Origin of the sequence: Streptomyces sp. NPDC058880 (assembly GCF_042742535.1) — a bacterium.
Classification (GTDB): domain Bacteria; phylum Actinomycetota; class Actinomycetes; order Streptomycetales; family Streptomycetaceae; genus Streptomyces.
On sequence record NZ_JBHYMC010000052.1, the window covers coordinates 1 to 51312 of the forward strand.

General features: G+C 72.1%; 51 protein-coding genes. 27 read left to right on the plus strand and 24 right to left on the minus strand.

Annotated elements, in window-relative coordinates; all coding sequences use genetic code 11:
• The first annotated feature begins 772 nt into the window (after positions 1–772).
• Positions 773–1771 (plus strand): tryptophan--tRNA ligase, encoded by a 999-nt coding sequence (gene trpS, locus ACFW2G_RS24815; RefSeq protein WP_037921274.1) that lies wholly within the window; start codon positions 773–775, stop codon positions 1769–1771.
• Between the two features lie 62 nt (positions 1772–1833).
• Here the strand turns inward: trpS and proC are convergent, their stop codons facing one another.
• From proC to ACFW2G_RS24840, 5 genes are all read right to left on the minus strand, one after another.
• The gene (proC, locus tag ACFW2G_RS24820) at positions 1834–2643 is read right to left on the minus strand and encodes a pyrroline-5-carboxylate reductase (protein ID WP_037921272.1); all 810 of its coding nucleotides are present in this window, start codon (positions 2641–2643) and stop codon (positions 1834–1836) included.
• Between the two features lie 112 nt (positions 2644–2755).
• Complete coding sequence (locus ACFW2G_RS24825; RefSeq protein ID WP_037921271.1) at positions 2756–3493, minus strand: ABC transporter permease; 738 nt, start codon at positions 3491–3493, stop codon at positions 2756–2758.
• Entirely contained in the window at positions 3490–4287 is a 798-nt protein-coding gene (locus tag ACFW2G_RS24830) for an ABC transporter ATP-binding protein (protein ID WP_037921270.1), read from the minus strand. Before ACFW2G_RS24830 ends, ACFW2G_RS24825 begins: the two co-directional genes overlap by 4 nt.
• Before the next feature lie 86 nt (positions 4288–4373).
• Positions 4374–4946 carry a membrane protein gene (locus ACFW2G_RS24835; protein WP_037921269.1) on the minus strand — a complete coding sequence of 191 codons (573 nt, stop codon included), beginning with the start codon at positions 4944–4946 and terminating at the stop codon, positions 4374–4376.
• Positions 4947–5005: 59 nt separating this feature from the next.
• Positions 5006–5308 (minus strand): SH3 domain-containing protein, encoded by a 303-nt coding sequence (locus ACFW2G_RS24840; protein WP_037921267.1) that lies wholly within the window; start codon positions 5306–5308, stop codon positions 5006–5008.
• Between the two features lie 106 nt (positions 5309–5414).
• Between ACFW2G_RS24840 and ACFW2G_RS24845 the strand changes: the two genes are divergently transcribed.
• Positions 5415–7556, plus strand: coding sequence for a serine/threonine-protein kinase (locus ACFW2G_RS24845; RefSeq protein ID WP_384585021.1), 2142 nt, complete (start codon positions 5415–5417; stop codon positions 7554–7556).
• A 103-nt stretch (positions 7557–7659) separates the two neighbouring features.
• Here ACFW2G_RS24845 and ilvD read toward each other — a convergent pair whose 3' ends face one another.
• The 4 genes from ilvD to ACFW2G_RS24865 form a co-directional block, all read right to left on the minus strand.
• Positions 7660–9510 carry a dihydroxy-acid dehydratase gene (ilvD, locus tag ACFW2G_RS24850; protein ID WP_037921263.1) on the minus strand — a complete coding sequence of 617 codons (1851 nt, stop codon included), beginning with the start codon at positions 9508–9510 and terminating at the stop codon, positions 7660–7662.
• A gap of 121 nt (positions 9511–9631) precedes the next feature.
• Positions 9632–10252, minus strand: coding sequence for a TetR family transcriptional regulator (locus ACFW2G_RS24855; protein WP_037921260.1), 621 nt, complete (start codon positions 10250–10252; stop codon positions 9632–9634).
• Positions 10249–11076, minus strand: a complete 828-nt coding sequence (locus tag ACFW2G_RS24860; protein WP_037921258.1) for a sugar phosphate isomerase/epimerase — start codon at positions 11074–11076, stop codon at positions 10249–10251. The genes ACFW2G_RS24855 and ACFW2G_RS24860 overlap by 4 nt, the downstream gene beginning before the upstream one ends.
• 68 nt (positions 11077–11144) lie before the next feature.
• Positions 11145–11795, minus strand: a complete 651-nt coding sequence (locus tag ACFW2G_RS24865) for a hypothetical protein (protein ID WP_384454781.1) — start codon at positions 11793–11795, stop codon at positions 11145–11147.
• Positions 11796–11943: 148 nt separating this feature from the next.
• Here ACFW2G_RS24865 and ACFW2G_RS24870 point away from each other — a divergent pair, with 148 nt between their 5' ends.
• From ACFW2G_RS24870 to ACFW2G_RS24880, 3 genes are all read left to right on the plus strand, one after another.
• On the plus strand, positions 11944–12585 hold the full coding sequence (locus tag ACFW2G_RS24870) for an HAD family hydrolase (RefSeq protein ID WP_384585024.1): 642 nt from the start codon (positions 11944–11946) through the stop codon (positions 12583–12585).
• Between the two features lie 54 nt (positions 12586–12639).
• Positions 12640–13806 (plus strand): helix-turn-helix domain-containing protein, encoded by a 1167-nt coding sequence (locus tag ACFW2G_RS24875; RefSeq protein ID WP_384585027.1) that lies wholly within the window; start codon positions 12640–12642, stop codon positions 13804–13806.
• 232 nt (positions 13807–14038) lie between these two features.
• Positions 14039–14269: a hypothetical protein gene (locus ACFW2G_RS24880; RefSeq protein ID WP_384585030.1), complete on the plus strand. Its 231-nt coding sequence runs from the start codon at positions 14039–14041 to the stop codon at positions 14267–14269.
• Here ACFW2G_RS24880 and ACFW2G_RS24885 read toward each other — a convergent pair.
• The gene (locus tag ACFW2G_RS24885) at positions 14257–15207 is read right to left on the minus strand and encodes a Ppx/GppA phosphatase family protein (RefSeq protein WP_037921249.1); all 951 of its coding nucleotides are present in this window, start codon (positions 15205–15207) and stop codon (positions 14257–14259) included. The two genes, ACFW2G_RS24880 and ACFW2G_RS24885, sit on opposite strands and share 13 nt — an antisense overlap.
• A 219-nt stretch (positions 15208–15426) precedes the next feature.
• On the opposite strand from ACFW2G_RS24885, the gene ACFW2G_RS24890 reads away from it, so the two are divergent.
• Positions 15427–16176, plus strand: coding sequence for a hypothetical protein (locus ACFW2G_RS24890; protein ID WP_384454809.1), 750 nt, complete (start codon positions 15427–15429; stop codon positions 16174–16176).
• Between the two features lie 108 nt (positions 16177–16284).
• On the opposite strand, the gene ACFW2G_RS24895 is transcribed toward ACFW2G_RS24890, so the two are convergent.
• A complete protein-coding gene (locus tag ACFW2G_RS24895) occupies positions 16285–18051 on the minus strand; it encodes a sigma-70 family RNA polymerase sigma factor (RefSeq protein WP_037921246.1) in 1767 nt (588 codons plus the stop codon).
• Between the two features lie 182 nt (positions 18052–18233).
• On the opposite strand from ACFW2G_RS24895, the gene radA reads away from it, so the two are divergent.
• Both radA and disA read left to right on the plus strand, forming a co-directional pair.
• Complete coding sequence (radA, locus tag ACFW2G_RS24900; protein ID WP_037921243.1) at positions 18234–19676, plus strand: DNA repair protein RadA; 1443 nt, start codon at positions 18234–18236, stop codon at positions 19674–19676.
• 306 nt (positions 19677–19982) lie between these two features.
• Positions 19983–21107, plus strand: coding sequence for a DNA integrity scanning diadenylate cyclase DisA (gene disA, locus ACFW2G_RS24905; protein ID WP_037921241.1), 1125 nt, complete (start codon positions 19983–19985; stop codon positions 21105–21107).
• 116 nt (positions 21108–21223) lie between these two features.
• Here the strand turns inward: disA and ACFW2G_RS24910 are convergent, their stop codons facing one another.
• On the minus strand, positions 21224–22027 hold the full coding sequence (locus ACFW2G_RS24910) for a hypothetical protein (protein ID WP_384454791.1): 804 nt from the start codon (positions 22025–22027) through the stop codon (positions 21224–21226).
• 160 nt (positions 22028–22187) lie between these two features.
• On the opposite strand from ACFW2G_RS24910, the gene ACFW2G_RS24915 reads away from it, so the two are divergent.
• The 7 genes from ACFW2G_RS24915 to ACFW2G_RS24945 all read left to right on the plus strand — a co-directional run bounded on the left by ACFW2G_RS24915 (position 22188) and on the right by ACFW2G_RS24945 (position 28669).
• Positions 22188–22841: a phosphatase PAP2 family protein gene (locus ACFW2G_RS24915; RefSeq protein ID WP_384454794.1), complete on the plus strand. Its 654-nt coding sequence runs from the start codon at positions 22188–22190 to the stop codon at positions 22839–22841.
• A complete protein-coding gene (locus ACFW2G_RS24920) occupies positions 22838–23803 on the plus strand; it encodes an A/G-specific adenine glycosylase (protein WP_037921238.1) in 966 nt (321 codons plus the stop codon). Before ACFW2G_RS24915 ends, ACFW2G_RS24920 begins: the two co-directional genes overlap by 4 nt.
• A 274-nt stretch (positions 23804–24077) precedes the next feature.
• On the plus strand, positions 24078–24644 hold the full coding sequence (locus ACFW2G_RS24925; RefSeq protein ID WP_384454799.1) for a SigE family RNA polymerase sigma factor: 567 nt from the start codon (positions 24078–24080) through the stop codon (positions 24642–24644).
• 65 nt (positions 24645–24709) lie between these two features.
• The gene (locus ACFW2G_RS24930; protein WP_037921601.1) at positions 24710–25342 is read left to right on the plus strand and encodes a hypothetical protein; all 633 of its coding nucleotides are present in this window, start codon (positions 24710–24712) and stop codon (positions 25340–25342) included.
• Positions 25343–25376: 34 nt separating this feature from the next.
• Positions 25377–26090, plus strand: coding sequence for a two-component system response regulator CseB (cseB, locus tag ACFW2G_RS24935; RefSeq protein ID WP_037921234.1), 714 nt, complete (start codon positions 25377–25379; stop codon positions 26088–26090).
• On the plus strand, positions 26087–27427 hold the full coding sequence (cseC, locus tag ACFW2G_RS24940) for a two-component system sensor histidine kinase CseC (protein WP_037921232.1): 1341 nt from the start codon (positions 26087–26089) through the stop codon (positions 27425–27427). Before cseB ends, cseC begins: the two co-directional genes overlap by 4 nt.
• A 54-nt stretch (positions 27428–27481) precedes the next feature.
• Positions 27482–28669, plus strand: coding sequence for a LamG-like jellyroll fold domain-containing protein (locus tag ACFW2G_RS24945; protein WP_384585034.1), 1188 nt, complete (start codon positions 27482–27484; stop codon positions 28667–28669).
• A gap of 91 nt (positions 28670–28760) precedes the next feature.
• On the opposite strand, the gene ACFW2G_RS24950 is transcribed toward ACFW2G_RS24945, so the two are convergent.
• Both ACFW2G_RS24950 and ACFW2G_RS24955 read right to left on the minus strand, forming a co-directional pair.
• On the minus strand, positions 28761–29345 hold the full coding sequence (locus tag ACFW2G_RS24950) for a M23 family metallopeptidase (RefSeq protein ID WP_037921230.1): 585 nt from the start codon (positions 29343–29345) through the stop codon (positions 28761–28763).
• Positions 29346–29795: 450 nt separating this feature from the next.
• Positions 29796–30482 carry a hypothetical protein gene (locus tag ACFW2G_RS24955; RefSeq protein ID WP_157840232.1) on the minus strand — a complete coding sequence of 229 codons (687 nt, stop codon included), beginning with the start codon at positions 30480–30482 and terminating at the stop codon, positions 29796–29798.
• Between the two features lie 136 nt (positions 30483–30618).
• Between ACFW2G_RS24955 and ACFW2G_RS24960 the strand changes: the two genes are divergently transcribed.
• Positions 30619–31611, plus strand: coding sequence for a GlxA family transcriptional regulator (locus tag ACFW2G_RS24960; protein ID WP_384456641.1), 993 nt, complete (start codon positions 30619–30621; stop codon positions 31609–31611).
• A gap of 152 nt (positions 31612–31763) precedes the next feature.
• Here the strand turns inward: ACFW2G_RS24960 and ACFW2G_RS24965 are convergent, their stop codons facing one another.
• Positions 31764–34289 carry an ATP-dependent Clp protease ATP-binding subunit gene (locus ACFW2G_RS24965; protein WP_037921221.1) on the minus strand — a complete coding sequence of 842 codons (2526 nt, stop codon included), beginning with the start codon at positions 34287–34289 and terminating at the stop codon, positions 31764–31766.
• Between the two features lie 474 nt (positions 34290–34763).
• On the opposite strand from ACFW2G_RS24965, the gene ACFW2G_RS24970 reads away from it, so the two are divergent.
• Positions 34764–35336, plus strand: a complete 573-nt coding sequence (locus ACFW2G_RS24970; RefSeq protein ID WP_052030521.1) for an SCO3374 family protein — start codon at positions 34764–34766, stop codon at positions 35334–35336.
• Here ACFW2G_RS24970 and ACFW2G_RS24975 read toward each other — a convergent pair.
• The 7 genes from ACFW2G_RS24975 to ACFW2G_RS25005 all read right to left on the minus strand — a co-directional run bounded on the left by ACFW2G_RS24975 (position 35315) and on the right by ACFW2G_RS25005 (position 39724).
• Positions 35315–35653, minus strand: coding sequence for an Lsr2 family protein (locus ACFW2G_RS24975; protein WP_037921217.1), 339 nt, complete (start codon positions 35651–35653; stop codon positions 35315–35317). The genes ACFW2G_RS24970 and ACFW2G_RS24975 overlap by 22 nt on opposite strands.
• A gap of 165 nt (positions 35654–35818) precedes the next feature.
• A complete protein-coding gene (locus ACFW2G_RS24980; protein ID WP_037921215.1) occupies positions 35819–36349 on the minus strand; it encodes an amino-acid N-acetyltransferase in 531 nt (176 codons plus the stop codon).
• Between the two features lie 11 nt (positions 36350–36360).
• Positions 36361–36891, minus strand: coding sequence for a BlaI/MecI/CopY family transcriptional regulator (locus tag ACFW2G_RS24985; protein ID WP_384585211.1), 531 nt, complete (start codon positions 36889–36891; stop codon positions 36361–36363).
• Between the two features lie 326 nt (positions 36892–37217).
• A complete protein-coding gene (locus tag ACFW2G_RS24990) occupies positions 37218–37385 on the minus strand; it encodes a hypothetical protein (protein ID WP_030027391.1) in 168 nt (55 codons plus the stop codon).
• A gap of 103 nt (positions 37386–37488) precedes the next feature.
• A complete protein-coding gene (locus ACFW2G_RS24995) occupies positions 37489–38076 on the minus strand; it encodes a hypothetical protein (RefSeq protein WP_037921210.1) in 588 nt (195 codons plus the stop codon).
• An 84-nt stretch (positions 38077–38160) separates the two neighbouring features.
• Positions 38161–38346, minus strand: coding sequence for a DUF397 domain-containing protein (locus ACFW2G_RS25000; protein WP_037921209.1), 186 nt, complete (start codon positions 38344–38346; stop codon positions 38161–38163).
• A gap of 241 nt (positions 38347–38587) precedes the next feature.
• The gene (locus tag ACFW2G_RS25005) at positions 38588–39724 is read right to left on the minus strand and encodes a threonine aldolase family protein (RefSeq protein ID WP_384585214.1); all 1137 of its coding nucleotides are present in this window, start codon (positions 39722–39724) and stop codon (positions 38588–38590) included.
• Positions 39725–39832: 108 nt separating this feature from the next.
• On the opposite strand from ACFW2G_RS25005, the gene ACFW2G_RS25010 reads away from it, so the two are divergent.
• From ACFW2G_RS25010 to ACFW2G_RS25030, 5 genes are read left to right on the plus strand one after another with little or no spacing between them, the layout of a single operon-like run.
• The gene (locus ACFW2G_RS25010) at positions 39833–40744 is read left to right on the plus strand and encodes a Rossmann-like and DUF2520 domain-containing protein (RefSeq protein WP_384455477.1); all 912 of its coding nucleotides are present in this window, start codon (positions 39833–39835) and stop codon (positions 40742–40744) included.
• Positions 40741–41733 (plus strand): pantoate--beta-alanine ligase, encoded by a 993-nt coding sequence (panC, locus tag ACFW2G_RS25015; protein WP_384455474.1) that lies wholly within the window; start codon positions 40741–40743, stop codon positions 41731–41733. The genes ACFW2G_RS25010 and panC overlap by 4 nt, the downstream gene beginning before the upstream one ends.
• Positions 41730–43466: an L-aspartate oxidase gene (locus ACFW2G_RS25020; RefSeq protein ID WP_384455471.1), complete on the plus strand. Its 1737-nt coding sequence runs from the start codon at positions 41730–41732 to the stop codon at positions 43464–43466. The genes panC and ACFW2G_RS25020 overlap by 4 nt, the downstream gene beginning before the upstream one ends.
• A 2-nt stretch (positions 43467–43468) precedes the next feature.
• A complete protein-coding gene (gene nadC / locus ACFW2G_RS25025; protein WP_037921199.1) occupies positions 43469–44437 on the plus strand; it encodes a carboxylating nicotinate-nucleotide diphosphorylase in 969 nt (322 codons plus the stop codon).
• Between the two features lie 3 nt (positions 44438–44440).
• On the plus strand, positions 44441–45250 hold the full coding sequence (locus ACFW2G_RS25030) for a type III pantothenate kinase (protein ID WP_037921197.1): 810 nt from the start codon (positions 44441–44443) through the stop codon (positions 45248–45250).
• 47 nt (positions 45251–45297) lie between these two features.
• Here the strand turns inward: ACFW2G_RS25030 and ACFW2G_RS25035 are convergent, their stop codons facing one another.
• Positions 45298–45735 (minus strand): ATP-binding protein, encoded by a 438-nt coding sequence (locus tag ACFW2G_RS25035; RefSeq protein ID WP_037921195.1) that lies wholly within the window; start codon positions 45733–45735, stop codon positions 45298–45300.
• Between the two features lie 186 nt (positions 45736–45921).
• On the opposite strand from ACFW2G_RS25035, the gene ACFW2G_RS25040 reads away from it, so the two are divergent.
• The 3 genes from ACFW2G_RS25040 (at position 45922) to lepB (ending at position 47799) form a co-directional block, all read left to right on the plus strand.
• A complete protein-coding gene (locus ACFW2G_RS25040) occupies positions 45922–46773 on the plus strand; it encodes a helix-turn-helix transcriptional regulator (RefSeq protein ID WP_037921193.1) in 852 nt (283 codons plus the stop codon).
• A 13-nt stretch (positions 46774–46786) separates the two neighbouring features.
• Positions 46787–46996, plus strand: coding sequence for a DUF397 domain-containing protein (locus ACFW2G_RS25045; RefSeq protein ID WP_037921191.1), 210 nt, complete (start codon positions 46787–46789; stop codon positions 46994–46996).
• Between the two features lie 158 nt (positions 46997–47154).
• Positions 47155–47799 carry a signal peptidase I gene (lepB, locus tag ACFW2G_RS25050; RefSeq protein ID WP_384585218.1) on the plus strand — a complete coding sequence of 215 codons (645 nt, stop codon included), beginning with the start codon at positions 47155–47157 and terminating at the stop codon, positions 47797–47799.
• Positions 47800–47906: 107 nt separating this feature from the next.
• Here lepB and ACFW2G_RS25055 read toward each other — a convergent pair whose 3' ends face one another.
• Entirely contained in the window at positions 47907–48116 is a 210-nt protein-coding gene (locus ACFW2G_RS25055; protein ID WP_384585221.1) for a hypothetical protein, read from the minus strand.
• A 220-nt stretch (positions 48117–48336) separates the two neighbouring features.
• Between ACFW2G_RS25055 and ACFW2G_RS25060 the strand changes: the two genes are divergently transcribed.
• Together ACFW2G_RS25060 and ACFW2G_RS25065 are read left to right on the plus strand one after the other, a co-directional pair.
• Positions 48337–49461, plus strand: a complete 1125-nt coding sequence (locus tag ACFW2G_RS25060; RefSeq protein WP_037921186.1) for a DUF5937 family protein — start codon at positions 48337–48339, stop codon at positions 49459–49461.
• Between the two features lie 255 nt (positions 49462–49716).
• The gene (locus ACFW2G_RS25065; protein WP_384455459.1) at positions 49717–51270 is read left to right on the plus strand and encodes a M28 family metallopeptidase; all 1554 of its coding nucleotides are present in this window, start codon (positions 49717–49719) and stop codon (positions 51268–51270) included.
• Positions 51271–51312 lie beyond the last annotated feature (42 nt).

A 51312-nucleotide genomic window follows, 5' to 3' on the forward strand; every position in this document is an offset into this window, starting at 1 on the left:
GACGGGGTATCAACTTCTGGCGTTGATTTTTGGCACGCTGTTGAGTTCTCAAGGAACGGACGCTTCCTTTGTACTCACCCCAGCGACACTCGCTGCGGCTTTCCTCCGGGCTTTCGTTCTGCTGTCTTGCGTTTCCGACTCTATCAGACTCTTTCGTGTCTGATTTCCTCGGCGCTTTCCAGGTTTTCGCTTTCGCGTTTCCCTTTCCGGCGGTTCCGACTCTATCAGATCCTTTCGGGCCTGATTCCCAGTCAGCGGGTTTCACCACGTGGGCGGTTGGGCCCTTGCGGCGAGTGAGACAGTAGCGGATTCCCCACCTCCGAAGCCAATCGGGGGCGGCGTCCTCGGACGCGGATTCCTCATTCGCAAATACGCATGAAAACGAGACGACGAGGTGCGTCGTTCGTTCGAATGTGTAGTGCGGAATGGCTGTCCGGGGACCGACCGGAGTCAGCGCTCACGTCGGACAACTCGAAGAACCTTACGGACCGGGCACATCCGTGTCAACCCCCGCCGACCGTCGCCACGCAGGTGGGCAAAACTCGCGGCGTCCTCGTTTCCGCCGGTCTACGCTGGCCGGCATGACTACGCATGCACCCACACCCAGCCTTCGCTGGTGGGCCGCCTGACGGCGGCCGACCTTCCACGCGAGCACGCATGCGCTCACGGCCGCCGCCTCGGCGGCCGTTTCTGTTTGCTCCCTCCCGGGAGTGACTCGGTCGCCCGGCGCGGTGGCCCGTCACCACTCACGCAGTCAGAGGGAGAGCAGGACATGACGAGGATCTTCAGCGGGATCAAGCCGACCGGCCACATGACCCTGGGGAACTACCTGGGTGCCGTGCGCCAGTGGGTCGCGGCTGACCGGGAGCCGGACGATGCGCTGTTCTGTGTCGTCGACCTGCACGCGCTGACCGTCGAGCACGAGCCGGCGCGCGTGCGCAGGCTCAGTCGGCAGGCCGCGACGCTGCTGATCGCGGCAGGGCTGGAGCCCCGGCGGTGCACCCTGTTCGTGCAGAGCCATGTCGACGAGCACACCCGGCTGGCCTATCTGCTGGAGTGCACGGCGACCGACGGGGAGCTGCGGCGGATGATCCAGTACCGAGAGAAGGCGGCGAGGGCGCAGGCCTCCGGCGACGGCGTACGGCTGTCCCTGCTCACCTATCCGGTGCTGATGGCCGCGGACATCCTGGCCTACGGGGCCGGAGAGGTCCCCGTCGGGGAGGACCAGCGCCAGCACGTCGAGCTGACCCGGGATCTGGCGGCGCGTTTCAACCAGCGCTACGGGCACACCTTCATCGTGCCGAAGGCCACCCATCCGGCGGTGGCCGCACGGGTCATGGACCTGCAGGATCCGGCGTCGAAGATGGGCAAGTCCCACGCGAACGGATCGGGGATCGTCTATCTGCTCGACGAGCCCGGGGTGGTGCGCAAGAAGGTGATGCGGGCTGTGACCGACAGCGGGGACGGTGCGGTGGTGTACGACCGGCAGGCGCGGCCGGGCGTGGCGAACCTGCTGGACATCCTGGCGGCGTGCACCGGCGGCGATCCGGCCGCGCTCGCCGACGGGTACGGCGGGTACGGGGCACTGAAGCGGGACGTGGCCGACGCCGTGATCGAGCTGCTGCGGCCGTTGCGGGAGCGGCACGCGGAGCTGGCGGCCGATCCGGCGCAGGTGGACGAAGTGCTGCGGGAGGGCGCGGGGCGGGCCAGGGAGCTGGCGCGGCCCGTGGTGGACCGGGCGTACGAGGCGATCGGGCTGCTGCGGCCGTAGGCCGGGCAGCGGGTGTGGGGTGCGGGGCCCCCGCGACGCGGAGGCCCCGCAGTGCCCGAGGTTCAGCTGTTGCCGGAGGCGAGCTCGCGGCTGCGGTCGCGGGCGGCTTCGAGTGCGGCGATCAGGGCGGCGCGTACGCCGTGCCGCTCCAGCTCGACGATCGCGTTGATGGTCGTGCCGGCCGGGGAGGTGACGGCCTCGCGGAGCTTGACGGGGTGTTCGCCGCTGTCGCGGAGCATCACGGCGGCGCCGATGGCGGCCTGGACGATGAGGTCGTGGGCCTGGGCGCGCGGGAGGCCGAGGAGGATGCCGGCGTCGGTCATGGCCTCGACGAGGAAGTAGAAGTACGCGGGTCCGGAGCCGGAGAGGGCGGTGGCCGCGTCCTGCTGGGACTCCGGGACGCGCAGGGTCTTGCCGACGCCGCCGAAGATCTCCTCGGTGTGGGCGAGGTGCTCGGCGGTGGCGTGACTGCCGGCGGAGATGACGGACATGGCCTCGTCGACGAGGGCGGGGGTGTTCGTCATGACGCGCACGACGGGGGTGCCGGGGCTGAGGCGCTCCTCGAAGAAGGAGGTCGGGATGCCGGCGGCGCCGCTGATGACCAGCCGGCCCGCGGGGACGTGCGGGGCGAGCTCGTCGAGGAGCTTGGCCATGTCCTGGGGCTTGACGGTCAGGATGAGGGTGTCGGCGCGCTTGGCGGCCTCGGCGTTGGAGACGGACTCGACGCCGTAGCGGGTGCGGAGTTCCTCGGCCCGGTCGCTGCGGCGTGCGGTGACGAGGAGCTTGGAGGCGGGCCAGCCGCCGCGGATCATTCCGCTGAGCAGAGCCTCGCCGATCTTGCCGGTACCGAGGACTGCGACTGTCTGGGTCATGCCCGATTCACCTCGCCGAACTGTTCTTCCGCCTGGGCTGCGCAGGCGTACGCGTACGTGTCCTCATCCTTGCACCCGGGGGGTGGGTGGGGCCGCGCTGTCCGCAGTGCGGTCAGGGGGTGCGGCGGCGGAGGGTGGCCGCGCCGAGGGCGAGTACGAGGACGGCGCAGGCGGCGACGATCACGACGTCGCGTACGAAGTCGGTGGTCATGTCGGTGTGGGTGAGGACCTGGGTCATGCCGTCGACGGCATAGGACATGGGCAGGGCGTCGGAGATGCCTTCGAGGACGGGGTGCATGGTGCTGCGGGCGGCGAAGAGTCCGCAGAGGAGCAGCTGGGGGAAGATCACCGCCGGCATGAACTGGACGGCCTGGAATTCGGAGGCCGCGAAGGCGGAGACGAAGAGGCCGAGGGCGGTGCCGAGGAGGGCGTCGAGGAGGGCGACGAGCAGCAGCAGCCAGGGGGAGCCGACGACGTCGAGACCGAGGGCCCAGAGGGCAAGGCCGGTGGCGAGGAGGGACTGGACGACGGCGACGGCGCCGAAGGCGAGGGCGTAGCCGGCGATGAGGTCGCCCTTGCCGAGCGGCATGGCGAGGAGGCGTTCGAGGGTTCCGGAGGTGCGTTCGCGCAGGGTGGCGATGGAGGTCACCAGGAACATGGTGATGAGGGGGAAGATCCCGAGGAGTGACGCGCCGATGGTGTCGAAGGTGCGGGGGCTGCCGTCGAAGACGAAGCGCAGCAGGGTGAGCATCAGGACGGGCACTAGGACCATCAGGGCGATGGAGCGCGGGTCGTGGCGGAGCTGGCGCAGGACGCGGGCGGCGGTGGCGGCGGTGCGGGCGGCGTTCATCGGGTCTGCTCCTGGGCGGCGAGGGTGTCGGCCTCGTCGACGAGGCGGAGGAAGCCCTCCTCGACGGTGGCGGAGTGGGTGCGGGTGCGCAGGGCGTCGGGGGTGCCTTGGGCGAGGATGCGGCCTTCGCGCATGAGGAGCAGGTCGTGGCAGCGCTCGGCCTCGTCCATGACGTGGGAGGAGACCAGGAGCGTGGCGCCGCGGGTGGCGGCGAGGTGGTGGAAGAGGTTCCACAGGTCGCGGCGCAGGACGGGGTCGAGTCCGACGGTGGGTTCGTCGAGGACCAGGAGCTCGGGGGTGCCGAGCAGGGCGACGGCGAGGGAGACGCGGCTGCGCTGGCCGCCGGAGAGGTTGCCGGCGAGGGCGCCGGCGCGGGCGGTGAGGTCGACGTCGGTGATGGCGCGGTCCACGGCTTCGGCGCGGCGGGCTGCGGCGGCGCGGCCGGGGTCGAGGATCGCGGCGAAGTAGTCGAGGTTCTGGCGGACGGTGAGGTCGTCGTAGACGGAGGGCGCCTGGGTGACGTAGCCGATGCGGGAGCGCAGGTCGGCGTGGCCGGCGGGGCGGCCGAGGACGTCGAGGGTGCCGGTGACGTGGGCCTGGGTGCCGACGATGGCCCGCAGGAGGGTGGATTTGCCGCAGCCGGAGGGGCCGAGGAGGCCGGTGATGCGGCCTCGGGGGACGTCGAAGGCGATGTCGGAGATGACGGTGCGCGGGGTGCGGCCGGTGCCGCGGCGGACGGTCAGGCCGTGGGCGTGCACAGCGGCCTGGTCACCGCCGGCTTCTTTATTCATCATGTGATGAATAATGCTCCTGGGGGTGGCCGGGCGTCAACAACCAGGAAGAACGAGGACGCGCGGACGTGCGGAGGCCCGGCCGCCGACTACTGCTTCTTGCGCTTGGGGCGGCGGGCGGCCGGGTTGCCCGTACGGGTGCTGCGGCGGCGGGCGTACTCGGCCCGGGCGCGCTCGTACTCGGCACGGTGCAGCTTCTCGCCCGGGGCCTCGGTCAGGCAGCGCAGGGAGTAGGCGATGAGGGAACCGATGAAGCCGATCGTCTTCAGACCCTTGAGGGCGGCCTCGTCGGAGGACGGGGCCGGGCGCCGGCTGAAGGAGTCCCACGTCTTGACGAAGGCGATGGCACTGGCGATCGCGAAGAGGACGACGACGGAGATGCTGAGGAAGGGGCCGACGTCGCCGATCTCCAAGCCTTCGTAGGAGAGGCGCAGCAGCACGGCGGCGGCGGTGGCCGTGACCAGGGAGCCGACGGCGAGGGCGGCGCGGCGCAGGCCGTAGCCGTTCTCGTGGTTCACCCAGGTGGTGCCGAAGAAGCGGAGCGGCTCGGGCTGCGGGCCCGCGGGCGGCACCGGCCCGGTCGCTTCCGAGGCCGCGGCCCGGGCCGGGGCAGCCGCGCCGGCCGGCTCGGCGGGGGTCTGGTCTCGCTGGTCGTCGCTCACAGCGGCGATTATCCCCCGCCGGGCCGCCCGGGCCGGGTGTGTCTCACGTGTCAGACGGGTCAGCCGCAGCGCGTGACCACATAGCCGTCACTGCCGGTCTTTATGTACGCGTCGGAGACGAAGCGGCCGTTCCCGATGCAGTCCCAGATGCTGGACGTGCCGTACGGGCCCGAGACCGTGGTGCCCTCGGTCTGGCAGCGCAGCGTGACGATCGCGCCGACCGGCAGGACGTCGATCACCGAGTAGTTGGTACCGGGCCCGCTGCGGACGTTCAGCCGGTAGCCGGGCGCGACCGGATAGGACGGGTAGCCGGAGCCCGAAGCAAGGCTCTGAACTTGGCTCGAATCGTTCTCCACCGACATGCGAAATCTCCCCCCATGGGCGTTGCCGTGCGCAACTCGCGCAGGGTAGCAGGACCTTGGAGATGCGTACGGGTCATCGACTAGGCTCCGGCGGGGGTGGTGAGCGGTGCATTCGCTGCGCGCGGACTACGCGGGCTTTCCGGAGTACGCCGGGCAGTACCGGCTCGAAGCGGTGCTCGGCTCCGGAGGTATGGGCGTCGTCCACCTCGCCACGTCCGGCTCGGGGCTGAAACTCGCCGTCAAGATCGTGCACGCCGAGCATGCCGTGGACCCGGAGTTCCGGGCCCGCTTCCGGCAGGAGGTCGCGGCCGCCCGGCGCGTGAGCGGGGCGTTCACCGCACCCGTCGTGGACGCCGACCCCGACGCCGAACGGCCCTGGATGGCCACCCTGTTCATCGACGCGCCGACGCTCTCCGAACGCGTCCGCGAGAAGGTGCTCGACCGTACCGAGCTGGCCCGGCTCGCGGCCGGCCTGGCGGAGGCCCTGCGCGACATCCACCGGGCGGGGGTGGTCCACCGCGACCTCAAGCCCAGCAACGTGCTCATGGCGCCCGACGGCGTGCGGGTCATCGACTTCGGGATCTCCCGGCCGGCCGACAGCGACCTGCGGACCGAGACCGGAAAGCTGATCGGCACCCCGCCGTTCATGGCACCCGAGCAGTTCCAGCGGCCGCGCGAGGTGGGGACGGCCGCGGACGTCTTCGCCCTCGGCGCGGTGCTCGTGCACGCGGCGACGGGCCGCGGCCCCTTCGACTCCGACAGCCACTACCTGGTGGCGTACCAGGTGGTGCACAGCGAGCCCGACCTGAGCGGGCTGCCCCGGCAGCTCGTACCGCTCGTCGAGCGGTGCCTGGCCAAGGACCCGCGGGAGCGGCCCACCGCCGAGGAGCTGATCGCCGAGATGCGGGCGGTCGCGTACCCGACCGCCGAGGACACCCAGGCCTTCATCCCCCGGCCGCGGCAGCCCGACGGGGCCGAGCTGCTCACCCACCGCCGGGAGCGGATCCCCGCCGGGCCCGAACCCCGGGTCCCGGGCCGGCGGCGGGCCCGGATCGCGGTGGCAGCGGGGATCGGGCTGCTGCTGGTGGGCGGTGCCGTCGGCGGGTACCTCCGCCACGGGACAGCCGCCGGATCCTCTCCCGCCCAGATCGCCGCCCAGGCGGATCCGACGCCGGTGAAGAACTTCGCCCCCTGGTCGGTCCCCCTCGGCAAGCCCGGGACGGGCAGCCGGATCGGGGCCTGTTCCTGGCAGGCGGAGGCCCTGTACTGCGCCGGACCGGGCCTCTTGGCGGCCCGGCTGGACCCCGTGAACGGTTCGACGGTGTGGGCCCTGGAGTCACCCGCGGCCGCCCCCGCGAAGGGGACGCCCGCCCCTGCCACGCCCCTGCACGCCGGCGGACGGGTCCTCGTCGTGGCACCCGGCAGCGGGACGCTCCAGGCCCTGGACCCGGCCACGGGCGCCGAACGCTGGCGGCGCGGACTGCCCGCAGGCTCCCAGGCGGTGCCCGCGGGCTCGCAGGTGCTGCTGGTGGGCACCGACGGCAGCGTCACCGCACTGGACGCGGCGTCCGGCACCACCCGCTGGACCCGGCAGATCGGCGGGGTCGGCTCCGTGTGGTGGAGCGGCGGCGGGCCGGAGGGCGGCGCGGCACCGGAGCTGTACGCGGTGACGCCCGACAGCAGCGGATCCACCCAGCTCGCCGCGGTCGACCCGGCGAGCGGGAGCGTGACCCGGCAGTTCCGTACGGCGGGGCGGCTGCGGCCCGTCGGCGCCGCGCACGGCGGCCTGTACCTGATGGACGTCGACGCCTCCTCCCGGACCACCGCCGTCGTGCGCGCCGATCTGACGGCGCGCACCGCGCAGCGGGTACGGCTCACCGCTCCGCTGTTCGACGCGGAGGCGGCGGTGGACCGGGACGGGGTCACGTACCTGTTCGGGACCTCCGGCCCGCTGGTGGCCGTCGGCGCCGACAAGGAGCGGTGGCGGCTGGAGACGGGCGTGACGGTGGCCTCCCGTCCGGTGGTCGCCGACGGGCGGGTCCACCTGACGGCGCCGGACGGGCGGCTGCTGGCCTTCGACGCGGCCGACGGCAGGCCGGCGGGCCAGACCAGGCCGCGGATGGCGGACGGCAAGGACACCTACGCGTCGACCCTGCCGGCGCCGGTGGCCGGCGGCGGGCGGGTGTTCGCGGGCGCGCCCGACGGATCGGTGTTCGCCGTGGACGCGGGCGATCCCGCCCGCTGGTGAACGGCCCGGCGGCGCGGAGCCCGGGCGGCGTCCCGCCCGGAGCTCGGACGCGGGCGCCCCCGCACCGTGCGGTGCGGGGGCGTCGCTGCCGGGGCCGCCCGGGTCAGCCCAGCCGGGTCACGTCGCGGACCGCGCCCTTGTCGGCGCTGGTGGCCATCGCGGCGTAGGCGCGCAGGGCCGCGGAGACCTTGCGCTCGCGATTCTTCGGGGCGTAGACGCCGCCGAGAGCCTCGTGGCGGGCCGCCAGCGTGGCATCGTCGACGACGATCTCGATGGACCGGTTCGGGATGTCGATGCGGATCAGGTCGCCGTCCTCGACGACCGCGATGTCGCCGCCGGACGCCGCCTCCGGGGAGGCGTGGCCGATGGACAGACCGGAGGTGCCGCCGGAGAAGCGGCCGTCCGTCACCAGCGCGCAGACCTTGCCGAGGCCGCGGCCCTTGAGGAAGGACGTCGGGTAGAGCATCTCCTGCATGCCGGGGCCGCCGCGCGGGCCCTCGTAGCGGATGACGACGACGTCGCCCGCCTTGATCTCCTTGCGCAGGATCTTGTCGACGGCCTCGTCCTGCGACTCGCAGACGACCGCCGGCCCCTCGAAGGTCCAGATCGACTCGTCGACACCGGCCGTCTTCACGACGCAGCCGTCGGCGGCGATGTTGCCGCGCAGCACCGCGAGGCCGCCGTCCTTGGAGTACGCGTGCTGCACGGAGCGGATGCAGCCGCCCTCGGCGTCGAGGTCGAGGGTGTCCCAGCGCTCGGACTGCGAGAAGGCGGTGGCGGAGCGGACACAGCCGGGGGCCGCGTGCCACAGCTCCATGGCCGTGTCGGTGGCCGTGCCGGAGCGGGCGTCCCACCGGGCCAGCCAGTCCTCCAGGCCCGCGGAGTGGACGGTCGTCACGTCCTTGTTGAGGAGTCCGCCGCGGTGCAGCTCGCCGAGGATGGCGGGGATGCCGCCGGCCCGGTGGACGTCTTCCATGTAGTACGTGCCGCCGGGCGCCACGTTCGGGGCGACCTTGGCCAGGCACGGGACGCGGCGCGAGACGGCGTCGATGTCCTTCAGGTCGTAGTCCAGGCCCGCCTCCTGCGCGGCGGCCAGCAGGTGCAGGATCGTGTTGGTGGAGCCGCCCATCGCGATGTCGAGGGCCATGGCGTTCTCGAAGGCCTCGCGGGTCGCGATGCTGCGGGGGAGGACGGACTCGTCGCCGTCCTGGTAGTAGCGCTTGGTGATCTCCACGACCGTGCGGCCCGCGTCCTCGTACAGGGCGCGGCGGGCGGTGTGCGTGGCGAGGACCGAGCCGTTGCCCGGGAGGGCCAGGCCGATGGCCTCGGCCAGACAGTTCATCGAGTTGGCGGTGAACATGCCGGAACACGAACCGCAGGTGGGGCAGGCGTTCTCCTCGATGCGGAGCACGTCCTCGTCGGAGACGTTCTCGTTGGAGGCGTCCACCATGGCGTCGATGAGGTCCAGCTTGCGGACGGTGCCGTCGACGAGGACGGCCTGGCCGGCCTCCATCGGGCCGCCGGAGACGAACACGGCCGGGATGTTGAGGCGCATGGCGGCCATCAGCATGCCGGGGGTGATCTTGTCGCAGTTGGAGATGCAGATCAGGGCGTCGGCACAGTGCGCCTCGACCATGTACTCCACGCTGTCCGCGATCAGGTCGCGGGACGGCAGGGAGTAGAGCATGCCGCCGTGGCCCATCGCGATGCCGTCGTCGACGGCGATCGTGTTGAACTCCCGGGGGATCGCACCGGCCGCGCGGATGGCGTCGGAGACGATCCGGCCGACGGGCGCCAGGTGCGTGTGACCGGGAACGAACTCGGTGAAGGAGTTGGCGACCGCGATGATCGGCTTGCCGATGTCCTCGCTCGCTACGCCCGACGCGCGCATCAGGGCGCGGGCGCCCGCCATGTTGCGGCCGTGGGTGACGGTGCGGGACCTCAGCTCAGGCATGCGGTTCACTCCCCATGAGTGCGGCTGTACGGTCAGCCGCGACTGCGGATATGGCTCAGATACGAGGCTACGCCCACCGCCCGCGATCCGGACGCCCCGTCCGCATGACGGGACGGGCGGCTCAGTCCTCGGTCAGGTACCGCTGCAGCGTGGGCGCCACGAGCGCCACGATGTCCTCGGTGTCCGCGGATGCGAGGGGCTCGACCTGCAGCACGTAGCGCAGGATCGCGATGCCGACCATGTGGGAGGCGGCGAGCTCGGCGCGGAAGGTCGGATCAGGCACGTCCAGGTCGGCGGCCACCCGCTCCAGGAGCCTGCGCAGCACCAGCCCGCGCAGCACCTTCGCGGCGGCCTCGTGGGTGAGCGCGGAGCGGATCACGGCCAGCAGCGGCGCCCGGGTGACCGGGTTCTCCCAGACGCCCAGGAAGTAGCGAGCCAGCCGCTCGCCGATGCCCTCCGGCCCTTCCCCGATGACGGCGGGGACCTCCAGGGCCGGCTCGATGCTGATCTCGATGGCCGCGGCGAAGAGGTCGTCCTTGCTGCCGAAGTAGTGGTGCACCAGGGCCGGGTCCACCCCGGCGACCTTCGCGACGCCGCGCACGGACGTCTTGTCGTAGCCGCGCTCCGCGAACACCTCACGGGCAGCGAGCCGGATGCGCTCCTGGGTGCCCGGCCCCTCCTCGGCCTCGTCCTGGCGGGGCCGGCCCGGCCCCCGACGGCGCGGCGTGCTCCCCCCGGTCACGGTCGGCGGGCCCGGTCGTGCCCGGCGGTGGCCAGGTGCAGGCGGGTGAAGGCCAGCGCCTCGGCGAGGTCGGCCTCGCGCTCGGCCGAGGACATCGCACGCCGCGTGTTGACCTCGATCACCACATGGCCGTCGAAGGAGCTCCGGGCCAGCCGGTCCAACAGTTCGGCGCAGGGCTGCGTCCCCCTGCCCGGGACCAGGTGCTCGTCCTTCGCCGAGCCGTTGCCGTCGGCGAGATGCACGTGCGCCAGCCGCTCCCCCATCCGGTCGATCATCGCGGTCGCGTCCGTACGGGCGGTCGCGGTGTGCGACAGGTCGACGGTGAAGTGCCGGTAGTCGTCCTTCGTCACGTCCCACTCGGGCGCATAGGCGAGCATCTCGCGGTCGCGGTACCGCCACGGGTACATGTTCTCCACGGCGAACCGCACGTCGGTCTCCTCCGCCATCCGCCAGATGCCGGAGACGAACTCCCGGGCGTACTGGCGCTGCCAGCGGAACGGCGGGTGCACGACGACGGTGGACGCGCCGAGCCTCTCGGCCGCCGACCGGGCGCGCTGCAGCTTGACCCACGGATCGGTGGACCACACCCGCTGGGTGATCAGCAGGCAGGGGGCGTGGACGGCGAGGACGGGCACCTGGTGCTGGTCCGACAGGCGGCGCAGTGCGTCGATGTCCTGGCTCACCGGATCCGTCCACACCATGACCTCGACGCCGTCGTATCCGAGGCGTGCGGCGATCTCGAAGGCGGTCGCCGTGGACTCCGGATAGACGGAGGCGGTGGACAGGGCGACTTTCGCGGTCGGGATACGGACGGGTTCTGCCACGGGGACAGGGTACGGGGCCCGCGCCCGCGCGGTACGTGACGACCGCCACGCGGGCCCGATCCCACCGGTCACGTGAGGCTGAAGAAGAGCGTGTCCTGGGTGTACCAGTCGAGGTCCTTCGTCGCGCTCTCCCATTCCCCGTGCTCGAACTCCAACTTCTCGATGAGCTCCCGCACGTCGTGGTGGAAGTCCGGGTCCATCCGGTCCAGGACGGCCCGGTAGGCCTCGGCAGCCGCCTTGGTCCTGGCGAGCGGCAGGTGGCCGATAGCCGGGTACCCGTCCATCGACGAGGGGAGGAACGGGAACTCGTCGGGCAGCCCGCCGTAGAGGAACCCGTGGGGCAGCAGGTCGGCGGGCACCCCGAGGCGCCGCATCTCGTCGTCGACCAGCCCGAAGAAGGTGCTGGGCCGGGAGTAGGTGCCCAGGTGGCCCGGGTCCGAGGCGTTGCGGTCGATGACCAGTTGCAGGGCGGTGGTGTACGCGTTGCCCGCACAGTCCGCGTCCGCGTCGCTGTGCCCGGCTATGAGGTGCTCCAGGGCGTCGGGGACGGACAGCCCCCAGTCCACTTCCTGGTGGTCGAGGTCGTCCTGACGGATCCTGGCGTACCGCCGCATGCTCTCCAGGCGGCGCAGCTGATCCGGCGTGAGATCGCCCTTGCTGCCCAGGAAGGCCAGCACGTCGGCCTTGTCAGCCGTCGAGTACGAGATGGTGTGACTCATGCTCACCATCCTGCCGAACGGCACCGACAGGCCCGCCGGCGGACGCGGTGGCGTTCCGCCCGGGCTTCCCCTCGGCCACGGGGACCGTACCCAGTCGGAAGGCCGCAGCTCCGGGGCTGCAGCCACTGGACGTCGGTAGGCTGGCGCCATGATTCGGACCGTCGTCTTGGACATCGGCGAGACCCTGACCCGGGACGATCGCTATTGGGGGGCGTGGGCGGACTGGCTCGAAGTGCCCCGGCACACCCTGTCCGCTCTGGTCGGTGCGGTGGTCGTGGACGGACGTGACAACGCCGATGCCCTGCGGCTCCTGCGGCCGGGCATCGATATCAACGCCGAATACGCCGCCCGGGAAGCCGCCGGACGCGGCGAACGGCTCGACGAGACGGACCTCTACGAGGACGTGCGGCCGGCACTGTCCGCCCTGCGGGCCGACGAAGTACGAGTCGTCGTCGCAGGCAACCAGAGCCGCCGGGCTGGCGAGTTGCTGCGCGCGTTGGACCTCCCCGCAGAACTCGTCGTCACGTCGGGTGACTGGAAGGTGTCGAAGCCGGCACCCCAGTTCTTCGAACGGGTACTGGCCGTGTCTGGCAGCCCAGCAGGCGAAACCCTCTACGTCGGCGACCACCCGGCCAACGACATCCACCCGGCGAGGGCCGCGGGCCTGCGCACCGCCCACATCCGCCGCGGCCCCTGGGGGCACTGGTGGGCGGACGACCCCGAGGTCAGGGCTGCGGCGGACTGGTCGATCGATTCCCTCACCGAGTTGCCCGCCATCGTCAATCCGTAGGAGAACAAGTCCAGTTCGCGGGACACCCCGCATCCCTCACGGTACGGTCCGCACATGGCCGACCACATCGGGCAGCGCATCGCCGCTCGTCGGCGGGCCCGACGCATGACCCAAGCCGACCTCGCCCGCGCGTCCCACGTTTCCCTCCCGATGATCAAAGGGTGCGAGCGAGGCGTTCGGAACCCGGGCCCGTCCACGCTGGAAGCAATCGCTTCCGCACTCGGAGTGGACGCCTCCCGCCTCGACCCCGCCTACGTCGGTACCAGCCGTCGAGTTCATGCCGCACTCCCGGCGATCTCCGCAGCCATTGCCGGTTATGAGTTCGCGGTGGACCCTCCGCTCAGACCGCCGGCCAAGCTTCGAGACGACATCACTGCCGCCGTCGGGTGGCGCCTCGCGGCCCAGTACGGCCTCATCGCGGCGCAGGCACCACAGCTCCTGGGGGACGCGCTGGCATACCTGCACTCGTCGCCCGCAGCTCATCGACATGAAGCAGCCCACCTCGTCGTCGCGGCAGCGCGAGCGGCCGACGCGACGGCTTACAAGTACGGCGCACACGACCTCTCGGCCCGACTGATCGACGTGATGCGGTGGGCAGCCGGGCAGGCCGGTGACCCGGTCCTGAACGCTTCCGTCGCTTACGTGCGCGCAGAGGTCTTTCTCGCCACCCGCGCGCACCGGGTAGGCCACCTCATGCTGGAGCAGGCGCTGGACTCGTGCCCCTCACCGAACACGGCACGGTCGGCGGCAGCCCTGGGAGCACTGCACATGCGGACGGCCGTGGTCGCTGCGCGCGCAGGCAGCGCGGATGCCGCGTACGACCATCTGAACGAAGCCCGGACGCTGGCCGAAGGCCTATCCGAGGACATCTACCTGGGTACTGCGTTCGGGCCGTCCAGCGTCCGCATCCACGAGGTCGCCGTCGCGGTCAGCCTTGGTGGACACCACATCGGGCGCGCCCTCGACATCGCGCGTGGTTGGTCCCCCGGCGGGGAGATCCCAGCGGAGCGCCGGTCCGGATTCTGGATCGAAGTGGCACGCGCACACCTCTGGTCCGGAAAGACCACCGAAGCCTTCTTGAGCCTCAAGGAGGCCCGCAGGCAAGCACCCCAGCACGTGCGTGAGCACCCGTGGGCCCGTGAGGACATCGCGACGCTGCGCCGCCTCAAGCGTTCCGATCCGTCACTGACCTCCTATGCCGAGTGGATCGGCGCCGTGTGAGCAACCCCCGCCAGGGATACAGCCTGCATCCCTGGCGTCACTTGTGGAGGAACACCATCTGTCCGTACCCAATGGACAGGTGGAGGGCTCGTGACGGAGAAGGACGAACACCCCGGGCCGGAAGAATCACGGCAGATCGCGCCGTGCCTGTGCCGCCTCGGCCCGCCCGGCCCCAGTCAGGATCTCCTTGAACGGGCACGTGCCGGCTGGGAGCGGTTCATCGGATCCTTCGATGACTGACCGCTACGAGTACGTGCCGCACCCGCTGCTACGACATCGCGTGCGTGATGTGGCCAGCGGCGTCGAAGGCGAGCTGATGGCCGTGATCAACGAGGACGTGTCGACCTCGCTCCACCCCTACTGGGTGGAGCTGGCGTACGTACGAGGCCCGTCCGGCCGCGAATTCTCCACGGCGGTCGACAACATCGAGTCCGCCGAGCTCCCCCCGGGTCACGCCATCTGACCAGCCCCCGAGGTCGGGAGGTGGTCCAGGCGGCGCAGGATCACGCCCTCGCGCAGGGCCCACGGGCAGATCTCCAGCTCGTCCACGCCGAAGAGGTCCATGGCACCCTCGGCGACCAGCGCACCCGCCAGGAGCTGGTTCGCCCGGCCCTCCGAGACCCCGGGGAGGGCGGAGCGCTGGGTCGTCGTCATCGCGGCCAGGCGCGGGACCCATTCCTCCAGGGCCTTGCGGCTGAGGTCGCGCTGCACGTACAGGCCGTCCGCCGAGCGGGCCGCGCCCGCGATGCGGGCCAGCTGCTTGAACGTCTTCGACGTCGCCACCACGTGGTCGGGGGCGCCGAAGCGGCTGAACTCCCGAACCGTCCGCGCGATCTCCGCCCGTACGTGCCGCCGCAGCGCCCGGATGTCCAGGGCGTCGGGCGGGTCGCCGGGGAGCCAGCCCGCCGTGAGGCGGCCCGCGCCCAGCGGGAGGGAGACGGCGGCGTCCGGGTCCTCGTCGATGCCGTACGCGATCTCCAGGGAGCCGCCGCCGATGTCCAGGACCAGCAGCTTCCCGGCGGACCAGCCGAACCAGCGGCGCGCGGCGAGGAAGGTGAGGCGCGCCTCGTCCTCGCCGCTGAGGACCGGCAGGTCGACGCCGGTCTCGGCCTTGACCCGGGCCAGTACCTCGTCCGCGTTGGTCGCCTCGCGCACCGCGCTCGTGGCGAAGGGGAGGACGTCCTCGCAGCCCTTGTCCTCGGCGGCCTGCACCGCTTCGTTGATGACGGACAGCAGGCGCTCGACTCCCGCCGGGGTGACGGCCCCGGCGTCGTCGAGGAGCTCCGCCAGCCTTATCTCCACCTTGTGCGAGTGCGCCGGCTGCGGGCGCGCGCCGGGGTGCGCGTCCACCACCAGCAGATGGACCGTATTCGAACCCACATCGAGGACACCGAGTCTCATAGGGGGAAACGCTACTGCGAGGAACGCTCGGGGGTCGCGTAAGGGGCGCTTAGGCTTGGGTTTGTGCCAAATACGAAGAAGGCCAACAAGACCCGGTCGGAGAAGGACACGGGCAAGGACGACCAGGGCGCACGCACCCGGGACGCAGAGGCAGCGAACGGCAAACCCCCCAAGCCCCTCAAACAGCTCAAGCCCCTCAAGCCCGGAAAGGCCAAGGCCGTGGCCGACGAGAAGGGGCTCGACTTCCCTCGGGCCTGGGTGGAGTTTCCCGACCCCGCCGACGACGAGCAGGTCTTCCGCTGTGACCTGACCTGGCTGACCTCCCGGTGGACCTGCATCTTCGGCAGCGGCTGCCAGGGCATCCAGGCGGGCCGGGCCTCGGACGGCTGCTGCACGCTCGGCGCGCACTTCTCCGACGAGGACGACGAGAAGCGCGTCGCGGAGCACGTGGCCCGGCTGACGCCCGAGCTGTGGCAGTTCCACGACGTCGGCAGCGAGAGCGGGTGGACCCAGCACGACGACGACGGGGAGAAGCAGACCCGCCGCTGGGACGGGGCGTGCATCTTCCTGAACCGGCCGGGGTTCCCCGCGGGGGCCGGCTGCTCGCTCCACATCCTCGCGCTGCGGGAGGGCCGTGAGCCGCTGGAGACCAAGCCGGATGTCTGCTGGCAGCTGCCGATCCGCCGGACCTACGACTGGATCGACCGGCCCGACGACACCCGGGTGCTCCAGGTGTCGATCGGCGAGTACGACCGCCGGGGCTGGGGCCCGGGCGGCCACGACCTGCACTGGTGGTGCACGTCGGCGACCTCCGCGCACGGCGCCGGGGACCCCGTCTACGTGTCGTACCGCGCCGAGCTGACGGAGCTGATGGGCCAGGAGGGGTACGAGGCGCTGGTGCAGCTGTGCGAGGCCCGGCTGGCCTCGCTCCTGCCGATGGCTCCGCATCCGGCGGATCCGGCCCCGTAGCCGAAGCCCCGCCCGGTCGGTCGCCGGCCTTCGCAGGGCCGCGTCGGCTCCCTGGCGACTCCGCAGGCCTTGCCGACCCCCGGCCGCGTCACCCGGCGTCACCCCGGGTCAGCCGCCCGACGGCTCCGACGGTGGCGGGTCGGGCGCGGGGGAAGCCGTTGCGCCCGCGCCGTCCGTCGGGGTCGGCGCGGGGGTCGGGGACGGCGGAGGGATCGTCGGCTCCGTGGGGGACGGCGTCGGCGCGGGTCCCTGCGTCTGATCCGGTGACGGCGGCGGGCTCGCGGGCTGAGTCGGTTCCGGCTGCGGGACGGGCGTCGACGGGGGCCGGCCGCGGCCCCGGACGGAGATCACCGCGCCGGTCGGGTCGACCCCGACCCGGGCGGTCCAGGCGCCGACCGGCTGCGCCTCGGGGTCGACGGCGATGTGCAGGGTGACGGACTCCCCGGGCGCGAGCGTGCCCGCGGTGCGGCTCGCCCGCAGCCAGGGTGCGTCGGACCAGAGTCGCCAGTTCACCGGGGCGCCGCCCGAGGCGGTGAGGGTGAGCAGGGTGAGGGCGCCCCGCGAGGACGCGGCGACCGAGAGCCTGCCGGGGGCGCCGGCTTGGTCGGGGGTGGCGGGCGGGCCGGTGCTGATCACCTCGACGGAGACGTCGGAGGAGTCGCTGTTGTCGGCGAAGTCGGGGCCACCGGTGGTGACGGCCGCGTTGCCCGCGTTTTCGTAGGCGGTCAGCGGGCGCCCGTCGATCCGGGAGGTCGGAAGCTCGGTCTCGCTGGCGGAGATACGGGGGGAGCCGCTGCCGGCGGGCTCGCCGGTGCCGGGCTCGCCGCGGTACGAGGCCCACAGCGCCAGGACCGGGGCCGCGACGACGGTGGCCACGACGGTGGTGGTCACCGCCCGGGCCCGCATCCGGTCCCGGCGGGCCGCGCGGTCCCTGGGGTCCATCGGGAAGCCGGTGCGGTCGAAGCGGGGGGCGGGGCCGCGCCCCCGACCGGAGCGGTGCATCGCCGCGTGGACGGCGGTGCGCGGGGCGGGTACGAGCGGCAGCGCGGCGGTGTCCACGCCGCCGGAGCCGGGCCACGGCGCGGCGGCGCCCACGCGTTCGGCGACGCGCCGGCACCTCGGGCAGTCGTCGACGTGCCGGACGAGCTCGGTGCGCAGGGTGCTGGACAGCAGGACGTCGCCGCTGTTGCCGTCCGCGTCGCCGCCGGTGAGCTGGACGACACCGGGACAGCCGCCGGTCTCGACGACGGCGAGGGCGGCTCGGGTGCGCTCCACCTCGCAGGCGGCACCGGTCAGGAGCTCCCGGGCGGCGGCGGGGGGCGTGCCGAGGACCGCGGCGAGTTCGGGGACGGCGAGGCGGTGGCGGACGGCGAGTTCGAGTGCCTCGCGCTGGGCGGGGGTGGTCCCTGCGGCCTCCGGCCAGGCAAGACGTGCCAGCTCGGTACGGCGGTAGGCGCTCACGTCAAGCTGCCGGCGGGGCTCCGCGGCCGGGCCGTCGAAGGCTGCGCCCCCCGGCGCATGGTCGCGCCCGGCGTGCTCCGGCGCACGCTTGGCGGAATGCGCTCCCTGCCGAACGCGCCGCTGCTCCGCCAGCCGGCGCAGGCAGCCCCAGCGGGCGAGCGCGTAGAGCCAAGCCCGCCGGTCGCCCTCGTCAGGGCAGCGACCGGGATACCGCTCGGCCACGGCGAGGACGTCTGCGAGCACGTCGGTCGCGGTGTCGTGGTCGCACAGGACCGACAGGCAATAGGTGAACAGGCCGTCGAGGTACGGCTCGTACCGGAAGGGGCGCGGCCGTTCCTCCTCGTGAGGCGTGCGCCCGTGCGCCCGGTGTGCGCCGGTGCGCGGCGAAGGGTGTGCCTGGTTGCTGCTGTTCACCTGGCGACCGTAGGCGGCGCGCCGGGGGCGCCTGGGAAGCCTTCCCCGGTTTTAGCCCTTAAGGGTGAACAGATCGGCGGTGCACTGACGACGGCTCTGACGACGGCTCTGACGACCGCCCCGCGGGTGCCCGGACCGGCACCGCGGACCGGGCTGTCGGTGCGGGCGGCTACCGTGAGCGCATGGCTGCCCGCACCTCTCGCTCATCCGCCAAGGACCGACCGTCCTACCGCTGCACCGAGTGCGGCTGGACGACGGCCAAGTGGCTCGGCCGGTGTCCCGAGTGCCAGGCCTGGGGCACCGTCGAGGAGATGGGGGCACCCGCCGTACGGACCACCGCGGCCGGCCGGGTGTCGACCGCCGCGCTGCCGATCGCCCAGGTCGACGGGCGGACGGCGACCGCGCGCAGCACCGGTGTGGACGAGCTGGACCGCGTCCTGGGCGGCGGGCTCGTGCCCGGCGCCGTCGTGCTGCTGGCCGGCGAGCCCGGCGTGGGGAAGTCCACGCTGCTGCTGGACGTCGCGGCGAAGGCCTCCAGCGACACGCACCGCACGCTGTACGTGACGGGTGAGGAATCGGCGAGCCAGGTCCGGTTGCGGGCGGACCGCATCAACGCGCTGAGCGACCACCTGTACCTCGCGGCCGAGACCGACCTGTCCGCGGTGCTCGGGCACCTCGACGCCGTGCAGCCCTCCCTGCTCGTCCTGGACTCCGTACAGACCGTCGCCTCCCCCGAGATCGACGGCGCGCCCGGCGGCATGGCCCAGGTGCGGGAGGTGGCGGGCGCGCTGATCCGGGCCTCCAAGGAGCGGGGCATGGCCACCCTGCTCGTCGGCCACGTCACCAAGGACGGGGCCATCGCCGGCCCCCGGCTCCTGGAACACCTCGTCGACGTGGTGCTGAGTTTCGAGGGAGACCGGCACGCGCGGCTACGGCTCGTGCGCGGCGTGAAGAACCGGTACGGCGCCACCGACGAGGTCGGCTGCTTCGAACTGCACGACGAGGGCATCACCGGGCTGGCCGACCCGAGCGGGCTGTTCCTGACCCGGCGTGCCGAGGCCGTCCCGGGAACGTGCCTGACCGTCACCCTGGAGGGGAAGCGGCCACTGGTCGCCGAGGTGCAGGCGCTGACCGTCGACTCGCAGATCCCCTCCCCCCGGCGGACCACCTCGGGCCTGGAGACCTCGCGCGTCTCGATGATGCTGGCGGTGCTGGAGCAGCGCGGCAGGATCACCGCGCTCGGCAAACGCGACATCTACAGCGCCACCGTGGGCGGTGTGAAGCTCACCGAGCCGGCCGCGGACCTGGCGATCGCGCTCGCGCTGGCGTCCGCCGCCAGCGACGTCCCGCTCCCGAAGAACCTGGTGGCCATCGGCGAGGTCGGCCTGGCCGGCGAGGTGCGGCGGGTGACGGGCGTACAGCGGCGGCTGGCGGAGGCGCACCGGCTGGGCTTCACCCACGCGCTGGTGCCGACCGACCCGGGCAAGGTGCCACCGGGGATGAAGGTCACCGAAGTGGCCGACATGGGCGACGCGCTGCGGGTGCTGCCGCGCGGGCGCTCCCGTACGGCGGCCAGGGAGAGCAAGGAGAGCAGCGAGCGGGCGGGGGCCGGGGCCGCGAGGTAGGCCGTGCCCGAGCAGCCCTGCCCGAGGGGCCGGACCACCGGCCGGGCTCACAGCCCGCCTTGCTCACAGCCCGCCGTACTCACGGCCGAGCATGATCGAACCGGCCGGACCGCCAAGATCGGCCCGTCCGACCGGCCGGTCGCCACGCTGGTCAGGGGGGCCGCGCGGCCCCCCACCGGGCCCCACCTGGCCAAGCCCCGGTGGGGCCGCAGCACGCGCCGGTAGACTTTGGGCTGGTCCGCCCGGCCGTGCGCACGTCCTCGTGCCCCCGTGCCGAGCGGCGCAACCCGCGACCGGAGGAGTGCAGTGGCAGCCAAGGACGGGGCATCAGCACCCGGGAAGTCCGGCGCGAGCTCCAGGCACGACGCCCTCATGCGCGCCTCGCTGAGCGCGGTCGCACCTGGTCAGCCGCTGCGCGACGGCCTTGAGCGGATCGTGCGGGGCAACACCGGCGGCCTCATCGTCCTGGGCATGGACAAGGCCGTCGAGGCGATGTGCACGGGCGGCTTCGTGCTGGACGTGGAGTTCACCGCGACCAGACTGCGCGAGCTGTGCAAGCTCGACGGCGCGCTCATCCTCGACAAGGACCTCACCAAGATCCTGCGCGCCGGTGTGCAGCTCGTGCCGGACGCCTCGATCCCCACGGAGGAGACGGGCACGCGCCACCGCACGGCCGACCGCGTGTCGAAGCAGTGCGGCTTCCCGGTGGTGTCGGTGTCGCAGTCGATGCGGCTGATCGCACTGTACGTGGACGGGGAGCGGCGGGTCCTGGAGGAGTCCGGAGCGATCCTCTCCCGGGCGAATCAGGCGCTGGCCACGCTGGAGCGGTACAAGCTGCGCCTGGACGAGGTCGCGGGCACGCTGTCGGCGCTGGAGATCGAGGACCTGGTCACGGTGCGTGACGTGACGGCGGTCGCACAGCGGCTGGAAATGGTCCGCCGGATCGCGACGGAAATCGCCGAGTACGTGGTCGAACTGGGCACGGACGGGCGTCTGCTGTCCCTCCAGTTGGACGAGCTGACGGTGGGGATCGAGCAGGAGCGCGAGCTGGTCATCCGCGACTACGTGCCGGAGCCGACGGCGAAGCGTTCCCGCACGGTGGACGAGGCGCTGGCGGAGCTGGACGCGCTGACCCACCCGGAGCTGCTGGAACTGCCCATCGTGGCGCGGGCACTGGGGTACACGGGCTCGCCCGAGACGCTGGACTCGGCGGTGTCGCCCCGCGGTTACCGGCTGCTGGCGAAGGTGCCGAGGCTGCCGGGCGCGATCATCGAGCGGTTGGTGGAGCACTTCGGCGGTCTGCAGAAGCTGCTCGCGGCGAGCGTCGACGACCTGCAGGCGGTGGACGGGGTGGGCGAGGCCCGCGCACGGAGCGTCCGCGAGGGCCTGTCCCGCCTGGCCGAATCGTCCATCCTGGAGCGCTACGTCTAGGCCGCGCCCTGGCGCGGGTGACCGCGATGGCCTGCCGGGCCGCGGCGTCCGGTGCGGCGCGGGGCCGAGCGGAGGGCCACGGCCGGTACAGGAAGAACGCCGCTGGTCGGCGCCGGTCAGTCCTGCTTGAGGACGAACGAGGTGCGGGCCACCGGCATGCCGGGGGACTTGACCTCGACCACGTAGGTGTCCGGGGGCGCGGAACCCGCCGGGGGCGACTGGCACTGGCCGGCCGCGCTGAACCTGCGGTCCCAGTCCAGCGAATGCTTCGTCTCGCCCTGTGCGGGAAGCCGGAAGAAGACGTTGCCGGCACCCGTCGGGCAGTCCGCCGAGGACCACACCGCCTTGTTGCCACTGGCCTGAAGGATGGTCAGGACGGCCTGCTTCGGGCCGAGATCGACCTTGCAGGTGGTTCCGGAGATGTTGCGGGCGACCAGTTCGAGGCGGGGCTTCTCGTTCGCCTCGTACTCGTTCTTCGCGCTCCTGACCTCCCACTGGAGCGCGGACGTCGCGCACGTGGGGAGCGGGGAGTCCGCGGGGACCGCCGCCGGGCCGCCCGCGCCGCCGCCGGAGGAGCCCGAACCCCCGCCCGTGGCGCTGCCGCTGCCCGGCTCGCCGTTCTTGCCCGCGCCGCCGCCCGGGCCGCCCTCGGAGCCGGTGGTCCCACCGCCGCCCGACTCGGGCCGTCCGCCCGGGGCCGCGCTGATGGCGGGGCCGGTGCCGGCCGGGCCCGGGGTGATGGAGGTGACGGGATCGGGGCGCCCCCCGCCCTTTCCGTTCGTACTCGTCTTCCCCCCGCCGGAACTGACGGTCCATACGGCGAGGAGCGCGAGGAGCGCGACGACGGACGCCAGCACAGCCCTCCGTCGCCAGTAGATGGAGGAGGGGAGCGGCCCGACCGGATTGCGCAGAGATCCCACGAACGGAACCTTACAAAGGTTCGCGGCCCGATCAGTGCCCCACATGCCGCGCAGCGGACTTGATTTGCCGATGATCATCCTGCGGGCCCAACCGGAACGGGCGGGAACCGGCCAAAGGGCTTACATGGAGATGAGTCCGGTTTCGGTACGTTCGGTACCCATGGACACCTCCGGCCTCTACCGCACCGTCACCGGCTTCGCCCACTCCGCGCCCCTGTGGGTGCAGCGGGCCTTCGAACTCTGGACGGGGTACGGCCTCTGGCTCTTCGGGGCGCTCCTCGCCGCCCTCTGGTGGCGGGCGCGCGGCCGGGGCGACGCCCGGGCGGTGGCACTGGCCCTCCTCGCGCCGACGGCCACCGTCGTCGCCTACGCCGCCTCTGAGGCCGTGAAGGCCACCGTGGACGAGGAGCGTCCGTGCCGCGCGGTCGCCGGCGCGGCGGCTTCACTGGTCGGGTGCCCGCCGCCGGGCGACGGGTCCTTCCCCAGCAACCACGCGGCCATCGCGGGCGCCGCGGCCGTGGCCCTGGTCATGGCCGCGCGCCGGCTCGCGCCGCTGGTGGTGCCGCTCGCCCTGCTGATGGCCTTCTCCCGGGTCTTCGTCGGTGTCCACTACCCGCACGACGTGGCCCTGGGCCTGCTGCTGGGCGGTTCGGTCGCCGCCCTCGTCGTCCTGGCGCTGACCGGTTCGGCGGCCGCGGGCGTCCGCGCGGTGCGGGCGGGCGGGATGCGGGCCGGTGTCCTGCTGACCGGGCCGGGACCGAGCGGTGAGTCCTCCCCCGGGGTCCGAAACGTGCCAGGATGCCGTCTGCCATGACTGCATCCCCTCCTTCCTCCCCCGACGTGTCGCCGGACCTGTCCCCCGAGGACTCCCGCGACGTGCCCGCCGGCACCTCCCACCCGCTGCACTCCCCCGTCATCTCGTGGTTCGAGGAGCACGCCCGCGACCTGCCCTGGCGCCGCCCCGAGGCCGGCCCCTGGGGCGTCATGGTCAGCGAGTTCATGCTCCAGCAGACCCCGGTCAGCCGGGTGCTACCGGTCTACGAGCAGTGGCTCGCCCGCTGGCCCCGCCCCGCCGACCTGGCCGCCGAGGCCCCCGGTGAGGCCGTACGGGCCTGGGGACGGCTCGGCTACCCGCGCCGGGCCCTGCGGCTGCACGGCGCGGCCGCCGCGATAACGGAGCGGCACGGGGGCGACGTACCGCGGGAGCACGCACAGCTCCTCGCACTGCCCGGGGTGGGCGAGTACACCGCGGCGGCGGTGGCCTCCTTCGCGTACGGGCAGCGGCACGCCGTCCTCGACACCAACGTCCGGCGGGTCTTCGCGCGCGCCGCCACCGGGGTCGAGTACCCGCCGAACGCGACCACGGCCGCCGAGCGGCGCCTGGCCCGCGAACTGCTGCCGCAGGACGAGACCACCGCGGCCCGCTGGGCGGCGGCCTCGATGGAGCTCGGCGCGCTCGTGTGCACCGCGAAGAGTCCGGACTGCACGCGCTGCCCGGTAGCCGGACAGTGCGCGTGGCGTCTGGCCGGGAAGCCGGCGCACGACGGGCCGCCGCGGCGCGGGCAGACGTACGCCGGGACCGACCGGCAGGTGCGCGGCAAACTCCTGGCGGTCCTGCGGGAGGCGGTGGGCCCCGTTCCGCAGGCCGTGCTCGACACTGTCTGGAACGAGCCGGTGCAGCGGGCCCGCGCGCTCGACGGGCTGGTGTCCGACGGGCTGGTGGAGCCGCTCGGCGGCGGCCTGTACCGGCTGCCGCAGACGCGCCCGCAGCCCTGACCGCAGAGGTGCCCGCAGAGGTGGCGGACGGCGCACGGGACGGTTCGCGAACGGACCGTGCACCGGTCCGCCACCCCCCGTAGCCGCCCTCGAAGCTGAGTCGGCAATTCCGCTTGTTGCCGGGAAACCCCAGCTCACAGGCACTGTTACACAACCTATGGGTGTCCGTGTTCCCACCGCAGGCTGGCTCGCACAGGCCCGTGACAACCCCTCCGTACCGTCGTCCCCGTAAGACAGCGGTGGAGTGGTGGGACGGAACGGGAGGCGGTCCAAGATGGCGCAGGCGCAGGGCGAGGTGCTCGGGTTCGAGGAGTACGTACGCACGCGGCAGGACGCGCTGCTGCGCAGTGCCCGGCGGCTGGTTCCGGACCCCACCGACGCCCAGGACCTCCTCCAGACGGCCCTCGTGCGCACCTACGGCCGCTGGGACGGGATCGCCGACAAGTCTCTGGCCGACGCCTACCTCCGCCGGGTCATGATCAACACTCGTACCGAGTGGTGGCGCGCCCGCAAGCTCGAAGAGGTCCCCACCGAGCAGCTCCCCGACGCGTCCGTCGAGGACGGTTCCGACCAGCGCGCCGACCGCGCCCTGCTGATGGACATCCTGAAGGTGCTCGCGCCCAAGCAGCGCAGTGTGGTCGTCCTGCGACACTGGGAGCAGATGAGCACCGAGGAGACGGCCGCGGCGCTCGGAATGTCGGCGGGAACCGTGAAGAGCACTCTGCACCGCGCCCTGGCCCGGCTCCGGCAGGAGCTGGAGAGCCGGGACCTGGACCTGCGTGCGCTGGAGCGCGGTGACCACACCATGAGGTACGAGGGGCGTGAGCGGTGCGCGGCCTGAACGGCCAAGATCTGAAGGGCAGAAGCTCTCCCCCCGTGTTCGGGGGAAGGGGAAGTCTGGTGCTGATGTCGGCGGGGACCATCATCCTCGTCGGCACAGCCGTGTTCGCGGTCGGCTGCGCCACCGGCGGCACCGGTCTGCGCGACGGCGGCCCCGCCCGCACCGACACCATCTCCAGGACCGCGCCGTCCGGCCCCTCCTCGGGCACCTCTCCTGCCTCCGCGTCCGGCACCCCCTTCAAGAAGGTGGATCCGGTCGCGCTGCTCATGGCGGACCCCAAGGTCAGCTCCGAGGTCAAGCGGGACCTCAAGCCCTGCACGGGCAAGGAGTACCCGGTGGACGTCAGCTACGGGAAGGTCACCGGCGGTCCCGTCGCGGACATCGTCGTGAACGTGCTGTCCTGCGCCGACGCCCTGGGCCGCGGCTCCTACGTGTACCGGGCGGACGGCGGCACGTACGAGAATGTGTTCGCGGACGAACAGCCCCCCGTCTACGCGGAGATCGACCGGGGCGATCTGGTGGTCACGAAGCAGGTCTACGGGAAGAGCGACGCGCTCGCCTATCCGTCCGGCGAGGACGTGGTCACGTACCGCTGGAACGGAGAGGAGTTCACCGAGCAGGACCGGGTGCACTCGGAGTACAGCAACGTGGTCGACGGCGGAGCCCAGCCCGCCCCGGCCACGAGTCAGAAGAACTGAGCACTGAGCAAGAAGAACGAGGCGAGGCTTGCGCATGGCCGAGACCCATGTCCTGTTCGTGGAGGACGACGACGTCATCCGTGAGGCCACGACCCTGGCGCTGGAGCGCGACGGGTTCACGGTCACGGCCATGCCCGACGGCCTGTCGGGCCTGGAGTCGTTTCGCGCTCGCCGGCCCGACATCGCCCTGCTGGACGTGATGGTCCCCGGCATGGACGGCGTGAGCCTGTGCCGCCGCATCCGTGACGAGTCCACCGTCCCGGTCATCATGCTGTCGGCGCGCGCCGACAGCATCGACGTCGTGCTGGGCCTGGAGGCGGGCGCCGACGACTATGTCACCAAGCCCTTCGACGGTTCGGTGCTCGTCGCCCGCATCCGCGCCGTGCTGCGCCGCTTCGACCATTCGGGAGGCCCGCACAACGGCGCCGGCGGCGGCTCCGACCACGACCCGGACGCGGAGCGCGGGGTGCTCTCCTTCGGCGACCTGGAAGTGGACACCGAGGGCATGGAGGTGCGCAGGTCGGGCGCCCCCGTGGCGCTGACGCCGACGGAGATGCGGCTGCTGCTGGAGTTCTCCTCGGCGCCCGGCACCGTCCTGTCGCGGGACCGGCTCCTGGAGCGGGTCTGGGACTACGACTGGGGCGGCGACACGCGCGTCGTGGACGTCCACGTCCAGCGCCTGCGCACCAAGATCGGACAGGACCGGATCGAAACGGTCCGGGGCTTCGGATACAAGCTGAAAGCATGAGACGGTTCACCCTCCGTACGGGGATCCGCTGGAAGATCACGCTCGCCATCGCCGCCGTGGGCGCCCTCGTCACGATCGCACTGAGTCTGGTGGTGCACAGCGCGGCCCGTGTCTCGATGCTGGAGAGCGCGCGCGATGTCCAGCTGGAGCGCGTGCAGTTCATCTCCCGCAACGCCGAAGCCGGGCGCAAGCCCCCCATGGGGGCCAAGCTCAATGACCCCGAACTGCCCGCCGAGCTGCGGCAGAAGGCGCAGTCGGGGCGGCGCGGGACCTATATCCAGGAGCATCCGCACGGGCTGCCCGAGGTGTGGGCCGCCGTACCGCTCGGGAACGGGATGGTGCTGTCGCTGCACACGCCCTTCCGGGAGAGCACGAACCTGCTCAACGACCTGGACCGGGCCCTGGTCATCGGTGGTCTGTCGGCCGTGGTCGCCGGTTCGGCGCTCGGCGTGCTGATCGGCGGCCAGATCTCGCGCCGGCTGCGCAAGGCCGCGGCGGCCTCCCAGCGGGTGGCGCACGGCGATCCCGACGTACGGGTGCGGGACGCGGTCGGCGGCGTCGTCCGCGACGAGACGGACGACCTCGCGCGGGCCGTGGACGCCATGGCGGACGCGCTCCAGCAGCGGCTGGAGGCCGAGCGGCGGGTGACCGCGGACATCGCGCACGAGCTGCGGACACCGGTGACGGGCCTGCTCACCGCCGCCGAACTGCTGCCCCCGGGGCGGCCGACGGAGCTGGTCCGGGACCGTGCCCAGGCGCTGCGCGCGCTGGTCGAGGACGTGCTGGAGGTGGCCCGGCTGGACAGCGCCTCGGAGCGGGCGGAGCTCCAGGAGGTGGCACTGGGCGAGTTCGTGAGCCGGCGCGTGAAGGCGCTGATGCCGGAGGCGACCGTACGGATCGTCGCGGACGAGGTCGTCAGCACCGACCCTCGGCGGCTGGAGCGGATCCTGGGCAACCTGCTCGCCAACGCCGCCCGGTACGGAAGGCAGCCGATCCAGGTCGACGTCGAAGGGCGGGTGGTACGGGTCCGCGACCACGGGCCGGGCTTCCCCGAGGCGCTGCTGCGCGAGGGGCCGAGCCGGTTCCGCACCGGGTCGACGGACCGCGCGGGTGTCGGGCACGGGCTGGGCCTGACCATCGCGGAGGGCCAGGCACGGGTGCTGGGCGCCCGGTTGACGTTCCGCAACGTGGCGGCTCCGGGCGTCCTGGACCGCTCGGTGACGGCGCCGGGCACGCCCGACGGCGGGGCGGCCGGAGCCGTCGCGGTGCTGTGGCTGCCGGAGCACGCGCCGACGGCGACGGGCAGCTTCCCGGTCCTGAAGCTGCCGCCGGGCTGAGGGAGGGGCACCGGGCCGTACCCGCCCGAGGTGCGTGTCCTAGGCTTCCCTGCCATGACCGACGGCACGAATCCCCCGAGCAGCCCTCAGCCCGATCCCGCCCCCGGCAGCGGTTACGGGTTCCCGCCGGGACCGCCCGCCCGGGACGGTTACGGCTACCCGGCCGGCGGCGGCTACGGCCATCCGGCCGGCAGCGGCGGCTACGGCTATCCGCACCCCGGGCAGCAGCCGAACCCCTACCAGCAGGACCCGGGCGGTCAGCAGTGGCAGCCCGCGGGCACTCCGAGCCAGCCCGAGCAGCCCGGCCCGCCGGGGTTCACGAGGCTGGCCGGCCCGGACATACCCGGTGCGGCGCAGCAGCCGGACTGGGAGGCCATGGCCGAGCGCTCCGATGCCGAGCGGCGCCGGAAGAAGCTGTGGATGCTGGGTGGCACGGTGACCGTGCTGGCGCTCCTCGCCGGCGGTGGAACGTTCTTCCTGATGCGCGGCGACGACGCGCAGGACGCCCAGCCCTCGGCCACGGTCTCGGTCTCGCCCGAGCCGGAGGACTCCAAGTCACCGACCGCGTACACCGCCACCGTGGCGGGTGACGACACCCTGCTGCGCGACAGCTACGGCCAGACCGGCATCCGGTTGGGCTCCGACCTGAAGGTCGGCGCGCTGGGCAAGCGCTTCCAGGTCGTCGGCAGGGGCAACGGGAACTCCTGGGGCCAGTCCGCCGAGCCGGTGGTCGACGTCACCAAGAGCTTCACGCTCACGGCGCGCGCCTACAGCTCCGCGAGCAAGGGATCGCGGATCGTCATGAGCCAGGGCGACGGGGAGTCCTTCTCCTTCGAGCTGGGCGTCAACGAGGTGAAGGGCAAGAAGGCCTGGATCTTCCGTGTCCAGACGGGCGACAAGGGCGCGGCCGCGACCACGCGGACGGTGACGGCGGAGGGGCTGGAGGTCTTCAAGACGCCCACCCTGCTGATGGCCACGTACGACGCGGAGAAGAAGGCGATCGCCCTCTACGTGGACGGCAAGAAGGCCGGTGAGACCGAGGTGCCGCCCATCTGGCAGGCGCCCGGCCCGCTCCAGCTCGGCCGGTCCCGACACCACAACATCTGGACCGGGCCGTGGCAGGGCGGCCTGCACAACGTCAAGGTCTACGACATGGCGTTCACGGAGGAGCAGGCCGCCGGCTACAAGCAGGGCAAGCTCTCGCCGGCGCCGAAGCCGACCCACGGCTGGCTGCTCACCTGACCTGCCCTGACCTGCCCGGACCTGCCCGGACACGGCGACGCCGACCGGCCTCACGGGCCGGTCGGCGTGGTCACGACGTGTTCGGTACGGGTCAGATGGTGACGCCGTTGGTGCGCAGGAAGGCCACCGGGTTGAGGGCGGAACCGTAGTTCGGGGTGGTCCGGATCTCGAAGTGCAGGTGCGGACCGCTGGAGTTGCCGGTGTTGCCGGACAGGGCGATGCGCTGCTTGACGGCGACCTTCTGGCCGACCTTGACCTGGATCTTCGACAGGTGCGCGTACTGCGAGTACGTGTTGTTGGCGTGCTTGATGACGATGGCGTTGCCGTAGGCGGGACCGTCACCGCCGCCGTTCGGGCCGGCCTTGACGACCACACCGGCGGCCGCGGCCTTCACCGGGGTGCCGACCGGGACGGCGAAGTCCTGGCCGGAGTGCTTGCGGGCCCACATGCTGCCGCCCTTGCCGAAGGTCGCGGACAGCGTGTACTTCTCCAGCGGCTTGTCCCACAGCCCGGCCTTCTTCTTCGCCGCCGCGGCGGCGTCGGCACCGGCGGCGGGAGCCGCCTGCGGGGCGTCGGCGAAGGCGGCGGTCGTCCCGGCCCCGAGAGCCAGCACAGCACCGAGGGTTGCGCCGACGGTGATACGGGTAGAACGGGCGATGACGCGCTTCGCGGACATAGAGCAGACCTCCGGGGCCGGGGACAGGGGCGTTCACGCCCGTCTCGGGCATGAAGTGACCCGGCACGCTCAGCCATGTGCCGGGTGGGCTCATCTTTGGTAACCCGGATGTCCGGAGTTCCCCAAACGTCCTCGTTTACTACCGGGGCTCGTAGGCGCGCCAGGGTGATATGTCCCGTTGACGGGGTTCTCCAGGGGCTCAACCCCTCCGGAAGGGCCTTATCGATCTACGAAACCCCCTAGTATGTCCGATTTGCCCTGTGCGGCTTGTCACCGGCCGCGCCCCCGGACCCGCGCCCCTGACGTGCCCGGACGTGACGGGCACCACGCACCGGGCCGGCGGACGTCGTACGGGCCGCGGGGCAGGGTCCGGCGGTGGACGCCTGCGCCGGGTCCTCCGCCGACCGCCCGCCGCCGGGAGGCTCCCCGGCGGCGGGCGGTCGTCCGACATCAGGAGGCGCAGCCGGTGCGCTCCTCGGCCGTCATCGCTCGGGAGCGGGCGATGAGCAGGTCGTTCTTCCCGGTGGGCGCGCTGAAGACACTGTTCTTGACGACGACATGCCGGTACCTCTTCTTGGTACCGCTCCTGATCTTGGTGTCCGCCTCGAAGTCGAGCCGCAGGTCACCGGTGGCAGTGCCCATCTCCGCCGCCCTGCTGAACCAGCCCACGTTGCAGGCCGGAACCGGCAGGCTGTTCGTCTGCGAGGCGGTGCTCGACCGCGTCCACGTCTTGGTGTACTTGGCGGTCACCGCGACCTCCGCCGCGCCCCAGACGGCGGACTTCACCGACGAGCTCACCTCGAAGCTGTCCGAGCTCGTGACCGTGTCCGACCAGGCCAGGGTGTGGGTGACCGTGGTGGACGCGTAGTTGAGGACGCGGTCGCCCACCTGGTGCTCCGGCCCGGGGGCGGCCTGGTAGGAGGAGGGGGCGTAGCTGATCCTGCAGTCGTTCTCGTAGTAGGGCATCGGCGAGATCTGGTGCACGTCGTAGCAGATCTGCAAGGCCTTCGCCGCCAGCGGGTCACTGGCCTCCAGCGTCAGGGTGCGGCTCTGGGCCGCCGCGGCCGGTGTCGCGGCCAGTACCAGCATCCCGGCCGCGATCCCCGCAAGAACCGGTACCCGTCCGATTAATGGCATGCGCAAGTTTCCTTCCAGTGGTCGTCGAAGAGGAGGGCCGGCGGGCGTCGTCCGTACCCGCGACAGCGGTGGTGCGCCGGCTCGACGGCCATTCTGGGGTGCCGCCGCCCCCGTACGTGAGTGCTAGAACATGCACATGCCGCAAGAATCCTTCCACGGTCCCGCGGGGTCGCGCCCGCACCGGGTGGCGGTCCTCGTGGACGAGAACACCAATCCGTTCGAACTGGGCTGTGCCACCGAACTCTTCGGCCTGCCCCGGCCCGAACTGGGGCGCGACCTCTACGCGTTCGCGCTCTGCACGCCGGGCGACCGCGCGGTGATGCGAGGCCGCTTCTTCACCCTCACCGAGACGGCAGGCCTCGAAGCCGCCGAGGCCGCCGACACCCTCATCGTCCCGAGCAGACCGGACGTCACCCGCCCCCGCCACCCCGCCGTGCTGGACGCCATACGCCGCGCCCACGCGCGCGGCGCCCGACTGGTCTCCTTCTGCACCGGCGCGTTCGCCCTGGCCGAGGCCGGCGTACTCGACGGCCGCCGGGCCACCACGCACTGGCAGTGCGCGGAACTCCTGCGCTCCCGCTACCCCGACGTCCACGTACAGCCCGACGTCCTCTTCGTCGACGACGGCAGCATCCTCACCTCCGCGGGCAGCGCCGCCGCACTCGACCTCGGCCTGCACATCATCCGCCGCGACCACGGCGCGGAGACCGCCAACACCATCAGCCGCCGCCTGGTCTTCCCCGCCCATCGCGACGGCGGGCAGCAGCAGTTCATCGAGCGCCCCATGCCCGAGCTGCCCGACGAGTCACTGGCACCCCTGCTGGCCTGGGCACAGGAGCGGCTGGACGCCCCGCTCAGCGTCGCGGACCTCGCGGCCGAGGCTTCCGTCAGCACCACCACCCTGCACCGGCGATTCCGCACCCAACTGGGCACCACCCCGCGCGCATGGCTGACCGCGCAGCGCGTCACCCTCGCCCGCCGGCTCCTCGAACACGGGGTCACCCACGTCGACGCCGTCGCCCGCCGCAGCGGACTCGGTACCCCGGCCAACCTCCGCACCGTGCTGCGCCGCGAGACCGGGCTCACGCCGTCGGCTTACCGCCAGCGCTTCGGCCCGGGGACCCGGTAGCCCCCGGCGCCCCCGCCCGGTCCGGTCCGCCCCGCCCACTCCCGCGCGCCCGGTGCGGAGGCGCCCCCGCGGGCAACCGCGCCAAAGGGGCGGCCCCGGAACCGTGAGGTTCCGGGGCCGCCCCTTGTGTGGTGCTCGGTCGCACCTACGCGTTACGCGCCCTTCGACAGGTCCGGTCCGGAACCCGTGGCCTCGATCGGAGGCAGGTCCGGCAGGGCCGACTTCTCCTCGCCGCGGAAGGTGAACTTGGCTTCCTCGCCCTCACCCTCCTTGCCGACGACCACGATGTGACCGGGCCGCAGCTCGCCGAAGAGGATCTTCTCCGACAGCACGTCCTCGATCTCGCGCTGGATGGTCCGGCGCAACGGCCGGGCACCCAGGATCGGGTCGTAGCCGCGCTTGGCGAGCAGGAGCTTGGCGTCGCCGCTCAGCTCGATGCCCATGTCGCGGTCCTTGAGGCGCTCGTCGACCTTCGCGATCATCAGGTCGACGATCTGGATGATGTCTTCCTCGGTGAGCTGGTGGAAGACGACCGTGTCGTCGACACGGTTCAGGAACTCGGGCCGGAAGTGCTGCTTGAGCTCTTCGTTGACCTTCGCCTTCATCCGGTCGTAGCCGGTCTTCGTGTCGCCCTGCGCCGCGAAGCCCAGGTTGAAGCCCTTCGAGATGTCCCGGGTACCCAGGTTGGTCGTCATGATGATGACCGTGTTCTTGAAGTCCACGACCCGGCCCTGGGAGTCGGTCAGGCGACCGTCCTCCAGGATCTGGAGAAGGGAATTGAAGATATCCGGGTGGGCCTTCTCGACCTCGTCGAAGAGGACGACGGAGAACGGCTTCCGGCGCACCTTCTCGGTGAGCTGGCCGCCCTCTTCGTAGCCCACGTAACCGGGGGGCGAGCCGAAGAGTCGGGAAACCGTGTGCTTCTCGCTGAACTCCGACATGTCGAGGGAGATCAGCGCGTCCTCGTCGCCGAAGAGGAATTCGGCGAGCGTCTTGGAGAGCTCGGTCTTACCGACACCGGACGGACCGGCGAAGATGAACGAGCCGCCCGGGCGCTTCGGGTCCTTCAGACCGGCACGGGTACGGCGGATCGCCTGGGAGAGCGCCTTGATGGCGTCCTTCTGGCCGATGACCCGACGGTGGAGCTCGTCCTCCATGCGGAGCAGTCGCGAGGACTCCTCCTCGGTGAGCTTGAAGACGGGAATGCCGGTCGCGGTCGCGAGGACCTCGGCGATGAGCTCGCCGTCGACCTCGGCGACGACGTCCATGTCGCCGGCCTTCCATTCCTTCTCGCGCTTGGTCTTCGCCGTGAGCAGCTGCTTCTCCTTGTCGCGGAGAGAAGCCGCCTTCTCGAAGTCCTGGGAGTCGATGGCCGACTCCTTGTCCCGGCGCACGGCCGCGATCTTCTCGTCGAACTCGCGGAGGTCCGGCGGCGCGGTCATCCGGCGGATGCGCATCCGGGAGCCGGCCTCGTCGATCAGGTCGATCGCCTTGTCCGGGAGGAAGCGGTCCGAGATGTAGCGGTCCGCCAGCGTCGCCGCCTGGACGAGAGCCTCGTCCGTGATGGAGACGCGGTGGTGGGCCTCGTAGCGGTCGCGCAGGCCCTTGAGGATCTCGATCGTGTGGGGGAGGGAAGGCTCCGCCACCTGGATCGGCTGGAAGCGGCGTTCGAGGGCCGCGTCCTTCTCAAGGTGCTTGCGGTACTCGTCGAGCGTCGTGGCACCGATGGTCTGGAGCTCACCACGGGCCAGCATGGGCTTGAGGATGCTGGCGGCGTCGATCGCGCCCTCGGCGGCGCCCGCACCCACGAGGGTGTGGAGCTCGTCGATGAACAGGATGATGTCGCCGCGGGTGCGGATCTCCTTGAGCACCTTCTTCAGGCGCTCCTCGAAGTCACCGCGGTAGCGGGAGCCGGCGACCAGGGCGCCGAGGTCAAGCGTGTAGAGGTGCTTGTCCTTGAGGGTCTCGGGGACCTCGCCCTTGACGATCGCCTGCGCCAGTCCCTCGACGACGGCGGTCTTGCCGACGCCGGGCTCGCCGATGAGGACCGGGTTGTTCTTCGTACGGCGGGAGAGCACCTGCATGACCCGCTCGATCTCCTTCTCGCGCCCGATGACCGGGTCGAGCTTGGATTCGCGGGCAGCCTGGGTGAGGTTGCGGCCGAACTGGTCCAGGACGAGCGAGGTCGAGGGCGTGCCCTCGGCCGGGCCGCCGGCCGTGGCCGACTCCTTGCCTCCGCCGGTGTAGCCGGAGAGCAGCTGGATGACCTGCTGCCGGACTCGGTTGAGATCGGCGCCCAGCTTCACGAGGACCTGGGCGGCGACGCCCTCGCCCTCGCGGATCAGGCCGAGCAGGATGTGCTCGGTGCCGATGTAGTTGTGGCCGAGCTGGAGGGCCTCTCGGAGCGAAAGCTCCAGGACCTTCTTCGCCCGCGGGGTGAAGGGGATGTGGCCGGACGGGGCCTGCTGGCCCTGACCGATGATCTCCTCAACCTGCTGGCGAACAGCCTCGAGCGAAATCCCGAGGCTCTCCAGGGCCTTAGCGGCGACACCCTCACCCTCGTGGATCAAGCCCAGGAGGATGTGCTCGGTGCCGATGTAGTTGTGGTTGAGCATCCGGGCTTCTTCCTGAGCCAGGACGACAACCCGCCGCGCGCGGTCGGTGAACCTCTCGAACATCGTTTATCGCTCCTCAGAGCGGTCGGGCAGTTCGGGGTCGGTCCCCGCCCTGTCCTTCCGCATGCTAGTCCCGTGGGGCGGGACAGCTCATTCCAACTGCCGACATCCGTCCACGGCTCACCCCTGCATCAGCGGGAAAACCGGCTTGAAGAGCCGACAACTGCTCCAACTCGATGGTGCGAGACGATGTTCCCGCAGGCCAGGCAGATACCCGTCATGCGTGTACGCCGACGGCGAACGGAAGCCGGTCAAATCAGCGTGTCGCCCCGATCCACTAGGAATGTCTTACCCGTACGGGCCGACACTCCATGCCGGTGACGCCGGTTCCCTCCGCTGAGGGCGAACAGAGTTTCGTCTCGAATGTGGGACTCCACCGCCGCGAACGTTTACGTTCCGCACATCCGTGAGTGCGGAACGTCACATCCACCGTAACCCCGAAGCGTTTCTGCAGTTGCTCCGGACATGCCCGTAACCGTGCTGCCGACCGTCCCGCCGCCCCGTGTCGCGCCCGGGGAGGACGCGTACGCCGCCTGGTACGGCAGGGTGCTCGGGTGGACCGTGACGGGCGGGCCGCCGGTCCAGCTCGTGACCGGCGTCGGCTTCGACGTGCTGGAGCTGCCGTCGGACGCGGGGGCGGCGCTGTTGCGCCGGCCGGTCGCCACGGGTCCGGTGGCCGTGATGGGTCGCCGGATGCGGTTCCTGGTGGCTCCGGGGAGCGCAGAGGAGCTCGACGGGCTGCTCGACTGGCTGGAGTGGGGCGGGGTCGCCCTGGATCTGACCGCCCTGGGTGAGGGCGGGCGGATCACCGCCCCGGCACCCCCGGGGCCGCCCCCCGGAGGAAGCCCCCGGGGGGCCGCTGTGTGGCTGCGACCCCCCGAGCAGGGGTGTGAGGCGCTGCTGCCGGCCCTGCCGGGCCCCGGGCGGCCCGCAGGGCCCGCTCGCCGGCCCGATCTCGTACGCCTGGTCGCGGCGGCGGCGACGGAGTGCCACCGGGCGCGCCTGGGGCGGCGTACGCAAGGGGTCCGTCAGCCCTTGGCCTTCTCGTAGGCCTCGCGGATCTCGGCCGGGACGCGTCCGCGGTCGTTCACGTTGTAGCCGTTCTCCTTGGCCCAAGCGCGGATCTCGGCCGTGTCCGGGTTCCCGGTCGCCGCGGAGGCGCGGCCCTTGGCGCGGGCCGCGGTGGCGCGGCCACCGGTGCGGCGGCCGCCCTTGGTGTACGGGTCGAGCAGACCGCGGAGCTTTTCAGCGTTGGCGGTGGTGAGGTCGATCTCGTAGGTCTTGCCATCCAGAGCGAACGTCACGGTCTCGTCCGCCTCGCCGCCGTCGAGGTCGTCGACAAGAAGGACCTGAACCTTCTGTGCCACCGGGATTTCCTTTCATCGAAAAGCAGTACGCGGAAAGGAAACCGCTTTTCCCTGGAAAACACAAACCCCCCGGGAGAGGTTCAGGACCGCAACGAGGCGGGAAACGTGCGCGATTCGGACATAGGCCTCAGGACCGCGGAGCGCCGGAAAAGCTGAGGCCATCGATCAGAGGTGCAGAAGCATCCGACTGTTGCCCAAGGTGTTCGGCTTCACTCGTTCGAGACCGAGGAACTCGGCGACGCCCTCGTCATAGGAACGCAACAGCTCCATGTAGACATCGGTGTCCACCGGGGTCTCGCCGATCTCGACGAAGCCGTGCTTCGCGAAGAACTCGACTTCGAAGGTCAGGCAGAAAACCCGGCTCACCCCGAGCGTGCGGGCGGTGCTCAACAACTGCCGGAGCACCTGGTGGCCGACGCCGGCGCCCTTCAAGTCGCGGTCGACGGCGAGAGTGCGCACCTCGGCCAGGTCTTCCCACATCACATGGAGTGCACCGCAGCCCACTACCTGTGCGTCGGAGTCGCGTTCCGCGACCCAGAACTCCTGGATGTCCTCGTAAAGGACGACCGGCGCTTTGTCGAGCAGGATCCGCTGCTGCACGTACTGGTCGAGGAGGCGGCGCAGCGCGGGAACATCGCGTGTGCGGGCACGGCGGATCGTCACTGTTTCTGCATGTGCAGAGGAAAACTCTCCCATGGCTGCGGACGCTATCGCCCCGCCGGACCCGGGTGCTCGGCGGACTCCTCTTGGCCTTCTGCCGGAGCGGGGTCGCCTTCCGCCGGAGCGGGATCGCCGTCCGCCGGCGCGGCGGGTTCGGCGGACGGTTCGACGGGAGCTTCCGCGCGCGGTTGCGCCGGGGCTTCGGCGCCGGACTCGTCGTCGTACTGGACGACCCGGACGGCGTCCCGGAGGGCTTCGCGCTGTTCCGCGGACATCATGCCGAAGAAGGCGACGAGAGCGGCGGCGGGGTTGTCGCTCGTCGACCAGGCTTCGTTCATCAGTGCGGCCGAGTAGGCGGCGCGGGTGGAGACCGCGGTATACCGATAGGCGCGGCCCTCGGCTTCCCGCCGGACCCAGCCCTTCTGATGGAGATTGTCCATAACGGTCATGACCGTGGTGTACGCGATGGACCGTTCCTGCTGGAGGTCTTCCAGGACTTCCCGAACGGTGACCGGGCGGTTCCACTGCCACACCCGCGTCATGACGGCGTCTTCGAGTTCTCCCAAGGGGCGAGGCACAACAGCACGATAGTGCGGGTTGTGCGGAATTGCCCGACCATTCACCCGGCAACGCGCGGCAGAAATCGGGCGCACGGCCCATACGGGCGCATGCCCGCGCGGAGGCGCTCCGCGCCCGGAGCGCCCCGGAACGTGTCCTACGGGTCAGGCGACGGGCCGCGCCGGATCACGGCGCATCGGACCGCACCGCGGGCCGGGCGTGGTCCACGGAAATCGGCCCGGCCGGGCGGGCGTCCAGGCCGTCCCTTCCGGAGCTCTTCCGGATCCAGCCCGACCCGCGGCGCCTGGCACCGCGGGCTCAACCGGCACGACCTGAAAGAGACGGCCTAGTTCTGCTGCTGGCGGGCGGCTTCGGCCCGGGCGATCACGGCGTCGACCGCCGCGTCCTCCTTGGACTTGTTGGAGCCGCCCTGGCTCTTCACGATCGTCACGACGAGGGCGATGAAGAACGCGGCCATCACGAAGGGGGGCACGAGCGCGGAGACGTAGTCCATGCCCCCAGCGTAGCCACACTCAGCCCGGCCGGGCGGGGTGGGTGAGGGGTGCACCCCCGCCACCCCGGGCCGCCGCCCCGCGGCCCGCTCCGGCCGGACGCGCTCACACGACGGCGAGCCCGGACGCCGGGGGCGGGGTGGGCTTGCGGCGTGGCGGGAAGACCTCGCCGGGAGTGGGGACGGGCCGTTCGGGGCGCGGCCGCTCCTTGGGCGGCGCGGGAGCCGGTCGCGGCGGCTCCTCCCGGCCGCCCGCCAGGGACAGCCGGCGGGCGCGTGGTGCGCGGGCCGTGGCCAGACGTCGCCGTACGGAACGCTCTGCGACGGCCCGGGCCCGTTGCAGCAGTGCGGCGGCAGCCGGATCGGACCGGAGCGCGCGCAGGGCGGCGAGGTCGTCGGGGACCGGCTCGTAGCCGCCGGCGAGGGCCTCCCGGAGCAGCTCCAGGTAGCCGGAGAGACTGCCGGGCAGAGCGTTCCGGTAGCGGGCCAGATCGTCCAGGACGAAGGCTCTGAGCCGGCCCGCCTCCCGGGCCGCTTCGTCCACCGCCTGCGCGAGGCGCAGGCAGTCCTGGACCTCCTCGGCCGCCAAGGGGGCCGAGGAGGACTGAAGGGCGTGGGCGAGCGAACGCCTGAGCACGTGCAGCTCAGCAGCGCTGAACGCCATGCCGCCGCGGGATCCGTAGGGCGTGGGCATGGGGCCGAAGATACGCGCTAATCGGACAAAATCCCCTCAGGAGGGGTGGGTGCGGCGCGGCGCGGCCGGATGTCGGCACCGGCCTCAGCCGGTCTCCTTGACCGCGCGCAGGAAGTCCGCCCAGGCGGCCTGGGTGGTGGCGAGGACCAGGTGGGCGGGGTCGACGCGGTCGGCGACCTTCACGAGGGCGCCGGGGGCGACGGCGACGTAGACGCAGGCGTCGCCGGCACCGCAGAACGAGGACTTCCGCCACGCGGGCTGAGCAGTCATGGTGTCTCCTCCGGGCACGGTGGCCGGTAATTGCGGTCAAAGGACGGTAACGCCGCGGCCGGTCCTCACCGGCGACTTTCACGCAACTCGGCGTTTCGCCGCAGCCCCGAGGGGGTGCGGATGGTACGGCTCCGCGCAGTCGGAGCCGATTCGCCCGACCCCGGCAGAGAAGCGTTCCAGGCCCCGGCAAGGGCCGTTCCCGGCCGCGGCGGGAGCCGCTTCCGGCCGCGGCCGGGCGGCGTCAGATCCGGGCCACGAAGGCCGAGACCGCCTCGTGGACCTCGGACTCCGTCCAGGACAGGCCCGGCTCGGTGACCTCCAGCTCGGTCACCGCGAGGCCCGGCGGCCCCCCGGCCGACCAGCGGCGGAAGAAGACCGTGCCGGTCTCCTCCGCCTGCCGCAGGCCCGCTTCCGTCAGCCGGTCCGGGTCGTGGGGCAGCCACACCTGGAACTGGTGGGTGTGCGGCTCCTCGGGGTGGACACGCGCCCAGGGGACGCCGGCCTTCCCGAGGGCCTCGCGCAGAGCCCGGGCGACCATTCGTGCCTGGGCCACGTACGCCGGCAGCCGCGGGAGCTCCCGTTCGAGTCCGGCCAGCGCGGCCAGGGCCTGCGGGAACTGTCGGAAGATCTGGCCCCCGTAGCGGTGGCGCCAGACCCTGGTCTCCTCCACGAAATCCGACGGCCCGGCCAGGGCCGCCCCGCTCAGGCCGCCGAGCGACTTGTAGAACGAGACGTACACCGAGTCGGCCAGCCCGGCGATCTCCGGAAGCGGGCGGCCGAAGCGGACGGTGGACTCCCACAGCCGGGTGCCGTCGAAGTGGATCACCGCCTCCCGCTCCCGTCCCGCCTCCACCACCGCCCGCAGCTCCTCCCAGGTGGGCAGCAGGAACCCGGCCTCGCGCAGCGGCAGCTCCAGCATCAGCGTGCCGAAGGGCTCGCGGACCTCTTCGACCTCCTGCGCGGTCGGCTGGCGCGCCTCGGTCGTCGGGTGCACCACCCGCAGCCCGGAGACCACCGACAGGGCCTCGCCCTCCCACATCTCCGGGTGGCTCATCGGGTGCAGCGCGACGACCGGGTTCCCGGTCCGGCCGGCCCAGCAGCGCAGCGCGACCTGCTGCGCCATCGTGCCGCTGGGGAAGAAGGCGGCGTCCTGCGTCCCGAGCAGCTCCGCGACCCGCCGCTCCAGTTCCTCGACGATCCCGTCGCCGTAGAGGTCGGCCGGCGCGTCCATGTCGTGGTCGTACGGGCCCTGGGCGAGCCGCGCCAGCGACTCACCCAGCGTCGCCTCGCGCGGACTGCGGGTCAGGGTCCGGTCGGCCGCCCGCCAGGCGGCCACGAGCCGGGCCGTGCGTCGCGTTTCGTCGTCGCTGTCGCTCATGGCCCCTGATCCTCGCCCCTCGTCCCCGACCGGCCAAGAGCCCCACGGGCTAGCATGGCGGCGTAACGTCCGGTACCCCTGCGGACTGGAACGGAAGGCATTCCCCGCGTGAATCCATCACAGCAGCCACGCCCTGCCCGGCTGGCCGTCGGCGTCGTCGGGGCGGGCCGGGTCGGCCCCGCGCTGGCCCGTGCGCTCCAGCAGGCGGGCCACCGTCCCGTCGCCGTGTCGGGCGTCTCCGACGCATCCGTGCGCCGTGCCGCGCGCATGCTGCCCGACGTTCCGCTGGTGCCGCCCGCCCAGGTGCTGGAACTGGCCGACCTGGTCCTGCTGACCGTCCCCGACGACGCGCTCCCCGCGCTCGTGGAGGGACTCGCGGAGACCGGAGCGGTCCGGCCCGGCCAGCTCCTCGTGCACACCTCGGGCCGGTACGGGACCTCCGTGCTCGACCCGGCGCGCCGCGCGGGCGCCCTGCCGCTGGCCCTGCACCCCGCGATGACCTTCACCGGAACCGAGGTCGACGTGCAGCGGCTGGCCGGCTGCTCCTTCGGCGTCACCGCCCCCGACGAGTTGCGGCTGGCCGCCGAGGCCCTGGTCATCGAGATGGGCGGGGAGCCCGAGTGGGTCGCGGAGGAGAGCCGCGCGCTGTACCACGCGGCCCTCGCCCTCGGTGCGAACCACCTGGTCACGCTGGTCGCCCAGTCGCTGGAGCTGCTGCGCAAGGCGGGGGTCGCGCACCCCGACCGGATGCTCGGCCCGCTGCTCGGCGCGGCCCTCGACAACGCCCTGCGCTCCGGCGACGCGGCCCTGACCGGGCCGGTGGCCCGCGGTGACGCGGGGACGGTCGCCGCGCACGTAGCGGAGCTGCGCCGGCACGCGCCGGGCACGCTCGCCGGATACCTGGCCATGGCCCGCACCACTGCCGACCGGGCCCTCGCGCACGGTCTGCTCAAGCCCGAACTCGCCGAGGACCTGCTCGGCGTTCTCGCCGACACGGACCCTGACGGGGGCGATCAGTGACCGAGCTGCTGCTGCACACCGCCGACGAGCTGCACAAGCTGCCGCGCACCGGGCGGCGGGCCGTGGTGATGACCATGGGCGCCCTCCACGAGGGTCACGCCACCCTGATCCGCGCGGCCCGGGAGCAGGCCGGGCCCGAGGGGCAGGTCGTCGTCACCGTCTTCGTCAACCCGCTGCAGTTCGGGGCGGGTGAGGACCTCGACCGCTACCCCCGCACCCTCGACGCGGATCTGGCGCTCGCCGAAGAGGCGGGCGCCGACGCGGTGTTCGCCCCCGCGGTCGACGAGGTCTACCCGGGCGGCGACCCGCAGGTGCGGATCAGCGCCGGCCCGATGGGCGAGCGGCTCGAAGGGGCCACCCGCCCGGGCCACTTCGACGGGATGCTGACCGTCGTCGCCAAACTGCTCCACCTGACCCGCCCCGACCTGGCCCTCTTCGGCCAGAAGGACGCGCAGCAACTGGCGCTGATCCGGCGGATGGTGACCGACCTGAACTTTCCCGTCGAGGTGGTCGGTGTACCGACCGTCCGCGAGGAGGACGGCTTGGCGCTGTCGTCCCGCAACCGCTATCTCTCCCCCGCGGACCGGCAGACCGCCCTGGCGCTGTCCCGGGCGCTGTTCGCCGGCCGCGACCGGCTCGCCGCGCAGGCGGCGCTGAGGGCCCGTGCCGAGGCCGCCCCGGCCACCGACGAGCGCGCCACCGCTCTGGCCCGGCTGGGCGAGATCCGCGCCTCGGCCGACGCCCACGCCGTCTCGGCGGCCTGCGCGGGCCTGCCGGACGCGGTCCGGGCCGCGGCCAGCCACGTGCTGGACGACGCGGCCCGCTCGGAGCCGCCGCTCGTGCTGGACTACCTGGCGCTGGTGGACCCGCAGGACTTCACCGAGGCCGGTCCCGACTTCACCGGGCGGGCCGTGCTGGCCGTCGCCGCGAAGGTCGGCACGACCCGGCTGATCGACAACATCCCATTGGAATTCGGAGCACACTCGTGAGCACCCCTGCCAGAGGCCCCGTCGGCAGCACCGGCATACGGCTGCACGCGCCGGCGCCCGGCTGGTCCCTCGACGCCGACGTCGTGGTCGTCGGCTCCGGTGTGGCGGGTCTGACCGCCGCGCTGCGCTGCGCGGCCGCGGGCCGCCGTACCGTCGTGGTCACCAAGGCCCGGCTCGACGACGGCTCCACCCGCTGGGCCCAGGGCGGCATCGCCGCGGCCCTCGGCGAGGGCGACAGCCCCGAGCAGCACCTCGACGACACCCTGGTCGCGGGCGCCGGCCTGTGCGACGAGGGGGCCGTACGACTGCTCGTCACCGAAGGCCCGGACGCGGTACGCCGGTTGATCGACACCGGTGCGGTCTTCGACACCTCCGCCGAGACCGGTGAGATCGAGCTGACCCGGGAGGGCGGCCACCACCGCAGGCGGATCGCGCACGCGGGCGGCGACGCCACCGGCGCCGAGATCTCGCGGGCGCTGGTCGAGGCCGTGCACGCCGCGGGCATAGAGACGGTGGAGAACGCGCTCGTCCTCGACCTCCTGCAGGACGCGCAGGGCCGTACGGCCGGTGTCACCCTGCACGTCATGGGCGAGGGCCAGCACGACGGCGTCGGCGCCGTCCATGCGCCCGCCGTGATCCTCGCGACGGGCGGCATGGGCCAGGTCTTCTCCGCCACGACGAACCCTTCGGTGTCCACGGGCGACGGTGTGGCGCTCGCGCTGCGCGCCGGGGCCGAGGTCTCCGACCTGGAGTTCGTGCAGTTCCACCCGACGGTGCTGTTCCTGGGCCCGGACGCCGAGGGCCAGCAGCCGCTGGTCTCGGAGGCCGTCCGCGGCGAGGGCGCCCACCTCGTCGACGCCGACGGCGTGCGCTTCATGGTCGGTCAGCACGAGCTGGCCGAGCTGGCCCCGCGCGACATCGTCGCCAAGGGCATCATGCGCCGCATGCAGGAGCAGGGCGCACAGCACATGTACCTGGACGCCCGGCATTTCGGTGCGCGGATGTGGGAGCAGCGCTTCCCGACGATCCTGGCCGCCTGCCGCGCGCACGGCATCGACCCGGTGACCGAGCCGATCCCGGTGGCGCCCGCCGCGCACTACGCCTCCGGCGGCGTCCGGACCGACCTGCACGGCCGCACGACCGTCCCCGGCCTGTACGCCTGCGGCGAGGTCGCCTGCACGGGCGTGCACGGCGCGAACCGGCTGGCCTCCAACTCCCTGCTGGAGGGGCTGGTCTTCGCCGAGCGGATCGCCGAGGACATCGCCGCGCAGGAGTACGGCGGCGGCGGCCCCGGCGTCCCGGTGCCCTCGACCGGTCCGCTGCAGCCCGCCGGGGCCCGGTACGAGGTCCAGCGGATCATGACGGACGGCGCGGGCGTGCTCCGCTCCGCCCGCTCGCTGGCGGCGGCGGCCGAGGCCCTCGAAGGGCTGTACGCCACCGCCCTGAACGATCTCGAAGCACACGGCAAGACCGCCGAACCCGGTGTGGACACCTGGGAGGCCACGAACCTGCTGTGCGTGGCGCGGGTCCTGGTCGCCGCCGCACGGCGCCGCGAGGAGACCCGCGGCTGCCACTGGCGCGAGGACCACCCGGACCGGGACGATGCCCGGTGGCGCCGCCACCTCGTGGTCCGGCTCTCGGACACCGAGAAGCGGGCCCTGGTCGTCGTACCCACCGACTCCGCGGACTTCCCGTCCGCGCACCCCCTGAGCACCCCGAGCCTGGAGCAGTGACCGTGAGCACCCCCGAACTTCCCCTCATCGACCAGAACGACGGCGGCTGCGGCGACGACTGCGCCTGCGGCGACGGCGAGGAGAGCGGCCTCGACCCGGCGCTGGCCCAGCTGCTCGCGGACGCGGGCCTGGACCCGATCGAGGTCGAGGACATCGCCCACATGGCGCTCTCCGAGGACCTCGACGGAGGCGTGGACGTCACCACCGTGGCCACGGTCCCCGAGGACGCCGAGGCCATCGCCGACTTCGTCGCCCGCGAGGACGGCGTCGTGGCGGGCCTGCGCATCGCCGAGGCGGTGTTCTCCGTGGTGTGCACGGAGGCCTTCGAGGTGGAACGGCACGCGGAGGACGGTGACACCGTCAAGGCCGGCGAGGTGCTGCTGTCGGTCCGCGCCCGCACCCGAGACCTGCTGACGGCCGAGCGGAGCGCGCTGAACATCCTGTGCCGGCTCTCGGGCATCGCGACGGCCACCCGCCGCTGGGCGGACGTCCTGGAGGGCACGCAGGCCAGGGTCCGCGACACCCGCAAGACCACGCCGGGCCTGCGCTCGCTGGAGAAGTACGCGGTCCGCTGCGGCGGCGGCGTCAACCACCGCATGTCCCTCTCGGACGCGGCGCTGGTCAAGGACAACCACGTGGTCGCCGCGGGCGGCGTCGCGCAGGCCTTCACCGCGGTGCGCGAGGCGTTCCCGGAGGTCCCGATCGAGGTCGAGGTCGACACGATGCACCAGGTACGCGAGGTCCTGGACGCGGGCGCGGACCTGATCCTGCTGGACAACTTCACGGTCCCGGAGACCGAGGAGGCCGTCACGCTGGTGGCCGGCCGCGCGGTGCTGGAGTCCTCGGGCCGGCTGACCCTGGACACCGCCCGGGCGTACGCGGAGACCGGGGTGGACTACCTGGCGGTCGGCGGGCTGACCCACTCCTCGCCGATCCTGGACATCGGTCTCGATCTGCGCGAGGCGGTGTAACCGGTGCTCCTCACCATCGATGTGGGCAACACCCATACGGTCCTGGGCCTGTTCGACGGTGACGAGATCGTCGAGCACTGGCGCATCTCGACCGACCCGCGGCGCACGGCCGACGAGATGGCCGTGCTGATGCAGGGCCTGATGGGCATGCACCCGATGCTCGGCAGCGAGCTCGGCGACGGGATCCACGGCATCGCGATCTGCGCGACGGTGCCGTCGGTCCTGCACGAGCTGCGCGAGGTCACCCGGCGCTACTACGGCGACGTGCCGGCGGTGTTGGTGGAGCCGGGCATCAAGACGGGCGTGCCGATCCTGATGGACAACCCGAAGGAGGTCGGCGCGGACCGCATCATCAACGCGGTCGCGGCGGTCGAGCTCTACGGCGGCCCGGCGATCGTCGTCGACTTCGGTACGGCGACCACCTTCGACGCGGTGTCCGCCAAGGGTGAGTACGTGGGCGGGGTGATCGCCCCGGGGATAGAGATCTCGATGGAGGCACTCGGCGTACGGGGCGCCCAGCTGCGCAAGATCGAGCTGGCCCGGCCGCGCCACGTGATCGGCAAGTCCACGGTCGAGGCGATGCAGTCGGGCGTGATCTACGGCTTCGCGGGCCAGGTCGACGGGGTCGTGGCCCGGATGGCCAAAGAGCTGGCCGGGCCACACGGGGATCCGGAGGACGTCCGGGTCATCGCGACCGGCGGGCTGGCCCCGATGGTGCTGGGCGAGTCGTCGGTGATCGACGACCACGAGCCGTGGCTGACGCTGATCGGGCTGCGGCTGGTCTACCAGCGCAACGCACCGAACTTCCAATGACGCTGCCGGGACCGGGGCCGTACCCCGTGGGTGCGGTCCCGGTCCCGTCAGGCGTGGACCTCGACCCACAGCAGCTTCCCCCCTGCCTTCCCGTACAGCCCCGTCCCGCCGAGCGGATAGCCGCCCCAGTTGGCGGCGTACGCCCGCACGAGGAACAGCCCGCGCCCCCGTTCGGCGCCCGGCCGCGGCGCCGCGACGGGTGAGTCCGCCCCGAAGGGCGGAGGGATGTGGGGATTGCTGTCCCAGACGCTGACCCGCAGCCGGGTGGACCCCATGGCCCGGAGCCGGAGGGTGTACGGGCCGTCCGAGTAGAGGTAGGCGTTGGCCAGCAGCTCACCGGCCAAGAGCTCGGCCGTCTCCACGAGCGCGCTCATCGCGTGCGTCCGGAGCACGGAGCGCAGGGTCTGGCGGGCGAGGCCGGGGGCGCGGGGATCTTGCGGGAGTTGCAGGCTGTAGGCCCACGACGGAGATACGGTGGCAGGCATGGAAGTCTCCGATCACGGAGGGGTGTTGGTCGCTTTGCGCTTGCTGCCCGGTGACCGTGCCGCTCCGTCGAGCGGGGTACTTCCGGGCGGGGTGGCCTGCGTTCCAGACTAGACGCCACCAAAGATTCTTTGCGCGAATCTAAGGTCTTCGATCCGGAATTCCCTCGTGTGAGTGAGGAGTGAAACATGGTCGCCCGCCCCGTACCAACGGCCCGTCGCGCCCGGCTCGCCGCTGAACTGCGCAAACTCCGCGAGCGGGCCGGTATGACCGCCACCGAGGCCGCGGCCGCGATCGGCACCAGCTCGGGTCAGCTGAGCAACGTGGAAACCGCCAGGTTCGGAGTGAGCCCCGACCGCGTCCGTGCCATGGCACGCGTGTACTCGGTCTGCGACGCACAACTCGTGGACGCGCTCGCCTCGATGGCCGCCGACCGTACGAACGGCTGGTGGGAGCAGTACCGAGAGGTACTTCCGCCCAGCCTCCTGGACCTGGCCGAGCTTGAACACCACTCGTTGGCACTGCGCGCCGCCTATACAGCCCACGTCCCAGGCCTTCTACAGACGGCGGACCACGCGCGGGAAGTCTTCCGGCAGGTGGTCCCGGAACTGACCCCTCCCGAGGTCGAGCACCGGGTTTCCCACCGGATCAAGCGGCAGGACGTGCTCTACCGCAGCGATCCCATCCCCTATACGGCGATCATCCACGAGGCGGCCCTGCGGATGCGGTTCGGCGGACACGCCGTCGTCAAGGGACAGCTCGTCCATCTCATCGAGATGGCACAGCGAAGCCAAGTCCGCATCCTGGTGATCCCCTTCGAGGCGGGATCATTCCCCGGTGCCGGCCAGTCGATCTACTACGCGCACGGTCCCGTGCCACAGCTCGACACAGTCCACCTCGACCAGTCACACGGTCCGGCGCTGGTGGACGCCGAGGCCCGGTTGGACGGATACCGGCTCCTCCTTGGCCGCATGGAGACCATGGCCCTCAACCGCGAGAAGAGCAGCGAGTTCATCCACAACATCCTGCGCACCCTGTGAAGGGAAGACCTCAATGTCCGTGCTCAGCTGGCATAAGTCGTCCTACTGCGGCACCGGCGAAGCCTGCGTCCACGTAGCGGCGGCCGCCCGCGACGGGGCCGTGAGGGTGGCCGGCAGCGACGCCCCCGGCGAGGACCACCTCATCGTCTCGCCGGCCGCCTGGTCCGCCTTCCTCCGAGCGGTCAAAGCCGCGCCGGGGGTGCGGGAGGGCGGGCGGCGGTAGCCGGCGAGCGTGCGAGAAGGGCCGGGCTCCGGCACCGCGAAGCCCGGCTGGCGTACTCCGCACCGGCGGCCCGTACAGTTTCGGGCGCATCCGGGGAACGAGGAAAGCAGGACGTGCACGTGGGAACACAGGACCGCAGGCCGGGACACCGTCTGCGCGTGGCAGCGGTGGCACTGCTGGCGCTGGGCGGGGTCGTGGGCGGTGTCGGGGGCCTCGGCGGATACTTCTTCATACCGACCAGGGTCATTCCGTCGGACCACATGAGGCCTACCCATCCGGCAGGCGGATCGATGGACTTCAACACGCTCGCTACCGGTGTGGACCGCGGCGATGTGGTGCTCTTCGACGCCGCGGCCTGGGGCGAACGGCATCTGTCGATCGAACGCGTGATCGCGGTGGGCGGCGACCGCATCGCCTACGCCCCCGGGGAGCGGACACTGACCCTGAACGGGAAGCCGCTGGACGAGCCCTACGTCCTGAACGGCGATCCGGTGGCGGGATCGCCCGGCGCGTTCGACGTCACCGTGCCCGAGGGCCGTCTCTTCCTCCTGGGCGACAACCGCGGCAACTCCGCCGACTCCCGGTACCGGTCCGAGGCGTCGGAGGGAGGCACGGTTCCCCGGGAGGCGGTGAGGGCCACGTTCATCGACGAGGGCGCCCCGCTGGTCGTCGGCCTCCGGTCAGCCGCGCTCGCAGGCGCCGGGGTGCTGTTCGCGGGTGCGGGGCTCGGCCTCGCCGCACGGCGGTCGCGCCGCAGGGCGACGGTTGCGCCACCGACCGCGGAAGCGGTGCCGGGAGTCTGAGGTCCGGGCACGGCGGCGGCTCCGGCGGGGCGGGTAGGACGCGCCGGCGCCGCCGACGGAGAGCCTGACCGCTCCGATCGCCACCGCGGAGACACCGCCCCCGCGGCTCAGCACGGGTGCGGGCGGCTCAGCATCCGCCGCAGGGCGGCCCGCCAGGGGTGGCGGGCCTCGCCGCCGTCCAGGACGGCCCGGAACTGCTGGTAGGAGTGGGCCGCGCGAACGACGGCGACATCGTCGCGCCCCGGCGGCGGGGGCATGGGGGTGCCGTGCTGGGACGCGCGGTAGGTGTCGATGAGGTACTGCTCTATCGCTGTCATGACTCCACCCTCACCCCGTCGGCCCCGTCGCGCACGACGGTTGACGGTCCACGTCAATCGTCCGGCCGCCGGGGCCCGCGGGGCGGCCGTGGGGCGGTCCTCCCGGCGCCCGCGATCACTCGTCCGGCGGCCGCGCCGAGGCCATGGCGGCCACCCGTACGGAGGCGCCGGGACGCCGGGGCGGACTTCCCCGCCGTGCGGACACGGACAGAATGGCCCGATGAGCGTCACCATCGACATCGCCGGGCTCCCCCACGAGCGGATCACCTTCGCGCCCTCCCCGCTGGCCGAGCTCAGCATGGCCCTGCACGCTCTCTCCCAGCCGTCGCACCACCCGCGGCTCGCCTCCTGGACCGCCGCCACCTCCGCCTCGCTCGATCCGTGCCTCGCGGACCGTCTGCTGGAGGCCGACTTCCTGTGGCGCACCTGCTTCTCCGACATCTTCATGGCCTTCGCCGGGATCCCCGGCGAGTCCGGGCGCCCGGCGGCGACGCTGGCCGAAGAGCTCGACGTACTCGACCGGCTGGACGACGAGCGGTTCGTGGGGGCCGCCCTGGAGCACTGCCATCCGGCGCTCTACAACGCGGGCGGCGGGCCCTCGCCGCTGGAGAACCCGGCGGCCCGCGCCAGGGCGCTGGAGGCGGCCGCCGCCCGCGGCCCGCGCCAGCTGGACTTCTCCGTACGGCTGCTGGATGACACCGCGGCCGTGCGGACGTGGCTCAGGCGGCTCCTGGAGGACTGCGACGAAGCGTTCTTCGCCCGGACGTGGGAGCGTCTGGAGCCCGGCCAGAGCGCCGACGCCCGGCACAAGGCCGAGCTGCTGCGCCGCAAGGGCCTGCCGGCCGCGCTGAAGGACGTCTCTGCGGCCCTGAGCATCGACGAGGGCCTCACCACCATCACCGCCGACAAGATGGTCCACGGGACGACCACGGCCACCGATCCCCGAATAGGCAGCGGCCTCGTCCTCGTGCCGACCAACTTCGGGTGGCCGCACCTGCTGGTGCTGCACGCACCGCGGTGGCGGCCGGTGGTCCACTACCCGCTGGACACCCATGGGCCGACCGCCGAGCCGGGCTCGGTGGAACTGCTCCAGCGGCGGATGGAGGCACTGGCGCACCCGATGCGGATGATGCTGTGCCGGAGTCTGGCCCGGGCCCCGTTCACGACGAGCGAGCTGGCGAAGGTGTACGGGATCACTCCGCCGGAGGTGTCGCGGCACCTGGCCGTCCTGAAAAGGGCCGGTCTGATGCATACACGGAGGCAGGGCCGATATGCCCAGCACCAGTTGGATCTGAGCGCTGTTGCGCGCATCGGTTCCGACTTCATCGAGGGCATCCTCCGATAGCCCGTCCGACAGGGCCAACCGGCAGGTGGATGGCTGGATTTGACCGGCCCAGAGTCACCGATATACGGAATTCATGAACCGAAATCAGCGAAAACTCTGGCCATGATGGCCACTTGCTGTCTAACGTGCGCTCACTGTTCCCCCACGTAACGCGCACCGCGTCCGCAGAACCGGTCCGCCGTGCTCCGCCGCGCTGTGCCCTGCTCCGCCTGCACTGCTCCGCCTGCCCTGCTCGCCTGTCGTGGAAGGATCTTCATGCCCTCACGCCGTATAGCCGCAGCAACCGCCGCCCTGGCAGCCGCGGCGCTCGTCTCGCCCCTGCTGCTCGCCGGACCGGCCGGTGCCACCGGGAGCCCGCGGAGCGACGCCGCCAAGGCGGACGCGCTGGCCCGGAAGCTGGTCAAGGACGCGACCGGCAAGGGAGCCTTCAACCACCTCAGGGTCCTGCAGTCGATCGCCGACTACAACAACGGCAACCGGGCGGCCGGTTCCAAGGGCCACGAGCAGTCGGCCAAGTACGTCGAGGCCGTGATGAAGGCGGCCGGCTACAAGGTCACGCGCAACGCGTTCGACTTCGTGTACGTCGAGACCCTCGCCGAGAAGCTCACGGTGAACGGCGCCACCGGGCGTGACGTCCCGATGCACCTGATGACGTACACGACGAGCACCCCCGAGGGCGGCGTGACGGCCGAGGTCGCCGTCGCCCCGGTCGACGCGGACGGGACGAACGGCTGCGAGCCGGGCGACTTCGCCGCCGGCGGCTTCACCGGCAAGATCGCCCTGATCAAGCGCGGCGGCTGCACCTTCGCGGCCAAGCAGGCCAACGCCGCCGCGGCCGGCGCGGTCGGCGCGGTCGTCTACAACAACACCGCGGGCGCCCTGAACGGCACCCTGGGCGACCCCACCGTCGGCAAGGTCCCGACCGGTGGCATCACCCAGGAAGACGGCGAGAAGCTGGCCGCCGAGGCCGCCGCCGGTCCGGTCGAGATCACCCTCGACATCCGCGAGCTCCGCGAGAACCGGACGACGTTCAACGTCATCGCCGAGACCAGGGGCGGCGACGAGAACAACACCGTCTTCCTCGGCGCGCACCTCGACTCGGTCGCGGCCGGCCCCGGCATCAACGACAACGGATCCGGCTCGGCCGGCATCCTCCAGGTCGCCCAGCGGCTCGCGAGCGAGCAGAAGAAGATCAAGAACAAGGTCAAGTTCGCCTGGTGGTCCGCGGAGGAGTTCGGCCTGCTCGGCTCGGAGGCGTACGTCGCCGGCCTGACGGACGAGCAGAAGAAGCAGATCAGGCTCTACCTCAACTTCGACATGATCGCCTCGCCGAACGCGGCGTACTTCGTGTACGACGGCGACGACTCCGACGGCGTCGGCGCGGGCCCCGGCCCGGAGGGCTCCGCCCAGTTGGAGAAGGGGATCACCGACTTCCTCGACTCCAAGAACATCCCGCACGCGGGCACGGACTTCTCCGGCCGCTCGGACTACGGCCCGTTCATCGAGGTCGGCATCCCGTCCGGCGGCACCTTCACCGGTGCCGAGGGCATCAAGACGCCGGAGGAGGCCGCGAAGTTCGGCGGTCAGGCCGGTGTCGCCTACGACGTGAACTACCACGGCAAGGGTGACGACATCACCAACATCGACCAGAAGGCGCTCGACATCAACGTCGACGTCATCGCGGACGCGGTCGGCCACTACGCCTACGACCTCGCCCCGCTGTCGAAGCCGGTCGTCTCGCAGCCGACCCCCGGCGGCAGCGGCGGTGGCGGCGGTCTGCACACCGGCCACGACGCGGTCGAGCAGTAGGAACCCACGCCGAAGGGGCGCGATCCCGCGGGGATCGCGCCC

Coding starts and splice junctions, on each gene's coding strand:
- trpS (WP_037921274.1), top strand. CDS start 773: ATGACGAGGATCTTCAGCGGGATCAAGCCGACCGGCCACATGACCCTG.
- proC (WP_037921272.1), bottom strand. CDS start 2,643: ATGACCCAGACAGTCGCAGTCCTCGGTACCGGCAAGATCGGCGAGGCT.
- ACFW2G_RS24825 (WP_037921271.1), bottom strand. CDS start 3,493: ATGAACGCCGCCCGCACCGCCGCCACCGCCGCCCGCGTCCTGCGCCAG.
- ACFW2G_RS24830 (WP_037921270.1), bottom strand. CDS start 4,287: ATGATGAATAAAGAAGCCGGCGGTGACCAGGCCGCTGTGCACGCCCAC.
- ACFW2G_RS24840 (WP_037921267.1), bottom strand. CDS start 5,308: ATGTCGGTGGAGAACGATTCGAGCCAAGTTCAGAGCCTTGCTTCGGGC.
- ilvD (WP_037921263.1), bottom strand. CDS start 9,510: ATGCCTGAGCTGAGGTCCCGCACCGTCACCCACGGCCGCAACATGGCG.
- ACFW2G_RS24865 (WP_384454781.1), bottom strand. CDS start 11,795: ATGAGTCACACCATCTCGTACTCGACGGCTGACAAGGCCGACGTGCTG.
- ACFW2G_RS24870 (WP_384585024.1), top strand. CDS start 11,944: ATGATTCGGACCGTCGTCTTGGACATCGGCGAGACCCTGACCCGGGAC.
- ACFW2G_RS24875 (WP_384585027.1), top strand. CDS start 12,640: ATGGCCGACCACATCGGGCAGCGCATCGCCGCTCGTCGGCGGGCCCGA.
- ACFW2G_RS24880 (WP_384585030.1), top strand. CDS start 14,039: ATGACTGACCGCTACGAGTACGTGCCGCACCCGCTGCTACGACATCGC.
- ACFW2G_RS24885 (WP_037921249.1), bottom strand. CDS start 15,207: ATGAGACTCGGTGTCCTCGATGTGGGTTCGAATACGGTCCATCTGCTG.
- radA (WP_037921243.1), top strand. CDS start 18,234: ATGGCTGCCCGCACCTCTCGCTCATCCGCCAAGGACCGACCGTCCTAC.
- ACFW2G_RS24915 (WP_384454794.1), top strand. CDS start 22,188: ATGGACACCTCCGGCCTCTACCGCACCGTCACCGGCTTCGCCCACTCC.
- ACFW2G_RS24920 (WP_037921238.1), top strand. CDS start 22,838: ATGACTGCATCCCCTCCTTCCTCCCCCGACGTGTCGCCGGACCTGTCC.
- ACFW2G_RS24925 (WP_384454799.1), top strand. CDS start 24,078: ATGGCGCAGGCGCAGGGCGAGGTGCTCGGGTTCGAGGAGTACGTACGC.
- ACFW2G_RS24930 (WP_037921601.1), top strand. CDS start 24,710: ATGTCGGCGGGGACCATCATCCTCGTCGGCACAGCCGTGTTCGCGGTC.
- cseB (WP_037921234.1), top strand. CDS start 25,377: ATGGCCGAGACCCATGTCCTGTTCGTGGAGGACGACGACGTCATCCGT.
- cseC (WP_037921232.1), top strand. CDS start 26,087: ATGAGACGGTTCACCCTCCGTACGGGGATCCGCTGGAAGATCACGCTC.
- ACFW2G_RS24945 (WP_384585034.1), top strand. CDS start 27,482: ATGACCGACGGCACGAATCCCCCGAGCAGCCCTCAGCCCGATCCCGCC.
- ACFW2G_RS24950 (WP_037921230.1), bottom strand. CDS start 29,345: ATGTCCGCGAAGCGCGTCATCGCCCGTTCTACCCGTATCACCGTCGGC.
- ACFW2G_RS24955 (WP_157840232.1), bottom strand. CDS start 30,482: ATGCCATTAATCGGACGGGTACCGGTTCTTGCGGGGATCGCGGCCGGG.
- ACFW2G_RS24960 (WP_384456641.1), top strand. CDS start 30,619: ATGCCGCAAGAATCCTTCCACGGTCCCGCGGGGTCGCGCCCGCACCGG.
- ACFW2G_RS24965 (WP_037921221.1), bottom strand. CDS start 34,289: ATGTTCGAGAGGTTCACCGACCGCGCGCGGCGGGTTGTCGTCCTGGCT.
- ACFW2G_RS24980 (WP_037921215.1), bottom strand. CDS start 36,349: ATGGGAGAGTTTTCCTCTGCACATGCAGAAACAGTGACGATCCGCCGT.
- ACFW2G_RS24990 (WP_030027391.1), bottom strand. CDS start 37,385: ATGGACTACGTCTCCGCGCTCGTGCCCCCCTTCGTGATGGCCGCGTTC.
- ACFW2G_RS24995 (WP_037921210.1), bottom strand. CDS start 38,076: ATGCCCACGCCCTACGGATCCCGCGGCGGCATGGCGTTCAGCGCTGCT.
- ACFW2G_RS25000 (WP_037921209.1), bottom strand. CDS start 38,346: ATGACTGCTCAGCCCGCGTGGCGGAAGTCCTCGTTCTGCGGTGCCGGC.
- ACFW2G_RS25005 (WP_384585214.1), bottom strand. CDS start 39,724: ATGAGCGACAGCGACGACGAAACGCGACGCACGGCCCGGCTCGTGGCC.
- ACFW2G_RS25035 (WP_037921195.1), bottom strand. CDS start 45,735: ATGCCTGCCACCGTATCTCCGTCGTGGGCCTACAGCCTGCAACTCCCG.
- ACFW2G_RS25040 (WP_037921193.1), top strand. CDS start 45,922: ATGGTCGCCCGCCCCGTACCAACGGCCCGTCGCGCCCGGCTCGCCGCT.
- ACFW2G_RS25045 (WP_037921191.1), top strand. CDS start 46,787: ATGTCCGTGCTCAGCTGGCATAAGTCGTCCTACTGCGGCACCGGCGAA.
- ACFW2G_RS25055 (WP_384585221.1), bottom strand. CDS start 48,116: ATGACAGCGATAGAGCAGTACCTCATCGACACCTACCGCGCGTCCCAG.
- ACFW2G_RS25060 (WP_037921186.1), top strand. CDS start 48,337: ATGAGCGTCACCATCGACATCGCCGGGCTCCCCCACGAGCGGATCACC.
- ACFW2G_RS25065 (WP_384455459.1), top strand. CDS start 49,717: ATGCCCTCACGCCGTATAGCCGCAGCAACCGCCGCCCTGGCAGCCGCG.